Origin of the sequence: Streptomyces hydrogenans, from assembly GCF_014656075.1 — a bacterium.
Taxonomy (GTDB): domain Bacteria; phylum Actinomycetota; class Actinomycetes; order Streptomycetales; family Streptomycetaceae; genus Streptomyces; species Streptomyces hydrogenans.
Genome location: NZ_BNBS01000025.1, coordinates 1 through 56,619 on the forward strand (window position 1 = coordinate 1; position 56,619 = coordinate 56,619).

The window sequence follows — 56,619 nt, forward strand, 5'->3', positions numbered from 1 at the left end:
GGATCAGGCCGGGTCGTCCGGCGCGTGCGATCGGCGTGCGGCCGGGGCGCCCTCGTAGCAGCGCTACTCGGGCGTTTCGGCCGTGCGGCGAGCGTGCGCGCCGGACGGGCCGGACCCGACGGGAATGGTCAGACAGGGCCTAGTCCTCGTCCTCGCCGCCTTCGAGGTCACCCTCCGTCTCCAGGAACACCTGGCGCAGGGCGGCCAGGGTCTCCGGGTCCGGCTTCTCCCACATGCCGCGGGACTCGGCCTCCAGGAGGCGCTCGGCGATGCCGTGCAGCGCCCAGGGGTTGGCCTCCTTGAGGAACGCCTGGTTCGTCTCGTCGAGGACGTACTCCTGGGTGAGCTTGTCGTACATCCAGTCGGCGACGACCCCGGTCGTGGCGTCGTAGCCGAAGAGGTAGTCGACCGTCGCCGCCAGCTCGAAGGCGCCCTTGTAGCCGTGGCGGCGCATCGCCTCGATCCAGCGCGGGTTGACCACCCGGGCCCGGAAGACCCGGGAGGTCTCCTCCACCAGCGTCCGGGTGCGGACGGTCTCCGGCCGGGTCGAGTCGCCGATGTACGCCTCGGGGGCGGTGCCGCGCAGCGCGCGGACGGTCGCCACCATGCCGCCGTGGTACTGGAAGTAGTCGTCCGAGTCGGCGATGTCGTGCTCGCGGGTGTCGGTGTTCTTCGCCGCCACCGCGATCCGCTTGTACGCCGTCTCCATCTCGGCGCGCGCCGGGCGGCCTTCGAGCCCGCGGCCGTACGCGTACCCGCCCCACACCGTGTAGACCTCGGCGAGGTCGGCGTCGGTGCGCCAGTCCCGCGAGTCGATCAGCTGGAGGATGCCGGCGCCGTAGGTGCCGGGCCGGGAGCCGAAGATGCGGGTGGTGGCCCGGCGTTCGTCGCCGTGCTCGGCGAGGTCGGCCTGGGTGTGGGCGCGGACGTGGTTGGCCTCGGCCGGCTCGTCGAGGCCCGCGACCAGCCGGACGGCGTCGTCGAGGAGGGCGATGACGTGCGGGAAGGCGTCCCGGAAGAAGCCGGAGATGCGGAGCGTGACGTCGACGCGCGGGCGGCCGAGCTCCTCCAGGGGGATCGGCTCCAGGCCGTTGACGCGGCGGGACGCCTCGTCCCACAGCGGGCGGACGCCGAGCAGGGCGAGGGCCTCGGCGACGTCGTCGCCGGCGGTGCGCATCGCGCTGGTGCCCCACAGGGAGAGGCCGACCGAGGTGGGCCACTCGCCGTTGTCCGCGCGGTAGCGCTCCAGGAGGGAGTCGGCGAGCGCCTGGCCGGTCTCCCAGGCGAGCCGGGACGGCACGGCCTTGGGGTCGACGGAGTAGAAGTTCCGGCCGGTCGGCAGCACGTTGACCAGGCCGCGCAGCGGCGAGCCGGACGGGCCCGCCGGGACGAAGCCGCCGTTCAGCGCGTGCACGGCGTGCGTCAGCTCGTCGGTGGTGGCGGCGAGGCGCGGCACGACCTGCTCGCAGGCGAAGCGGAGCACGGCCTCGACGTCCGGACCGTGCGCGGCGGCGACCGCCGGGACGGCGTCCACGGACCAGTCGGCGGCCTCCAGCGCCTCGACCAGCTCGCGGGCCTTCGCCTCCGCCTCGTCGGCGGTGGTGCGGGTCGCGGCCGACTCGTCCAGGCCGAGCGCCTCGCGCAGACCGGGCAGCGCCTGGGTGCCGCCCCAGATCTGGCGGGCGCGGAGGATGGAGAGGACCAGGTTGACCCGCTCGGGGCCGGTGGGCGCGCCGCCGAGGACGTGCAGGCCGTCGCGGATCTGGGCGTCCTTGACCTCGCACAGCCAGCCGTCGACGTGCAGCAGGAAGTCGTCGAAGCCGTCGTCCTCCGGGCGCTCCTGGAGGCCGAGGTCGTGGTCGAGCCTGGCGGCCTGGATCAGGGTCCAGATCTGGGCGCGGATCGCGGGCAGCTTCGCCGGGTCCATGGAGGAGATCTGGGCGTACTCGTCGAGCAGCTGCTCCAGGCGCGCGATGTCGCCGTACGAGTCGGCGCGGGCCATCGGCGGCACGAGGTGGTCGACGAGGGTGGCGTGGACGCGGCGCTTGGCCTGGGTGCCCTCGCCGGGGTCGTTGACGAGGAAGGGGTAGACGAGCGGCAGGTCGCCGAGGGCCGCGTCCGGGCCGCAGGCGGCGGACAGGCCGGCGTTCTTGCCGGGCAGCCACTCCAGGTTGCCGTGCTTGCCGAGGTGGACCATGGCGTCGGCGCCGAAGCCGCCGTCCTCGGCGCGCGCCGCGATCCAGCGGTAGGCGGCCAGGTAGTGGTGCGAGGGCGGCAGGTCGGGGTCGTGGTAGATCGCGATCGGGTTCTCGCCGAAGCCGCGCGGCGGCTGGATGAGGACCAGGAGGTTCCCGCGCCGCAGGGCGGCCAGCACGATGTCGCCCTCGGGGTTGCGGGAGCGGTCGAGGAACATCTCGCCGGGCGGCGGGCCCCAGTGCTCCTCGACGTGGGTCCGCAGCTCCTCGGGCAGGAGGGCGTACCAGCGCTTGTAGTCGGCGGCCGGGATGCGGACCGGGTTCTTCGCCAGCTGCTCCTCGGTGAGCCAGTCCTGGTCGTGGCCGCCGGCCTCGATGAGGGCGTGGATCAGCTCGTCGCCGTCGCCGGAGACCAGGCCCGGGAGGTCGGCCTCGGGCCCGAAGTCGTAGCCCTCCTCGATCAGCCGGCGCAGCAGGGCGACGGCGGAGGCGGGGGTGGCGAGGCCGACGGCGTTGCCGATGCGGGAGTGCTTGGTGGGGTACGCGGAGAGGACGAGCGCCAGTCGCTTCTCGGCGTTCGGGATGTGCCGCAGGCGGGCGTGGCGGACGGCGATGCCGGCGACGCGGGCGGCGCGCTCGGCGTCGGCGACGTAGGCGGGCAGGCCGTCGGCGTCGATCTCCTTGAAGGAGAACGGGACGGTGATGAGCCGGCCGTCGAACTCGGGGACGGCGACCTGGCTGGCGGCGTCCAGCGGCGACAGGCCCTCGTCGTTCTCCTCCCAGTTCGCCCGCGAGCCGGTGAGGCAGAGCGCCTGGAGGACGGGCACGTCGAGGGCGGCGAGCGCCCCGGCGTCCCAGGCCTCCTCGTCGCCGCCGGCCTGGGCGGCGGCGGGCTTGGTGCCGCCGGCGGCGAGGACGGTGGTGACGATCGCGTCGGCGCCGCGCAGGACGGCGAGCAGCTCCTCCTCGGGGGCCCGCAGGGAGGCCACGTACAGCGGGAGGGCGCGGGCTCCGGCGTCCTCGATCGCGTCGCAGAGGGCGCCGACGAAGGCGGTGTTCCCGCTCATGTGGTGGGCGCGGTAGTAGAGCACCGCGATGGCCGGGCCGGTCTCGTTCCGCGCGGTCCGCTCCAGCGGGCCCCAGGTGGGGGCGGCGGCCGGGGCCTCGAAGCCGTGGCCGGTGAGCAGGACGGTGTCGGAGAGGAAGCGGGCCAGCTGTTCGAGGTTGGCGGGGCCGCCGTGGGCGAGGTAGGCGTGCGCCTCGGTGGCGACGCCGACCGGCACGGTGGAGGCGGCCATCAGCTGGGCGTCGGGGGCCTGTTCGCCGCTGAGCACGACGACCGGCTTTCCGGCGGCGAGGACCGTGTCGAGCCCCTCCTGCCAGGAGCGGACGCCGCCGAGGAGGCGGACGACGACGAGGTCGACGCCGTCGAGCAGGCCGGGGAGGTCGGCGAGCGGGAGCCGGGAGGGGTTGGCGAAGCGGTACGCGACCGGGCCCTCGGGCGCGGCGGCGTGGGCCGCGCGGGCGCTGAGCAGGTCGGTGTCGGAGTGCGACAGCAGCAGGAGCATGGCGAGGCTCAGGCCCTTCCTCGGGGTTTCCGCGCCCCGGGTGGTCGTGGTCGGCGGGGAGTTCCTGACTCACCCGGGCCGTCGCCGGCTCGGGCTCACAGTGGCGGGACCGCGCCGGATTCTCACCGGGCTTCCTCCCCGGGGTCCTGGGACCCCATGCCGATCTGCATAGTAGAGCGTGCCGTCGGCGGGGCGGAGGGGGCCGGAGAGTCGGCCGGATCACACTCGGTGGCCGTCCGGTTCCCCGTGGGTATGCTCGCCGCCATGCCGCCGACCCCACCCACCCCGCCCGAACCGGGCGAACCTCGCATACGGGACCGGGGCGACGCGTGCCCGGGGGCGCTCCGGCTGCACGCCGCCGCCGACGGGTTCCTCGCCCGACTCCGCCTCCCCGCAGGTAGGTTGACGGCCCGTCAGGCCGTGGCGCTGGCCGCCGCGGCGGACTCCCTGGGCGACGGTCGGATCAGCGTCACCTCGCGCGGCAACGCCGAGCTGCGCGGCCTCGCCGAGAGCTGCGGCGCGGAACTCGCCGCCCTCCTCGACGCGGCCGGTCTGCTGCCCTCCCCCAGCCACGAGCGGATCCGCAACATCGTGGCCTCCCCCGCCGCCGGACTCGACGGACTCGGCCACGCCGACGTGCAGTTGTGGGCCCGCGCCCTGGACGCGGCCCTCTGCGCGGAGCCCCGCGCGGCGGCCCTCTCCGGCCGCTTCCTCTTCGTCCTCGACGACGGCCGCGGCGACGTCGCCGGACTCGGCGGCGATGTGACCTTGATCGCAGCACCGGACGGCGCCGCGACCCTCCTCGCGGGGTCCGGGGCCTTCGCCGTGCCCGCCGCCGACGCCGTCCCCGCCGCCCTCGCCTCCGCCCTCGCCTTCCTCGACGCCGCCCGCGCCGCGGGCACCGGCGCGTGGCGCCCGCGCGAGCTGCCCGCCGCACACCTCCCGGACTGGGCCGGCGCCCTGGCCCGCGCGGGGATCGCCGCGGAGCCCGTACCCTCCCCTCCCGTCCCGCCGGCGCCGGGCCCCGCGCCCGCGCCGCTCGGCGACCGCGCCCAGCACGTCCTCGCCCCGCTCGGCCGGCTGACCGCCGCCCAGCTGCGGGCCCTCGCCGACGGCGGGGCCGAGGTGCGGCTCACCCCGTGGCGCGGCGCCGTCGTGGTCGGCCCGGCCGCGGACCGGCTCCCCCTCCTGGCGGCCCGCGGCCTGATCACCGACCCGGCCGCCCCCGGCGCCGGGGTCACCGCCTGCACCGGCCTCGCCGGCTGCGCCAAGTCCCTCGCCGACGTGCGGGCGGACGCGGCGCGCGCGCCCGGCGGCCCGCTGCCCGTGCACTACTCGGGGTGCGAGCGCCGCTGCGGACACCCGCACGGCGCCCGGATCGAGGTCACCGCCCGGGACTCCGGCACGTATCTGCTGGACGGCGCCCCCGTCCCCCGTACCGCCCTGGCCGAAGCCGTCGCGGCGGCCCGCACGACATCGATGGAGAGCCGATGATGTACGAGTACGAGAAAGACGGCGCCGAGATCTACCGCCGCTCCTTCGCCACGATCCGCGCCGAGGCGGACCTCTCGGGGATGCCCGACGACGTCGCCACGGTCGCCGTCCGCATGATCCACGCCTGCGGCATGACCGACCTCGTCCGGGACATCGCGTACTCCCCCGAGGTCGTCTCCCGCGCCCGCGCCGCCCTCCGGGCGGGCGCCCCGATCCTCTGCGACGCGCAGATGGTCGCCTCCGGCGTCACCCGCAAGCGGCTGCCCGCCGACAACGAGGTGCTCTGCGCCCTCTCCGACCCGGCCGTGCCCGCCCTCGCCTCCGAGCTGGGCACCACCCGCTCCGCCGCCGCCCTCGAACTGTGGCGGGACCGCCTCGAAGGCTCCGTCGTCGCCATCGGCAACGCCCCCACCGCCCTCTTCCACCTCCTGGAGATGATCGCGAAGGGCGCGCCGAAGCCGGCCGCCGTCCTCGGCATCCCCGTCGGCTTCATCGGCGCCGCCGAGTCCAAGGAGGCCCTCGCCGCCAACGACCTCGGCCTCGACCACCTGGTGGTCCGCGGCCGGCGCGGCGGCAGCGCCATGACCGCCGCCGCCCTCAACGCCCTCGCGCACGAACCGGAGATCCAGGCATGACCACCCCCGTGACCGGCAAGCTGTACGGCGTCGGGCTCGGCCCCGGCGACCCGGAGCTCCTCACCCTCGCCGCCGTACGGGCCATCGCCGAGGCCGACGTGATCGCCTACCACTCGGCCCGCCACGGCCGCTCGATAGCGCGCTCCATCGCCGCCGGCCACCTGCGCGAGGACCACATCGAGGAGCGGCTCATGTACCCGCTCACGGTGGAGACCACCGACCACCCCGGCGGCTACCGGGGCGCCCTGGACGACTTCTACGAGGAGGCCGCGGCCCGGCTCGCCGCCCACCTCGACGCGGGCCGCACGGTCGCCGTCCTCGCCGAGGGCGACCCGCTGTTCTACGGCTCCTACCAGCACATGCACAAGCGGCTCGCCGACCGCTACGACACCACCGTCATCCCCGGCGTCACCTCCGTCAGCGCCGCCGCCGCCCGGCTCGGCGAGCCGCTGTGCGAGGCCGAGGAGGTCCTGACGATCATCCCCGGCACCCTGCCGGAGGACGAGCTGGCGGCCCGCCTCGCGGGCACCGACTCGGCGGTCGTCATGAAGCTCGGCCGCACCTTCCCCACCGTGCGGCGCGCCCTGGAGCGGGCCGGCCGGCTGGAGGACGCCCGCTACGTGGAGCGGGCGTTCATGGCGGGCGAGCGGACGGAGCGGCTCGACGAGGTGGACCCGTCGACCGTCCCGTACTTCTCCGTCGCCGTCCTGCCCTCCCGCATCGACCGGGAGAACCCGGTACGGGAGACGGGCGAGGTGACCGTCGTCGGCACCGGCCCGGCCGGCGCCCCCTGGCTGACCCCCGAGTCGCGCGGCGCGCTCGTCAACGCCGACGTGCTCGTCGGCTACACCACCTACCTCGACCGGGTGCCGGTCCTGCGCCCCGGCCAGATCCGGCACGGCTCGGACAACAAGGTCGAGTCGGAGCGCGCCGAGTTCGCCCTCGACCTGGCCCGCCGCGGCCACCGGGTCGCGGTCGTCTCCGGCGGCGACCCCGGCGTCTTCGCCATGGCCACCGCCGTCCTGGAGGTCGCCTGCGAGCCGGAGTACGCGGACGTGCCCGTACGGGTCCTCCCCGGGGTGACCGCCGCCAACGCGGCCGCCGCCGCCGCGGGCGCCCCGCTCGGCCACGACTACGCCACGATCTCCCTCTCCGACCGGCTCAAGCCCTGGGAGGTCATCGCGGCCCGGCTGCGCGCCGCCGCCGAGGCCGACCTCGTCCTCGCCCTCTACAACCCGGGCTCCCGGTCCCGCACCCACCAGGTGGCCGCGGCCCGCGACCTCCTCCTGGAGGTCCGCTCGCCCGACACCCCCGTGGTCGTCGCCCGCGACGTCGGCGGCCCGGAGCAGTCGGTGCGGGTCCTCACCCTCAAGACCCTGGACCCCTCCGAGGTCGACATGCGCACCCTGCTGCTCGTCGGCTCCTCGCAGACCCGGGCGGTCGAGCGGGGCGACGGCCGGACCATCGCGTGGACGCCCCGGCGGTACGGCTGACGGCACCCGCCGTCAGCGCGCGTCCACCCAGGCGGCGGCCTCCTCCGGGGTCGCCGCCGTCTCCACGCCCTCCGGGACCGGCGGCCGCCGGACCACGACGACCGGGATCCCGGCCTCACGGGCGGCGGTCAGCTTCGGCGCGGTCGCGGCACCACCCGAGTCCTTCGTCACCAGCACGCCGATGCCGTGGCGCGCGATCAGCTCCCGCTCGCCCTCCAGCGTGAACGGCCCCCGGTCGAGCAGGACTTCGGTCCGGGCCGGCATCGGCGCGTCGGGCGCGTCCACGGACCGCACCAGGAACCACTCCGGCCGGTCCGCGAAGGCGGCCAGCCCCATCCGGCCCGTGGTGAGGAAGACCCGGTCGCCGAGCCCGCCGAGGGCACCGGCCGCCTCCGGGAGCGAGCCCACGTCCCGCCAGTCGTCCCCGTCCCCCGGGACCCACCCGGGGCGGCGCAGCGCCAGCAGGGGAACATGGGCGGAGGCGGCCGCCCGGGCCGCGTGGAAGCTGATCCGCTCGGCGAAGGGATGGGTGGCGTCGATGACCGCGTCCACGGCGTGCTCCCGCACCCAGGCCGCCAGCCCCTCGACCCCGCCGAACCCGCCGATCCGCACCTCGCCGGCCGGCAGCCGGGGCGCCGCCACCCGCCCCGCGAGGGAACTCGTCACCCTGGTCCCGGGAGCCAGCAGCCCCGCCAGGACGCGGGCCTCGGTCGTCCCTCCGAGAATGAGTACGTGCATAGGAGCCTCTTCGTGAGTACCGGCGGCGGGCGCGAGGCCCAACTCAAGCACACCGGTCTGCGCCCCGGCTGGACGACCGGCGCCTGCGCGACGGCCGCGACGACCGCCGCGTACACGGCGCTGCTCACCGGTGACTTCCCGGACCCCGTGACGATCACCCTGCCCAAGGGACAGACGCCCGCCTTCGCCCTGACGGCGGAGTCCCTCGGCGCCGGGGAGGCCATGGCGGCGGTGGTGAAGGACGCGGGCGACGACCCGGACGTCACGCACGGCGCGGTGATCCGCGCGACGGTGCGGCTCCTGCCGCCCGGCTCCGGGGTCGTCTTCCGCGCGGGCGAGGGCGTCGGCACGGTCACCCTCCCCGGCCTCCCCCTGGAGGTCGGCGAACCGGCGATCAACCCGGTCCCCCGGCAGCTGATGCGCGAGCACGTGGCCCGGGTGGCGGCCGCGCACGGCGCCCCCGGCGACGTCGAGATCACGATCTCCGTCGACGACGGCGCCGAGATCGCCCGCTCCACCTGGAACCCCCGCATCGGCATCCTCGGCGGGCTGTCGATCCTCGGCACGACCGGCGTCGTCGTCCCCTACTCCTGCTCGGCCTGGATCGACTCCATCCGCCGCGGCGTCGACGTGGCCCGCGCGGGCGGCCTCACCCATGTCGCCGGGTGCACGGGCTCCACCTCCGAGCGCACGGTGACGGAGATCTACGACCTGCCGGAGATCGCCCTGCTCGACATGGGCGACTTCGCCGGCGCCGTCCTGAAGTACGTCCGCCGGCACCCCGTCGACCGGCTCACGGTCTGCGGCGGCTTCGCCAAGCTCTCCAAGCTGGCCGCCGGCCACCTGGACCTCCACTCGGCCCGCTCCCAGGTCGACAAGCCCTTCCTGGCGGACCTGGCCCGCGAAGCCGGCGCGGACGAGGCCCTGGCGGCGGAGGTCGCCGCCGCCAACACGGGCCTGGCCGCGCTCCGCCTCTGCGAGGCGGCGGGCGTCCCGCTGGGCGACCGGGTGGCGGCCCGGGCCCGCGACGAGGCCCTGTCGGTGCTGCGCGGCGCCCCGGTCGCGGTCGACGTGATCTGCATCGACCGCGCGGGCGTCGTCGTGGGCCGCTCGCAGCCCGCCGGACCGTGATCCCGGCCCGGTAAAAGATCACGACAGGCGGCGGGGCGCGGCGCAGAATGCCGCCATGTCCCCTTTCTCCGCCAAGCCCACCCTCATCGGCGACCTGGTGCTGCTCCGGCCCGTCACGGAGGACGACGTGCCCGCGCTGATGCCGGTGCTCGACGATCCGGAGGTGACCCGGCTGACCGGGTCCCACACGGCCTTCGACGAGCCCGCGCTGCGGGCCTGGTACGGCTCGCGGGCCGTGGCGGACGACCGGCTCGACCTCGCCGTGGTGGAGCGGGCGACGGGGCGGGTGGTCGGCGAGGCGGTGCTGAACGAGTGGGACCCCGGCAACGAGAGCTGCGCCTTCCGGATCGCCCTCGGCCCCGGCGCCGCGGGGCGGGGCCTCGGGACCGAGGCGACCCGCCTGATCGTCGGCCACGCCTTCGGGGCGCTGGGCCTGTACCGCGTCTGGCTGGAGGTGTACGCCTTCAACCCGCGCGCCCGCCGCGCCTACGAGAAGGCCGGGTTCACGGCGGAGGGCGTGCTGCGCGGCGCGCTGCTGTGGGAGGGCGAGCGGGTCGACGCCACCGTGATGTCGGTCCTGGCGCCGGAGTGGGCGGCGGCGCGGGGGGAACGCGCGGCACCTCCGTCACGGGCGGGATCCCGTCAGGGGCGGGGCGCCGGGTAGCCGATCTCGGCGATGTCCTCGGCCAGGTCTTCGAGGGTCACGTCGGCGTTGAGCGCGGCGACGAGCTCCGGGGTGAGCGGGCGCAGGGCCAGGACGTGGCGGACGGCCTCGATCGCGACGGGGGTCTCGTAGTAGTCCGCGGCCCACTCCGCGTACGCCTCGGGGGTGCCGTCCACGAGCAGGTGGAGGAGGCGGCCGGAGCCGTCGGGGTCCGGGTGGCCGTCCAGGTCGGGGAAGGCGACCGGGCCGGTGCGCCAGGCGGTGTCCGCGGGCTCGCGCCACAGGCAGGCGGTGGTCACGTGGACGTCGTCCTCGTCCAGGAAGGCGGGTTCGGTGAGGTACTCCCGGAAGGCGTCCGGGACGCCGTCGAGCACGCCGGGCCAGGTCGCGCCGTCGGCGAGGGGGCCGTACGGGCTCAGCGGCGACTCGTGGTCGAAGACGCGGGCGAAGGCTCCGGCCGGGGAGAGCACGATCGTGTACTCGCCGCCCTGGCCGTCCTTCATCGACGCCAGCTGCTCGGTCTCGGACCAGTGCGCGTCGAAGGAGTAGTACCGGCCCTCCCAGGCGGGGCTGAGCACGGCGTCCAGCATCGCGAGGCCCCGGGAGCGGTCGCGCAGTTCCTCGATGCCCGGCAGCGCCCGGGCCACGTCGTAGACGGTCATGGGTCCCATTCAAGTGGGTGGCACCGACGTGCGGCGCATCGCCCCCGAACCTAGGCTTACCCCCACGAAACCCCCGCGAGAGAGGGAGTCCCATGGCGAAGCGCGGCAACAAGAGGCGGGCCCGCAAGAAGAAGAAGGCGAACCACGGCAAGCGGCCCAACGCCTGAACCGTGGCGAGGACGGAGGCCGGACCGGTCACGGGTCCGGCCTCCGGCGCGTCAGCAGCTGTGGCGGTCCCGGGCCGGGTCGTAGAGGTGGCTGTCGCGGAACTCCGAGGCGGCCAGCGTGCGGCCGACGACGATGACGGCCGTCTTGGTGATGCCGGCCTCCTTCACCTGGGCGGCGATGTCCGCGAGGGTGCCGCGCAGGACGACCTCGTCGGGGCGGCTGGCCATGGCGACGACGGCGGCCGGGCAGTCCTCGCCGTAGTGCGGGACCAGCTCGGAGACGATCCGGTCGGCGTAGCGGGCGCCGAGGTGCAGGACGAGCAGGGCGCCGCTGCGGCCGAGGGTGGCGAGGTCCTCGCCCTCCGGCATGGGGGTGGCCTGCTGGGCGACGCGGGTGAGGATGACGGTCTGGCCGACGGTCGGGACGGTCAGCTCCCGCTTGAGGGCGGCCGCGGCGGCCGCGAAGGCCGGGACGCCGGGCACGACCTCGTACGGGATGCCCGCCGCGTCGAGGCGTCGCATCTGCTCGGCCATGGCGGAGAAGACGGACGGGTCGCCGGAGTGCAGCCGGGCCACGTCCTGGCCGGCCTCGTGGGCGGCGGTGATCTCCGCGACGATCTCGTCCAGGTGCATCTTCGCGGTGTCGACGAGCCGCGCGTCCGGCGGGCACTCGGCGAGCAGCTCGCGGGGGACGAGGGAGCCGGCGTAGAGGCAGACCCCGCAGGAGGCGAGGGTGCGGGCGCCGCGCACGGTGATGAGGTCGGCGGCGCCGGGGCCCGCGCCGATGAAGTAGACGGTCATGCCTCTGGAGAACCCTTCGTTACGGACCATTGCGTGACGGGCATCGCGGTGCGCCAGCCGGTGAAGCCGCCGACGGGGACGGCGGCGGAGACCGCGAGCCGGATCAGTTCGCCGCCGTGGCGGCGGTGGCGGTCGGCGAGCACCGCCTCGGATTCGAGCGTCACGGTGTTGGCGACGAGCCGGCCGCCGGCGGGGAGCGCGTCCCAGCAGGCGTCGAGCAGGCCGGGGACGGTGAGTCCGCCGCCGATGAAGACGGCGTCGGGGACGGGCAGGCCGGCGAGCGCGGCGGGCGCCGGGCCGGTGACCACGCGGAGGGCGGGGACGCCGAGGGCGGCGGCGTTGCGGGTGATGCGGTCGGCCCGTTCGGGCGAGCGCTCGACGGCGATCGCCCGGCAGTCGCGGTGGGCCCGCATCCACTCGATGCCGATGGAGCCGGAGCCGCCGCCGACGTCCCAGAGCAGTTCGCCGGGGGCGGGGGCGAGCGCGGCGAGGGTCGCGGCGCGGACGTACCGCTTGGTGAGCTGCCCGTCGTGCTCGTACGCCTCGTCGGGCAGGCCGGGGGTGGCGCCGAGCCGCAGCGTGCCGGGGTCGCGGACGCAGTCGAGGGCGAGGACGTGCAGGGCGTCGGCGCGGGCGTGCGGCCAGTCGGCGGCGGTGCCGTCGAGGAGGTGCTCGGCGGGCCCGCCGAGCTGGGCGAGGACCCGGATCCGGGTGCCGGCCCAGCCGGCCTCGCGGAGCAGCGCCGCGACCCGGGCCGGGGTCTCGGGGCCCTCGCCGAGGAGGAGGAGCCTGCGGCCGGGGTGGAGGGCGGCGCGGAGCGCGTCGAGCGGGCGGGCGACGAGCGAGAGCGTCTCGACGGCCTCCAGGGGCCAGCCGAGGCGGGCGCAGGCGTACGAGACGGAGGACGGGTGCGGGTGGACGGCGAGCTCCCGGTCCCCGGCGGTCTCGGCGAGGGTGCGGGCGATCCCGTAGAAGGAGGGGTCTCCGCTGGCGAGGACGGCGGTCCGGCGGCCGGCGTGGGCGGCGAGCAGTCCGGGGACGGCGGGGCGGAGCGGGGAGGGCCAGGGGACGCGCTCGCCCGGGCAGTCGTCCGCGGGGAGGAGGTCCAGCTGGCGGGGGCCTCCGAGGAGCACCTCGGCGGCGCGCAGGGCACGGCGGGAGCTCTCGGGGAGCCCGTCCCAGCCGTCCGCGCCGATTCCGACGACCGATATCGCACCGTTCACGTCGGCGACTCTACGTGAGGGGTGCGGGCGGGCGGCACGTGGCGGCGCTCACTCCGGGGGCCGCGCGGGACTCTTCGCGGGGTTCGCACGGGGCTCGCCGCGGGGTCCGCGCGGGGCTCGCCGCGGAGTTCGCGCGGGGCTCGCCGCGGAGTTCGCGCGGGGTTCGCTGAGGGGTTCGCGCGGGGCTCGCCCGGCGGGTGGCCCGGCCTCACTTCGGGGCGTGCTGTCCGACGTAGAAGAGGAGCCAGACGAAGCCGGCGAAGGCGTGGGTGGCGAAGACGTAGACGAAGACGCGGAGCATCACGCCCCGTTCCTTCCAGCCCTCGTCGTCGTGCGTCTTCTCGCTCATGGCGCCCAGGGTACGGGGCGGAATACGGGGGCGGGTGGCACCGTTGGACGAGATGATTTAAGCTTCAACTACTACAACGGAACGCGAGAGGTGACCACGATGCAGTTCGGGATCTTCACCGTCGGCGACGTGACGACCGACCCCACCACCGGCCGCACCCCCACCGAGCACGAGCGCATCAAGAACACGGTCGCCATCGCGCTCAAGGCCGAGGAGGTCGGGCTCGACGTCTTCGCGACCGGCGAGCACCACAACCCGCCGTTCGTCCCGTCCTCCCCCACCACCCTCCTCGGGCACATCGCGGCCCGCACCGAGAACCTGATCCTCTCCACGTCCACGACCCTCATCACCACCAACGACCCGGTGAAGATCGCCGAGGACTACGCCACGCTCCAGCACCTCGCCGACGGCCGCGTCGACCTGATGATGGGCCGCGGCAACACCGGCCCGGTCTACCCGTGGTTCGGGCAGGACATCCGCCAGGGCATCCCGCTCGCCATCGAGAACTACGCGCTCCTCCACAAGCTGTGGAGGGAGGACGTGGTCGACTGGGAGGGCAAGTTCCGCAGCGCGCTCCAGGGCTTCACCTCCACCCCGCGCCCGCTCGACGGCGTCCCGCCGTTCGTCTGGCACGGCTCCATCCGCTCCCCGGAGATCGCCGAGCAGGCCGCGTACTACGGCGACGGCTTCTTCGCCAACCACATCTTCTGGCCCAAGCAGCACACCGAGAAGATGGTCCGCCTCTACCGCCAGCGGTACGCGCACTACGGCCACGGCACCGAGGAGCAGGCCATCGTCGGCCTCGGCGGTCAGGTCTTCATGCGGAAGAACTCCCAGGACGCCGTACGGGAGTTCCGCCCGTACTTCGACAACGCGCCGGTCTACGGCCACGGGCCCTCCCTGGAGGACTTCAGCAGCCAGACCCCGCTGACCGTCGGCTCCCCGCAGGAGGTCATCGAACGCACCCTGTCCTTCCGCGAGTACGTCGGCGACTACCAGCGCCAGCTCTTCCTCGTCGACCACGCCGGACTGCCGCTCAAGACGGTCCTGGAACAGCTCGACATCCTCGGCGAGGAGGTCGTCCCCGTCCTCCGCAAGGAGTTCGCGAACCTCCGCCCGGCCGGCGTCCCGGCCACCGCCCCGCTCCACCCCGCCGTCCTCGCCTCCAAGGAGGTCTGACGCCATGCAGACCCTGAAGCTCGTCGCCGTGTCCGCCGGCCTGAGCAGCCCCTCCTCCACCCGGCTGCTCGCCGACCGGCTGACCCAGGCGACCCGCTACCGGCTCGCCGAGCAGGAGTACGCGGTCGACGTCGAGGTCGTCGAACTCCGCGACCTCGCGGTCGACATCGCGCACCACTTCGTCACCGGCTTCCCGTCGGAGGCGCTCCAGGGAGCGATCGACAAGGTGACGGGCGCGGACGGCGTCATCGCGGTGACGCCCGTCTTCACCGCCTCCTACAGCGGCCTGTTCAAGTCCTTCTTCGACCTCGTCGACCCGGCGGCCCTCACCGGCACGCCGGTCCTCCTCGGCGCGACCGGCGGCACCGCCCGCCACTCCCTGGTCCTCGACCACGCGCTGCGCCCGCTCTTCGCCTACCTGCGGGCCCGGATCTCCTCCACCGCCGTCTACGCGGCCTCGGAGGACTGGGGCAGCGGTGGCGACGAGTACACCGAGGGGCTGCCCGCCCGGATCACCAGGGCGGGGCAGGAGTTCGCCGAACTGATCGCGGCGGCGGAGCGCCGGGCCGGCGACGGCGAGGAGGAGCTCGTCCCCTTCGAGAAGCAATTGGCCGACCTCAGGCTGGACTGACCGTTTTGTTAGGTTGGGAGGGAAGTATCCCGACGACGGACGGAGGTCGGCGATGGCCGGCGGCAGGATCGTGGTGGGCGTGGACGGCTCGGAACCGTCCCTCAAGGCGCTGAAGTGGGCGGCCGCCCAGGCCGCCCTCACCGGGGACACCCTCCACGCGGTGATCAGCTGGGAGTACCCGGCGTCCTGGGCGACGCTGATGCCCGGCGTACCCCCCGAGTTCGACCCCGAGCGGCTCGCGAAGCAGATCCTCGACCAGTCCCTCGACGAGGCGCTGACCCCCGCCGAGGCGGCCGCCGTCACCCGGACGGTCGTGGGCGGCAACGCGGCCCAGGCGCTGATCGACCAGGCGGAGGGCGCGGAGCTGCTGGTGGTGGGGGACCGGGGCTACAGCGGCTTCAAGGCCGCCGTCCTCGGCTCCGTCTCCTCCAACGTCACCCAGCACGCCCCCTGCCCCGTCGTGGTCGTCCGGGGCGCCTGACACCCGGCCGGGCCCGCACCCGGGCCCGGCCGCCCCGCGCCCGGGTCAGGCGGCGGCCAGATCGGCCACCGCCACCGCGAGGTTGTCGGGGGCGCCCTGCGCGCGGGCCCGGGCCAGCAGGGCCTCCGCGGCCTCCTCCGGAGTGCCGGCGGCCAGCGCGAGCGCCGTCTCCTCCGGGGGGACCACCGCGGAGAGGCCGTCCGTGCAGAGCAGCACGCGGTCCCCGGGCCGCAGCGCGTGCACCGTCAGCGACGGTTCCGGCACCGCCCCGCCGCCGTCGAGCGCCTTGAGCAGCAGCGCCCGGTCGGGCCGCGCCGCCGCCTCCTCCGGGCCCAGCTCCCCCGCGTCGACGAGCGCCTGCACCACCGTGTCGTCGCGTGTCAGCCGGCACAGCCGCCCCTCGCGCAACAGATGGGCCCGCGAGTCGCCGACGTGCGCGACGACGAGCCGGGTGCCGGCCAGCAGCGCGGCGGTCAGCGTCGTCCCGGAGCCGTCGAGGCCCGCGACCGCCCCGGCCGCCGTGCGGAACGCCTCCTCCAGCGCGTTCAGCCCGTCCCCGGCGCGCTCCGCGGACGGCCCCCGCCCGGGAGCCGCCGCCACCGCCTCGACCGCCGCCCGCGCGGCCCGTTCGCCCTCGGGGCCGTACCCGTCCGCGACCACGAGGAGCCGCGGCGCCACGTGCGCCGCGTCCTGCTGGAGGTCGCGGACGAGTCCCCGGTCGAGCAGGGCCGTGCCGGCCAGTACGTACGAAGGTCCGTCCGTCATGTCGGTCCCGTTTCCTTTCACACGCTCCACCAGGGAGGCGGCGAGGCCCCGCCGCGCCGCGGTCTCCGCCTCGACGGAGGCCCAGTACGCGCGGATCGCCCGCGCCGCCTCCTCCGGGTCCCGGGCGTGCAGCGCGCACACCCGCCCCACGTCGGCGAGCGGCATGCCGATCCGCCGCAGCCAGGCGATCAGCCGGGCCCGGTCCGTCTGCGCGTCGGCGTAGTAGCGGTAGCCGCTGTACGGGTCGACCCGGTCGGGCCGCAGCAGGCCCAGTTCGTCGTAGCGGCGCAGCGCCTTCGCGGAGAGCCCGGTGGCGCGGGCGAAGTCCCCGATGGTCAGTGCCATGGTCCGTCCACGCCCCTTCCCCGGACCGGGCCCCGTGCCCGGCACCGCCGATGCTGGGCCTTCCCCGCGGGGGAAGGTCAACGGGCGGCTCCGGCCCCGTCGGCGGAGGATGCCCTCATGGACACCACGACGCCCCTGCACATCAAACTCGAACTGGTCGGCGTGCCGGTCACCGACATCGACCGGGCCAAGGCCTTCTACGAACGGGTCGGGTTCCACACGGACCACGACATGACCGTCAGCGACGAGATCCGCTTCGTGCAGATGACCCCGCCGGGCTCGGCCTGCTCGATCGCCTTCGGGAAGGGCATCACGCGGATGGCCCCGGGCTCCCTCGACAACATGCAGGTCGTCGTCGAGGACATCGAGCGCGCCCACGCCGCGCTCACCGAGCGCGGCGTCGAGGTGGGGGAGATCGACGACCAGCCGTGGGGCTCCTTCGTGTACTTCGCCGACCCGGACGGCAACCGCTGGGCGGTCCAGCAGACGACGCCCCGCGGCCGCTGAGCCTCACCTGCGGTTGTACAGCCGCATCGTCACCGCGCCGAAGACCGCCACGAAGAGCACCGACCAGCCGAGCGACCAGGCGATGTCCGCCGCCGGCCACTCGCCGGCCATCAACTCCCGCACCGCCGTCGCCAGATGGGTCACCGGGCTGTTGTTCACGAACGCCTGGAGCCAGCCCGGCATGGTCTTCGGGTCGACGAAGACGTTGGAGAGGAAGGTCAGCGGGAAGATCACCATCATGCTGACGCCCATGACGGACTTCTCGCTGCGCAGCAGCAGGCCGAACATGGTCCAGATCCACGAGAACGAGAACGAGAAGACCAGCAGCAGCGCCACCCCGAGCAGCACGCCCACGATCCCGCCGTCGGGGCGGTAGCCGATGACCAGGCCGACGGTCAGCATCACGGCGGAGGCGATCAGATAGCGCACGACGTCGCCGAGGAGATAGCCGACCATCGGCGCCGGCCGCCAGATCGGCAGGGTGCGGAAGCGGTCGAAGACGCCCTTCTCGATGTCGGTGTTGACCGAGACCCCGGTGTACATCGTGATCATCACGACCGACATCACGAGGATGCCGGGCAGCAGGAACTGGATGTACGCCGAGACCGAGCCGGCCAGCGCGCCCCCGAAGAGGTACGTGTACATCAGCACCATCATGATCGGGAACGCCGTCACGTCGAACAGCTGCTCCGGCACGTGCTTGATCTTCAGCATCGCCCGCCAGCCGAAGGTGAGCGACGCGGAGAGCGCGCCGGGCCGGGGCGGCCGGCTCTGCCCGACGAGCAGGGCGGCGAGCTCCTCGGAGCGGGGCGCGGCGAGGTCCGCACCCGTGGCCGTGCCGGTTTCGGTGGACGTGGCGGAGCTCATGCGGCCGGTCCCTTCCGGTCGGTGAGGGCGAGGAAGACCTCGTCCAGGCTGGGCTGGCCGAGGGCGAAGTTGTCGACGGTGATCCCGGCGCGGGCCAGTTCGGCGAGGGCGCGGGCGGCCTGTTCGGCGGCGCCGAGGTCGGTGCCGTGGCCGTTGACGGTGGCGGTGAGCGCGACCGGGTCGGGATCGAACTGGACCTCGGCGTTCAGGGCCGTGGTGAGCACCCGGCCGGCCTCCGGCCGCTGCTCCGGGTCCCGGAGGCGCACGTGCACGGAGCCCGAGCCCACCGACGCCTTCAGCTCGCCCTTCGTGCCCTCCGCGATCACCCTGCCGTGGTCGATGACGGCGATCCGGGAGGCGAGCTGGTCGGCCTCGTCGAGGTACTGGGTGGTGAGCAGGACGGTGGTGCCCTGGTCGACGACGGCCCGCACGATGTCCCAGACCTGGTTGCGGCTGCGCGGGTCGAGGCCGGTGGTCGGCTCGTCGAGGAAGAGCAGGTCGGGGGTGTTGAGGATGGACGCGGCGATGTCGATGCGGCGCCGCATCCCGCCCGAGTAGTGCTTGACCTGCCGGTCGGCGGCCTCGGCGAGGCCGAAGGCGTCGAGCAGCTGCGCGGACCGGTCCCGGGCGGCGGGGCGGCCGTGGCCGAGGAGGCGGGCGAGGAGGACGAGGTTCTCGGTGCCGGTGAGGTCCTCGTCGACGGAGGCGTACTGCCCGGTGAGGCTCACCCTGCCCCGTACGGTGTCGGCCTCCGCGACGACGTCGTGGCCGAAGACCCGGGCGCGGCCCTCGTCCGGGCGGAGCAGGGTGGCGAGCATCTTCACGGCGGTGGTCTTGCCGGCGCCGTTGGGCCCGAGCAGCCCGTAGACGGTGCCGGCCGGCACGCGCAGGTCGACGCCGTCGACGGCGCGGTTCCCCCCGAAGACCTTCACGAGCCCCTCGGTCTCCACGGCGACGCCGTCACTCATCCCGGTGCCTCCTCCTCCGGACGGACACCCCTCCAGTCTGCTGCGGGACGGCCGACGACGCAGTCCGGAGGGGACGCGGAGGGGCGGGGGCGGGCTCGGGACACCCGTGGGGTGCGGGCCGGCTCAGTACGGCGCGGGGTGACCGGCGGCGTCCTCGTGCGTGTAGAAGAGGTAGAACGCGCCCGCGGCCACGCCCGCTCCCACCAGCAGCCCCAGGCCGCTCGACGAGAGCACGCTCGCCCCGGAGAGGCTGTAGAGGAAGCCGGTCGCGCCGCCCACGAGGGCGCCCCAGGCCGCGGCGCGCGCTTCGCGGGGCAGGACGTGGCCGTAGGTGCGGAGCGCCCAGATGCCGCCGGCCAGGAGGATCGCGGAGAGGAGGCCGAGCCAGAGCTGGCCCCAGGTGAGCGCCCCGCCGTGCCGCGAGACGGTGGCGGCGTAGAGGCCGTAGAGGACGCCGATGAGGGCGGGCAGGAAGGCGCCGTGCGTCTCCACCGAACGCCGGACGGGTACGGCTGCGTGTGCGGCCATGGCAGGAGCTCCTTCGGGTCGCCCCCCTGCTGCTGCACCCTCCAGGGCACACCCGCCGGGGGCGCCCCGCAAGTGGATCAGGGAGGGCACGGCGGACTCACTCGTTCGGCTCAACCAAAAGGTCGAAATCGTACGATTACTCCCACGATGGGGCCATGAGCCAGAACAGCACCCCTCCGCGCCCGGAGTCCGCACCCCGACCGCACCGGTCGGAGACCTCGCAGGCATGGTCCTCCGGCGGGACCCTCTTCGCCGGTGTCCTCATGCTGGTCACCGGCTTCATGGACATCTTCCAGGGCATCGCCGGGATCGCCGAGGACGACGTCTACACCCGCATCGGCGACTACGTCTTCAAGTTCAACCTCACCACCTGGGGCTGGATCCACCTGATCCTCGGCATCGTCGTCGCGATCGCCGGCTACGGGATCCTCAAGGGCGCCGAGTGGGGCCGGGTCGCCGGCATCTCCCTGGCGTCCCTCAACCTCCTCCTCCAGTTCCTCTTCCTGCCCTACCAGCCGTGGTGGGCGCTCTTCTCGATGGCCATCTCGGTCTTCGTGATCTGGGCCCTGGCCACGGACGACGCGTACGGCCCCGGCGAGCGGCTCTGACATGGCCCCACGCCCCCGCGCACGGGCGGGCGCACGGCTCCGGCACACCGCCGGGGCCGTGCTCCTCGCCCTCGCCGCCACCGGCACCGCGACCGGCTGCGACGCGGCGAAGGAGGCCGCCGGGGACCTCGTCTCCTCGGCGACCGCGGCCGTCGCCTCGGCCGCGCAGCAGAAGATGGACGAGATCAAGGACGGGGTGAACGCGACCGGGGACGTGACCGCCGGGGCGACCTCCGTCGACGGGGACCGCACCGTCGCCACGATCACGGCCACCAACCCCAAGTCCTCGGCGGCCGATTACACGGTCATGGTCACCTTCCGCGACGACGGCGGGAACCTCCTCGACACCGTCGTCCTGAACATCGACGCCGTCCCCGCCGGAGCCTCCAAGTCCGGCACGGCGCGCAGCAATCGGACCCTGTCGGGGGCGACCACCGCGGAGATCACGCAGGCCCTGCGACACTGAGAGGGTGGACCGAGCACACGCCGCCGCGACCGACGACGCCCCGGACACGGCGACCGCACCGCCCCCGCCTCCGCCCGTGCGGCCCAGGCGCCGCACCCGCGCGGCCGCCTGGGCCGCCAGCCCGCTCCTGGCCCTCCCGGCGGCCGTCGCCGGATGCCTGCTGCTCGGCGCCGACGGCGTCACGCCCCTCCCCCAGCTCCTCGCCCTGCTGCCCTGGCTGGCCCTCCCCGCCGGGCTCGGCCTGCTGCTCGCGGCCCTCGCCCGGCGCCGGGTCCTCTCCTTCCTCGCGGCGCTCGTCCTCGCCGGCACCGCGGGGGCGTCGCTGCCGTCCGCGGCGCCCGCCGCCGTCGCCCACGGCGCCCCCGTCGCCCGGATCCGGGTCATCGCCTCGAACGTCGAGTTCGGACAGGGCACCGGCTCCCTCATCGACCTCGCGCTGCGCGAGCGGCCCCAGCTCCTCTACGTCTCCGAGTGCGACCCCGCCTGCGGGCGGGCGCTGGCCGCCGCGCTGTCCCGGCAGCTGCCGCACCGGGTCGCGGTCGAGGCGGAGGGCTCGTCGGGGTCGGTGATCCTCAGCGCCTACCCGCTGCGCGACCGGTCCGCCGTGCCCGCCGCGATGGGGATGCCCGGCGCCACCGCGGAGATCGCCGGCCGGGAGGTGCGGCTCCAGCTCGCGCACCCGCTGCCGCCCGTGCCCGGCCAGGTGGGGCGCTGGAAGGGCGAACTGGCCCGGCTGCGGGCGGCGGTGGACGCCCGGCCGGCCGGCGAGACCCTGCTGCTGGCCGGCGACTTCAACGCCTCGCAGGACCACGCCGCCTTCCGCGCCTTCTCCGAGGGCCGTCCGCTCCTCGACGCGGCCCGCGCCACCGGCTCCTCCCGCACCCCCACCTGGCCGGCCGAGGGCCCGCTGCCGCCGTTCGTCCAGATCGACCACGTCCTCACCAGCCCCGACCTCACCGCCGTCGCCACCCGCTTCCTCCCGGTCCCCGGCAGCGACCACCGGGCCGTCCTCGCCGACCTCGACCTGCACGACGGCCGCTGATCGGCCACGCTGGGAGCATGGACAACGAGCAGATCCTCGACGACATCGGCACGCTCGTGGAAGAGGAACGGGCCCTGCGCCGGCGCACCGGCGGCCTCCTCCCCGAGGAGCGGGAGCGCCTCGCGGAGCTGGAGGTCCGCCTCGACCAGTGCTGGGACCTGCTGCGCCAGCGCCGCGCCAAGTCCGAGTTCGGCGAGGACCCCGACACCGCGGCCCTGCGCCCCGCCGCGGAGGTCGAGTCCTACCGCAACTGACCCCGCCCGCCGCGCCGCTGACGCGTCACCCGCCACGGCCCCCCGCACGCTGCCGGGACCGGCGGCGGACGTCCGCGTAAGTTGGGGGGCATGGGTCGTGGACGTGGCGGGAACGGTCGGCTTGCTCCTCCCGCGTGGCTGACCGCGGGGCTCCGGCCCGCACCCGCGCCCATCCCCTGGGCCGCCGTCGTCCGCGCCTCCCTCGCCCTGTCGCTGCCCCTCGCCGCCGGCCTCGCCCTGGACCGGCCCGCCGAGGGCGCGCTGGTCTCCATGGGCGCCCTCTCCGGCGTCATCGGCGACACCGCGGACGCCTACCGGATGCGGATCTTCAACATCGCCGTCCCGCAGCTCTTCGGCGCGCTCGGCGTCACGCTCGGCACGCTCGTCTTCGGCCAGGGCTGGCTCGCGGTGGCGACGCTGACGCTCGTCGCGCTCGCCTCCGGGATGATCTCCTCGATCGGCGCGGTCGCCTCCGCCTCCGGCCTCCTGCTGCTCCTCAACGCCGTCGTCGGCGCGGGCCTGCCCATGCCCGACCCGTGGTGGAAGGCACCGGTCCTGCTGACCCTCGGCGGCCTGGTCGTCCTCGCCCTGACGCTCCTCGGCTGGCCACTGCGCCGGGTCGCCCCCGAGCGGGCCGCGGTGGCCGCCACCTACCGCACGGTCGCCGAACTGTACGAGGCCGCGGGCTCGGAGACGTACCAGGAGAAGCGGCACGCGGTCACCGCCTCGCTCAACCAGTCCTACGACCTGATCCTGGCCCGCCGCACCCGTCAGCACGGCCGCACCTCCTCGCTCGCCCGGCTGCTCGCGCAGCTCAACGTCCTGATCCCGCTCCTGGAGGCGGCCCCCGCCGCCGACCTGCGCGTCCGGCTCCACGGCCCGCTGCCGCCCGCCGTCGCCACGACGATCCGCCGGCTGGCCGACGCGGTCGAGACCGGCCCGACCGGGCGCCCCGACCCGGAGCTCCCGACGGCCGTCCGCCCCGCCGAGAAGGCCGTCGAGCACGCCCTGCGGCACGCCGCCACCGTCGTCCACGAGGACGAGCCCGACCCCTACAACGTCGACGACCGGCTCGGCCGCCCCGCCGCGCTCACCGTCCGCGCCCGCCGCGCCGCCCGCACGATGCTGCTCTCCGCGCCGTCCTGGCGCTACGGACTCCGCCTGGCGCTCTGCATCGGCCTCGCCCAGGCCCTGGTCTCGCTGATCGAGGTGCCCCGCTCGTACTGGGTGGCGCTCACCGTCACCTTCGTCATGAAGCCCGACTTCGGCTCGGTCTTCTCCCGGGCCGTGCTGCGCGCCGTCGGCACCTGCCTGGGCCTGGTCTCCGCCGCGCTGGTCCTCGCCGAGGTGCCCCGCGGCTGGTGGGACGTCCCCGTGATGGCGGTCCTCGCCGCGCTCATCCCGGCCTTCTCCGCGAAGGGCTACGCCTTCCAGACCGCGGCCATCACCCCCGTCATCCTGCTCCTCTCCGACACCCTCAACCAGCAGGGCTTCGACCTCGTCCTGCCCCGCCTGTACGACTCCCTCATCGGCTGCGCCATCGCCCTGGTCGCCGGCTACCTGCTCTGGCCGGAGTCCTGGCACAGCCGGATCGGCGACCGGCTCGCCGATGCGGTCGCCGACACCGCCGCCTACGTGGACCGCGCCTTCGGCGGCCCGGCGGACGCGGGCCGGCTGCGGGCCCGCCGCAAGCTCTACCGGGACCTGTCGGCGGTCCGCTCCGAGTTCCAGCGGGCCCTCACCGAACCGCCGCCGACCGGCACCCGCGCCGCCGCCTGGTGGCCGCTCGCCATCGCCGTCGAGCGGATCGTCGACGCCACCACCGCCGCCCGCATCCGGGTGGCCCACGGCGCCCCTCCGCCGGACCCGGCGGAGGTCACCGCCGTCGCCCGCGAACTGCGCGAACTCGCCGAGGGACTGCGCGGCACCGACACCCTGTTCGCGGTCCGCACGGAGCTGCCCGGAGACGACGAGGGCGTCCTCGCCCCGGTCCGCCAGGAGGTGCGCGCGGCCCGCGCCATCGCCGGTCCCGAACTGCGATAAACCCCTTCCGGGACGGTACGCGGGGGCGCGAAGGAGAACTTACCGGCGGTCACGGAACGGAACCCTCCTGCCACCGTTACCGGATTCCACCGGGACGACTACGATGCGCTCGACCGCCCCGCCGTGATCCGCGCCCGCACCCGTGCCCGCGACCGCCCAGGCCGCCGAACGGCACGCCGGACGGGCCGTTCCGCCCTGCCCGACCCGCCCGACCCGCACCCCTCACGCTCCTCCCGCTCCCTCCCTCCCCTCCGTCGTCCGGAACCCCCACACCCGCTCCCAGGACTCCGAGGACACCGTCATGCGCACGACCACCAGCAGAGGGCTCCAGCCCAATGTCCTCGGCACCTTCGACACGATCGTGATGGCCGTCGCCGGCAGCGCCCCCGCCTACTCGCTGGCCGCCACCACCGCCGTGCTCTTCGGGGCGGTCGGGCTGGCCGGACCGGCCGCGCTGCTCTACTGCGCGATACCCATGTTCGGCATCGTCCTCGCCTACGCCCGGCTCGGCCGGATCGACGTCAACGCGGGCGCCGGGTACTCCTGGGTGGGCCGCACCCTCCACCCCTTCCTGGGCTTCCTGTCCGGCTGGGCGCTGGTCTTCGCCGCCACCGTCTTCATGGTGGCGGGCTCGCTGCCGGCCGGATCGCTCACCCTCGCCCTGATCGACCCCGACCTCGCCGCCTCCACCCCGCTGGCCGCCGCCGTCGGCGCCTGCTGGTTCCTGCTGATGCTCGGCGTCGTCCTGGGCGGTGCCCGGCTCACCGTGCGGGCCCAACTCCTCATGTCAGGCGTCGAGATGGCGATCCTGCTGGCCTTCGTGCTGGCGGCGGTGGCGCACCGGGGCCGGGCGGTCGCCTTCGACTGGTCCTGGTTCGGCCTCGGGCACTTCCACGGCCCCGAGGGCTTCGCCGCGGGCGCGCTGATCGCCGCGTTCTACTACTGGGGCTGGGACGTCACCAGCAACCTCAGCGAGGAGACCCGGAACAGCCGGCGGACCGCCGGGCTCGCCGCCCTGGTCGGCGTCGGCTTCGTCTTCCTCCTCTTCGTGGCCTTCACGGTCGCGGTGAACGTGCTGCTGCCCGCCGACCGGATCCTGTCCGCGGGGCCGAACGTGCTCGCCGTCCTCGGCGAGGAGATCTGGCCCGGCGTCGGCGGGAAACTGCTGGTCGTCGCCGTGATCCTGTCCACCGTCGCGACCCTGGAGACCACCCTGCTCCAGGTGACCCGCTCGCTCTTCGCGATGGGCCGCGACCGGACCCTGCCGTCCGCCCTCGGCCTCGTCCACCCCCGCTGGAACACCCCCTGGGTCGCGGTCGCCGCCGTCGGCGCCGCCGCGCTCGTCCTCTTCGCCGGAGCGGCCGCCGCCGGCTCCGTCCAGCGGATCCTGCGCGACGCCGTCTCCGCGATCGGCCTCCAGATCGCCTTCTACTACGGCCTGGCCGGCATCGCCGCCGTCGTCGCGTACAAGTCGCTGCTGCTGCGCTCCGCGCGGAACCTGCTCCTTGGCGGGGTGTGGCCGCTGCTCGGCTCCGCGTTCATGCTGTGGGCCTTCGTCGAGTCGCTCGGCGAGCTGTCCACCACCGCCCTCGCCATCGGCCTCGGCGGCCTCGCCGCCGGACTCGTCCCGATGGCCGTCTACTGGCGCAAGGGCAGCGACTACTACCGCCCCGCCCGCCTGGACGCGCGCCGCGCGCTCGCCGCCGCCGGCGAGGCCGCCCCGACGACCCCGGGCACCCGCCTGCGGGACAAGAGCTACGCCACGGACTTCTGACACCACCGAGGCCCCACCGCAGCACCGACACACCGACGCACCTACCGGAGCACGACCGAAGGAGGTCACCCATGGGCGTACGCCGACGCGCCCTCAGGCGGTCCCGCGGGGAGCGGTTCACGCCCGACTTCGACCCGGACTTCGGTGACCGCGCGCTGACCGAGGCCCGCCACGACATCGTCATCGGCCGCTGGCAGGGCGTACGGGACCTGCTCGCCGCCACCGGGGACGACTGGGGCCGCCGCACCCACCGCGTCCGGCTGCTCTCGCACGCCGCCGCCGGCAGCTCCACCGTCGAGACCTGGCGGGCCGCCGAACCGCACAGCGCGGACGCGGCGGTGCTGCGGGCCGCGACCGAGGTGGTCCGGGTCTTCGACGCGGCCATCGCCGCAGGCCGGGGCGCGGCCGTCGACCGGTCCCGGATCGACACGGCCGTGGACGCCTGCCGGGACGCGGCCGACGCGGCGCCCGCCGACCCGATGCCCTGGGTCTCCCTGCTGTCCGTGGCACGGCTGTACGAGGGCGGCGTGCCGCGCCGCGAACTCCGCTACTGGTTCGACGAACTGCGCCGCCGCGACCCGTACAACACCGAGGGCCACGTCCAGGTGCTCCGCTACCTCTCGGCCCGCTGGCACGGCACCCACGGCTCCATGTACGACTTCGCGCGCGACGCCGCCGGGGTCGCCCCGCCCGGCTCCGCCCTGCCGGTCCTGGTGCAGGTCGCGCGGGTGGAGGAGTACCGCTACATCGCGGACGGGGCGCTGGGGCGGGGCCCGGTGCGCGGCTTCGACCAGCACTGGAAGCACGAGCTGGCGGTGACCGAGCTGCGGCGCACCCGCGACCGCTGGATCGGCGGCCGGGACCCCGCGCGACCGATCGCCCCGGAGGAGGTCGGCGACCTCAACTTCCTCGCGCACGCGGCCTGCTACGCGGGCCAGGTGGAGCTGGCGCGGGAGCTGATGGGCCTGCTGGGCACGCGGGCGGCCTGGGTCCCGTGGGCGTACACGGGCGACCCGGAGGAGCAGTTCACGCGCTTCCGGGAGGGCCTGGGGGTCGGCTGACCGCCGGGCCCTCCCGGTGCGGGCGTCAGACGCCGATGTCGCCGCCGTCGTTGCGCCAGACCGCGACGACGGACGGCCGGACGATCCGGCCCGGCCCGTCGGGCCAGACCGAGGCCGGGTTCTCGACGGACGCGCCGTCGAGCTCGCCCGGGTGCTGCACGGCGACCAGGACGCGCCGGTCCTGGATGACCGGGCCGCAGGTCTCGGCGCCCCGGGGCACGGTGAGGAACTGCTTCAGCTCACCGCGCCGCTCGCCGTGCACGGCCACGCCGAAGAGGCCGTCGTGCGAGCCGAGCTGGTTGCCGTCGGTGGAGATCCACAGGTTGCCGTGCGGGTCGAAGGCCACGTTGTCCGGGCAGGAGATCGGCGAGACCTTGTCCTTCGGGTAGCCCGCGAAGTAGGTGGCCGGGTCGTCCGGGTCGCCCGCGACGAGGAAGAGGCGCCAGGCGAAGCCGTCGGCGGACGGGTCGTCCCAGTGCTCGGCCAGCTCCAGGACCTGCCCGTGCTTGTTGAGGTTGCGCGGGTTGGCCTCGTCGACACCGGGGTTGGTGCCCTTGCCCCGGTTGGTGTTGTTCGTCAGCGCGACGTACACCCGGCCGGTGCGCGGCGAGGGCTCCACGTCCTCGGGCCGGTCCATCTTCGTCGCGCCCGCCTTGTCACCGGCGAGGCGCGTGAAGACGAAGACCTCCTCGGCGGTCATCCCGGGCACGTGCGAGACGGCGCCCTCGGGACCGGCCGTGGCCAGCGGGATCCAGGTGCCGGAACCGTCGAACTCGCCGTCGTTCGGGAGCTTGCCGGTGCCGTCGAGCTCGGCGGCCGGGGAGTCGCCGGTCAGCCTGGCGACGTACAGCGTGCCCTCGTCGAGCAGCGTGAGGTTGTGGGCCCGCGCCTTCCGCGAGTCGCCCTTCATCATCCGCTTCGACGACACGAACTTGTAGAAGTAGTCGAACCGCTCGTCGTCGCCCATGTAGACGACCGGACGCCCGTCGGCGGTCAGGCGCGGCTGCGCCGCCTCGTGCTTGAAGCGGCCGAGCGCGGTGCGCTTGCGGGGCGTGGACTCCGGGTCGTACGGGTCGAGTTCGACGACCCAGCCGAAGCGGTGCACCTCGTTCGGCTCCTGCGCCAGGTCGAAGCGCTTGTCGAACCGCTCCCACTTGCGCTCGGAGGCGCCGGTGCCCACGCCGTACCGCTTGTCCGTGGCGGACGAGCCGTTGGCGAAGTACTGGTTGAAGTTCTCCTCGCCGTGCAGCGTCGTGCCCCACGGGGTGGTGCCGCCCGCGCAGTTGTTGAGCGTGCCGAGGACGGTACGGCCCTTCGGGTCGGCCGAGGTCCGCACCAGCGCGCCGCCCGCGGCGGGCCCGGTCAGCTCGAACGCGCTGGTCGTGTGCAGGCGCCGGTTCAGCGGGTGACGGCGGACCGGCGTCAGCCGGCCGCTGCGCCGCTCCTCCTGCACCACCACGACGGAGAGGCCGTGCGCCGCCCAGGCGATCTCGACCTGCTCGCGGGTCGGGTTCGCGGCGTCGTAGCCGCGGAACATCAGGACCTCGTCGGTGTACTCGTGGTTGGCGACGAGCACCTGGCGGTCGTGCTCCCCGCGCAGCGGCAGCAGCGAGAGGAAGTCGTTGTTGTACCCGAACTGCCCGGCCTGCGCCTCGGCGGTCTGGCGCTCGGAGTCGAAGGCGGGGGCGCCGCGGAGGATCGGCTCGCCCCAGCGGATGACGACGTTCTGCCCGTACCCGGACGGCACGGTGACCCGGTCCTCGGTGTTCGGCGCGACCGGCGCGAACCGGAGGCCGCGGGCCCCGTCGGCGAGCGGCGGCCGCCCGTGCCCCGGGTGCGCCTCGGCGGCGGCCGCGCCGCCGAACACCACGGAACCGCCGGCCGCGGAGGCGACGGTCACGACGGCGGCGGCGCGGAGCGCGGAGCGGCGGGACAGCACGCCGGTGATGACGTCGCCGACGTACGCGTTGTCGCTGGTGTTCGGCACCTCCTGGAAGCAGGCGTCACCACACCGGAATCGACAGGTAAGGGCGGAACGACCGCCTCCGTGCGGGTTCGTGCCGATCAGCGGCAGCAGCTTGCGCACTGGGTCCTCCTCCGGCGCAGCACTGCGCCGACATGGTGTCGGGAATCCGTTCGGCCGTGACGCTATGTGTGCACATCTGCACGAGGGCGGCGGCGGAATGAACGCCCGATGAATGCGCGGCAACCGTGACCTACCGGGTCCCCGGAAGCGGAGGACGCGGCCGCTAACCTTACGTGTCCGCCCTGGCCAGGGGTGAAGGACGCATACCGCATCCAACTCATGCGAAAGGGTTCGCCCATGGGTATTCGGAGCTTGCTGCGCAAGGTGTTCGGCCGCGACCGCGAAGATCCCGCGACCCCCTCCGTCCCTCCCCAGTCCCGCGACCCCCACACGCCGGACGCCACCCCCGCCCCCGAACCCGCCCGGTCCGCCGAGCTCCCGGCCTCCCCCGAGCCCGCCGAGCCCACCGAGGCCCCCGAGACGGCGGCCCGCAAGGCGGCGGACGACCTGGTCGCCGCCTCCTTCGACAACCCCCAGATCCCGAAGGCCCGCAGGGCGGATTCGGTGGATGCGGTGTCGCCGGCAGAGCCGGTGGATGCGGTGGAGCCGGTGGAGCCGGTGGAGTCGGCCGAGGCCGATGTGAACGCGGAGACGAAGCCGGAGGCGGAGGTGACGGTCGGGGAGCCGGCGCCCGCCGCCGACGCGGAGCCGACCCCGGCCGCCGAGGCGGAAGCGGAACCGGAGGCGAAGGCCGACGCGGAGCCGGAGACGAAGGTGGACGCCGTCGCGGACACCGAGACGGCGGCTGCTGTCGAGGCCGCGCCTTCGGCGGACGCGGACGTGGACGCTTCGGCGGACGCGGACGCGGACGTGAAGGCCGAGGCCGAGGTAACGACGGACGCGCCGGTCGCCGAGGCGGAGCCGGAGACGGCCGCCGTGGAGACGGAGCCGACCGCCGAGGCGGACGCGGAGGCAGACGCTTCGGCGGACGTGAAGGCCGAGGCCGAGGTAACGACGGACGCGCCGGTCGCCGAGGCGGAGCCGGAGACGGCCGCCGTGGAGACGGAGCCGACCGCCGAGGCGGACGCGGAGCCGGAGGCCGTCGCGGACGCGGAGCCGGAGGCCGTCGCGGACACCGAGCCGGAGGCCGTCGCGGACACCGAGCCGGAGGCCGCTCCGGAGGCGGCAGCCGAGGTGAAGGCGGAGGACGCGGAGGCGACCCCGGCCACCGTCGCGGACGCGGAGCCGGAGGCCAAGCCGGAAGCCGTCGCGGACACCGAGACGGCGGACGCTTCCGCTGCCCCGGAGGTGGCGGAGCCCACGGCCGACGCCGACGCGGAGGCGGAAGCCGCCGCCGAGGCCGACACCGAGCCGAGCGCGGCCCCCGAGGCGGACGCGACGGTGGATGCGACGGCGGACGCGGATGCCGACGCGGAGCCCGTCGCCGAGGCGGACACCACCCCGGCGGCCCAGCCGGAGGCGGAGGAGTCTGCCGAGCCCGAGCCGGTCGCCGTCGCCGAGCCGGCGCAGCCGGAGGCCGAGGCGGCCGCCGAGGTCGAGCCGGTCGTCGAGCCCGAGCCGGTCGCCGCGCAGGCGGAGGCCCCGGCCACCGGCACCAGCGGCACCGCGGAGGCCCCCCGCGCCGACCTCCCCCCGCACCTCCGTGACGCGTACGCCGCCGCCGGGGGCGTGCTGCGGCAGGTGGGGCTCGGGGAGGCCCGGGCCCGGGTGTACCTGGTCGTGGACCGGTCCGGGTCGATGCGCGGGTACTTCAAGGACGGGTCCGTGCAGCGGCTCGCCGAGCAGGCGGTCGCGCTCGCCGCGCACCTGGACGAGGACGCGACGGTCACGACCGTGTTCTTCTCGACCGACATCGACGGGGTCGTCGACCTGACGCCCGCCGACCTCACCCCCACCCGGGTGGAGGAGGTCAACGCCGGTCTCGGCCGCCTCGGCCGGACGAACTACCACCGTGCCGTCGAGGAGGTGCTGGCCCACCACGAGAAGGCGGACCCGGCCCGCCCGGCGCTGGTGATCTTCCAGACGGACGGCGCCCCCGAGTCCCGTACCGCCGCGAACCAGGCCCTGGCCGAGGCGGCCGGACGTCCGGTCCACTGGCGCTTCACCGCCTGGGGCGAGGAGGACGGCAAGGGCTTCGACTACCTGCGGAAGCTCACCGCCGACCGTACGGCCACGCACTTCGCGGGCCCGGCGCCGGTCGGGACCCCGCACGCGGAGTTCTACGAGGGCGTCCTCGCCGGTCTCGACCTGTAGGCACCCGCCCGCCCCCTGCTCTCTTATCGATGTGAGTGGATCTTCGGACGCCCGTTAGGATTTCGACCATGGCGGCCACTGGATCCGAGAAGCAGGGGGCGAAGGCGTTCTACGTCACGACCCCCATTTACTACGTCAACGACGCTCCTCACCTGGGCCACGCCTACACGACCGTCGCAGGCGACGTGCTCACGCGCTGGCACCGTCAGCGCGGCGAGAAGGTGTGGTACCTCACCGGCACGGACGAGCACGGTCAGAAGATCATGCGCACGGCCGAGGCGAACGACGTCACGCCCCAGGCCTGGTGCGACAAGCTCGTCGAGGAGGCCTGGAAGCCCCTCTGGGAGCACCTGAACATCGCGAACGACGACTTCATCCGCACCACGCAGAAGCGTCACACGGACCGCGTCCAGGAGTTCGTGCAGGACCTGTACGACAAGGGCGAGATCTACAAGGGCGGCTACGAGGGCCCGTACTGCGTCGGCTGCGAGGAGTTCAAGCTCCCGGGCGATCTCATCGAGGCGGAGGACGGCACCAAGCTGTGCCCCGTCCACAAGAAGCCGGTGGAGATCCTCAAGGAGGAGAACTACTTCTTCAAGCTGAGCGAGTACGGCCCGAAGCTGCTGGAGTTCTACGAGGAGAACCCGGGCTTCATCCAGCCGGAGTCCGCCCGCAACGAGGTCCTGAACTTCGTGAAGCAGGGCCTGGACGACCTCTCCATCTCGCGCTCGACCTTCGACTGGGGCATCCCGGTGCCGTGGGACGCCGAGCACGTGATCTACGTGTGGATCGACGCGCTGCTGAACTACGCGACGGCCGTCGGCTACAACGAGAACCCGGAGAAGTTCGACGCGACCTTCCCGGCGAACGTCCACCTCATCGGCAAGGACATCCTGCGCTTCCACGCGGTGATCTGGCCGGCCATGCTGATGGCGCAGGGCCTGCCGGTCCCGGGCCGGGTCGCGGCCAACGGCTGGCTGATGGTCGGCGGCGAGAAGATGTCGAAGTCGAACCTGACTGGCATCAAGCCGCAGGACCTGACCTCGCACTTCGGCGTGGACGCGTACCGCTGGTACTTCCTGCGGGCCATCGCCTTCGGTCAGGACGGTTCGTTCTCGTGGGAGGACTTCTCCGCCCGCTACACCTCCGAGCTGGCCAACGACTACGGCAACCTCGCCTCCCGCGTGGCGGCCATGGTCGGCAAGTACTTCGGCGGCGAGCTGCCGGCCTCCGCGGCCGACGGCGACGCCGAGAAGGCGGTCCAGGAGGGCCTGGCGAAGGCGGTCGCGACGGCCGACGCCAAGATCGGCGAGGAGCTGGACTTCCAGGGCGGCATCCTCGCGGTCTTCGACTTCGTGAAGCAGGTCAACGGCTACATCACGGAGCAGGAGCCGTGGAAGGTCGCGAAGGACGAGTCGGAGGCGGGCCGGGCCCGTCTGGCGACGATCCTCTACACGGCCGCCGAGTCGCTCCGCGCCGCCGCCGTCCTGCTGAACCCGGTCATGCCGGAGTCCTCCCAGAAGCTGTGGGAGTCCCTCGGCGCCGAGCCGTCCCTGGGCGCCCTGGCCGACCAGCCGGTCCAGGACGCGGCCCGCTGGGGTCAGCTCCCGGCCGGCGCGACGGTCACGAAGGGCGCGGTGCTCTTCCCGCGCCTGGAGGACCCGAAGAAGGACTGACGTCCGTCCGCACGTGGCGAAGGCCGCCGTCCCGCCCGGGGCGGCGGCCTTCGCCGTCCTCACATCAGGGCGAGCGCGGCCGCGGCCGGCGCCATGTACACCAGCGGGAAGGCCACGTGCCCGTACGCCTTCGCCCGGACGACGGTGATCACCGCGCCCGCGAAGTACAGCACCACCCCGACCGCCGCCAGTACCCCGACGACCGGCAGCCAGAACCCGGCGACCAGCCCGAGCGCCCCGGCCAGCTTCAGCAGCCCCAGCGTGTTCCACCAGGTCCGCGGCACCCCGTAGGCGGCCAGCGGCTCGACGACGAACTTCGCGCGGAGCAGCACGGCCGCCCCGGAGAACCCGGCCATGAACGCGGCGACGGCGGTGACGACAGTGGCGGTGGTGGACATCGGGACTCCTCCGGCTGCGGGCCCCTGGAGGGGCCGTACGTCTCCATGACGGAGCCCGCCCCGTCGATGTGACAGGGCGGGCGGTCGTGGGTCCGCGGACGGGTCAGAAGAGCAGCTCGCCGTCCGGGTAGCCGTAGCCGATCCGGGTGCGCGGCGCGTAGTACGCGGCGCCGTCGCCGGCGTAGAACCACAGGTCCTTGGCGGCGTCGCGGCCGATCAGGTCGGCCTTGCCGTCACCGTCGACGTCACCGGGGGCGACGAGCGCGGAGTAGGTCTGCCAGCCGGTGCCGATCTGGGTGCGGGGCGCGTAGGAGCCGGCGCCGTCGCCCTTGTAGAACCACAGGCCGCCGGCGGTGTCGCGGCCGATCAGGTCGGCCTTGCCGTCGCCGTCGAAGTCGCCGGGGGCGACGAGGGCGTCGAACATCTGCCAGCCGCTGCCGATCTGCTTGCGGGCCCCGTAGCCGTCGGCGCCGTCGCCCGGGTACAGCCAGAGCGCGCCGGCGGTGTCGCGGCCGATCAGGTCGGCCTTGCCGTCGCCGTCGAAGTCGCCGGGGGCGAGGAGGACGTCGTTGCCCTGCCAGCCGGTGCCGGCCTGGACGCGGGTGGAGCCGGAGTAGCTGCCGGTGGCCGGGTCGGCCGGGTAGCGCCACAGGGTGCCGCCGCCGTCGACGGCGACGAGCGTGGTGCCGTCCTGGGCGACCTCGGTCATGGTGCCCCAGCCGACGCCGACCTTGCAGGGCGCGGCCAGCTTGCCGTCGGTGCGGCCGGCGTAGCGGTAGAGCGCGCCGCCCGCGTCGCGGCGGAAGAGGCCGTCGGTGGCGCCGGCGGGGCCGCAGTCGGCCCAGGAGGCGGCGCCGCGGATCATGTCGTGGTCGGAGGCGTCGGTGACCCGGGGCAGGACGTCGCCCTTGACGTTCTTGAAGTGGCGGGCGGAGAGGAAGAGGTAGTCGATCTTCCGGCGGCTGGAGCCGAAGGTGGTCTCACCGCTGCGGCAGCGGCTCGCGCCGGCCGTGGCGCAGGCCGTGGTGAAGTAGTCCTTGTCGGTCTCGTCGACCTCGGTGAAGATCCCGCTGCCGGAGCCGGTGCCCGGCGTGTAGAAGGTCCCGGCCATGCCGGAGCCGGGGGTGTCGTTGAAGTCGCCGCCGAGGACGACGGGGTAGCCCTGCTCCTGCCAGGCGGCGGCCTGGGAGGCGAGGTACTGCGCCTCCTGGTTGCGCAGGGTCGCGTCGGTGGCCCAGTAGAGGTGCACGGAGCAGGCCCAGTTGGCCCGACCCTGGGTGTAGCTCTTCACGCAGGGGGCCTTGATGGGCTCGCTCTCGCCGCCGGCGGTGAGGTCGAGGACCTTCCGTTCGGTGACGGTGCCCTTCACGAAGACGGCCATGCCGTAGTCGCCCTTGGTGCCGTCGGGCCCCTTGGCGCAGAGCCCGGATCCGGTGCCGAGCTGCACGGTGGTGGTGTAGAGCCCCTCGAACCCCTTGGGCGCGAGCCGCGTGGCGAGTTCGTCGTACTGGTAGCGGCAGACCTCCTGGAGGAAGATCTGGTCGGCGTTCCAGACGGAGCCGTTGGTCTGCTCGACGATCGTCGTGTACTTCGCCTCGTCGCTGAAGCCGAGGGCGTCGGTGCAGGGGCTGCCGCTGCCGCACATGTTGTAGCTGACGAAGCGGAGGGCGGGGGCGGTGCCGGAGGCCACGATGTCGGCCTGGGCGACCGGGGTGCCGAGGGCGAGGGCGGCGGCCGCGCTGCCGAGGAGGGCCCCGACGGTGCCGAGTGCCTTGCGCAGTCTCACTGTTCACTCCTGAGGGGAGGCGAAGGGGGGAGGGCGGTACGGGGAGCGGCGCGGCCGGTCACCAGCCGGAGCCGATCTGGGTGCGGGAGCCGCCGTTGTAGAGGGGGCCCGCGTAGCGGTAGAGGGCGCCGGTGGCGGTCTCCACGGCGAGCAGGTCGGGGGCCGCGTCGCCGGTGACGTTGCCGACGCCGGTGACCTGGGACATGGCGTCCCAGTTGGAGCCGAGCTTCACGCGGGAGCCGCCGTTGTAGGCCGGGCCGGAGTAGCGGTACAGGTCGCCCGTGGCCTTCTCGACGGCGAGGATCTCGGCGACGCCGTCGCCGGTGAGGTCACCGATGCCGACGAGCGCGGACATGGAGTTCCAGGCGACGCCGAGCTTCACGCGGGCCGAGCCGCCGGTGAAGTTCGGGCCGGCGTAGCGGTACAGGTCGCCGGTGGACCTCTCGACCGCGAGGACGTCGGGGATGCCGTCGCCGGTCTGGTCGCCGACGCCGGTGACCTGGGCCATCGAGTCCCAGTTGGTGCCGACCCTGACCCGCGAGCCGCCGTTGTAGTTCGGGCCGGCGTAGCGGTACAGGTCGCCGGTGGTGGCCTCGACGGCGAGGAGGTCGGCGACGCCGTCGCCGGTCTGGTCGCCGACGGCGACGAGGTCGCTCATGCCGTTCCAGCCGTAGCCGAGCTTGGTGCGCCCGCCCATGCCGACGTAGCCGGGGCCGTTGTAGCGGTACAGGTCGCCCGTCTTGGTCTCGACGGCGACGATGTCGGTGACGCCGTCTCCGGTGAGGTCGCCGACGGACGTCAGGTGCGCCATGTTCGACTGCGGGGCCTCCGGTTCGGAGGGGTACGGGGCGGCGTGGTCGGAACCGAGTCCGGCCCGGGGCCCGCAGGTGGGCCAGGCGCCCTCGCCCTGGGTGGCGAGGACCTTCTCGGCGGTGCGGATCTGCTCCTCCTTGGTCGCCTGGTGCGGGTACTCGGCGTACTGCCGCCCGCCGAAGGCGTCCCAGGTGGACTTCGCGAACTGGAGCCCCCCGTAGTACGGGTGGCCCGCGCGGTAGTAGCTCCAGTCGCCGCTCGACTCGCACTGGGCGACCTTGTCCCAGGTGGCGACGGAGGCGGCCGAGGCGGGCGGAGCGCCGAGCAGCCCGAGGGCGAGGGCGGCGAGCGGGGCGGCGGTGAGGACGGCACGGAGCGCCGGGCGGCGCTTGCGGGAGGGCATGGGTTTCCTCTGGGGACGGGGAGGGCGGAGGGCACGGGCACGTCGTCGACGGCGGGGGCCGGGGGCCGGCGGAAGACCGCCGGCCCCCGGCCTGGGAGGGGCTACCAGCCGGAGCCGATCTCGACGGCGGAGCCGCCGTTGAAGGTGGGGCCCGAGTAGCGGTAGAGCTTCTGCGTGTCGGCACGGACCGCGACGAGGTCCGGCACGCCGTCGCCCGTGATGTCGCCGACCCCGGTGATGTTGGTCATCACGTCCCAGTTGTTGCCGATCTGGACCTTGGTGCCGCCGTTGTAGTTGGGGCCGGAGTAGCGGTAGAGGTTGCCCGTGGACTTCTCGACCGCGATGATCTCCGCCACGCCGTCGCCCGTGAGGTCGCCGACCCCGACGAGGGTGGACATGCCGTTCCAGGCGTTGCCGATCTGCACCCGGCCGCCGCCGCCGACGTAGTTGGGGCCGGAGTAGCGGTAGAGGTTGCCCGTGGACTTCTCGACCGCGATGATCTCCGGCACCCCGTCGCCCGTGAGGTCGCCGACCCCGGTGATGTTGGTCATCGAGTCCCAGTTGGCGCCGATCAGGACGCGGGCACCGCCGTTGTAGTGCGGGCCGGGGTAGCGGTACAGGTCGCCGGTCGCCTTCTCGACGGCGATGATGTCGGCGACGCCGTCGCCGGTGACGTCACCGGTGCCGACGATCGTGGACATGGTGTCCCAGTTGGAGCCGATCTTCGTACGGGCGCCCATGCCGACGTAGCCGGGGCCGCTGTAGCGGTAGAGGTCACCGGTCGAGGACTCGACGGCGATGATGTCGGTGACGCCGTCGCCGGTGAGGTCTCCCACGGCGGTCAGGTTGGTCATCCCCTTGTCGACCGGCGCGTCCACGATCCGCTTGTAACGCAGCGCCTTGTAGTCGCCGTTCGGGTGGCTGTCCCAGGTGGCGGCGGTGATCGACGCCCCGGTGACGTGCCGCACCGGCGTGGCGCCGAAGGAGTAGTAAGAGAACTTGGTCTTGGCGGCGTCGTCCCACTTCTCGAAGAGGATGACGTGGTCGTAGTAGCTGTTGAGGATGTCGCCGGGCTTGAGGTCGCCGCGCGGGATCTCGAAGGTGTCCGGGCTGTCGGCGAGCGTGACGGTGCTGAGGCTGGTGGTCAGGTGCCAGGCCATCGAGACGTAACCGGAGCAGTCCGTGCGGTAGTTCTTGCCGTCGGAGTCCGGGTAGGTGGCGCCCTGGTTGTACGGGATGGACTTGCCGTACCAGTACTTGGCGCGCTCGATGACCTCCTCGCGGGTGATGTACCCGCCGACCGAGGACTCCGCGGCGGCCGCGGAGACCGAGGCCGTGGCCGTGGCGAGGCCGGCGGGCGCGGCGGCCTGGGCGGGGGCGGTGACGCCGAGGACGACGGCGGCGAGGGCGGCGGCGGAGAGGACGCGGACACGGGCGTTCATCAGGGGACTCCTGGAGGCGGGAACGGGAAAGCTCTGGCATGCACCTGACATCCACCCTTGTGGCGACAGGACGGGGAGAGGCGACGGCGCGGAAGAAGACGGGGACAGCAGAAGGGGAAGCGGAGAAGCGGAGCAGAACGAGGCGACCGGTCGGCCCGGGGCGGCCCGTCGGCTACCGCACGATGTGACCGGTCAGACCGTGCCGGGACAACGGCCCCCGGAACCGCTCCATCAGCACGTCGGCGGACCGGAGGGCGGCTTCGTCACTGCCCGCCGCCAGGAAGAGGACGACGTCCATGCCGTGCGGCAGGGAACGGACGCGGATGTGCTCCAGTCCGTCGGCGGGCGAGGCGTGCGCCCAGAGCAGATCGTGGATCAACCCCGCCCCGACGGCAGGGGGTTCGGCACCGGGACGGCCCGTCAACCGGGCGCTGACCATACGCATGGGGAACTCTCGGAACGAGCGGTCGGGATCCCGCGGGGACCGCGGCTCTCCCGCTCAGTCCCAGCCGATGGTGTCCGCGGGAGCCGCCGACGACGTGCCGCCCGCCGGCGAGAAGTCCCAGCCGATGGTCTCCCCGGAGGAGAGGACGACGAGGGCGAGGGCGGCGACGGAGCGGCGGCAGGACGAGAACACGGGAATTCCTCTCGGGCGGGACGCGGACGGGACGGACACGACGGACTGACTCCCGGAGGATCCGGCCCCGTTCGCTTCGGGCGACTCCCTCTCGGTGCACACCATCCTGTGCGGCCGCCGCCCCCGGGAGAAGGGTCTCCCGGTGTCACCAAGCTGCCTGGCACCAAGGTGCCCAAGGGGTGGACCTCCGGTGGAGACAAGGTGACGGACTTCCCGGCGAAAACCCGTTTCCGCCGGTCAAGACAGTGATCCGGGCACCGCGCCGCCCATAAAATGAGGCCGTCGGAGAACCACTGGGGGGTGGGTCATGCAGAAGACCGTGGGCCTGGGGATGCTCGGCCTCAGCACGGACCAGGAAGCCGTCTACCGCAGCCTGTTGACCGACAGCGGGGAGGGCGTGGAACGACTCGCCGCACGCCTCGGCATCACGGAGTCCCAGGTGCGGGACGCCCTCGACCACCTGGTCGACCTGGAGCTGCTGCGGCCCTCGCGGGACGTGCCCGGCATGCTGCGCGCGGTCGGCCCGGAGACCGGCTTCCAGACGATCATCCGCCGCCAGGAGGCCGAACTGCTGCGGCGACAGGAGGATTTGCTCCGCAGCAAGGAGACCGTGGCGCGCACCGTCGCCGCCTACGCGGCCGAGCGCCCCGCGTCCCTGGAGGACGCCGAGCGCCTGATCGGCCTCGACGCCATCCAGAGCCGCCTGGAGAGCCTCGCCCGGGACCTCACGGACGAGTGCTGCTCCATCGAACCCGGCGGCGCCCAGTCCCGGGCCGGCCTCGACGCGGCCCGGCCCCTCGACGAACGCGCGCTGGCCAGGGGCGTGACGCTCCGGACGATCTACCAGGACAGCGCGCGCAACGACCCCGCGACCTTCGCGTACGCCCGCTGGCACACCGAGCACGGCGGCCAGATCCGCACCTGCCCGGAGACCCCGCCGCGGATGGTGGTCTTCGACCGCCGCGTCGCCGTCGTCCCCATCGACCCGGCGAACACCCGCCTCGGCGCCCTGTGCACGGCCTCCCCGGGCATCGTGGCGCCCCTCCTGGCCCTCTTCGAGCAGACCTGGAACCTCGCGGTCCCGCTCGGCGCCGACCACCGGGCCGGCACACCGGAGTCCGACGGCCTCTCCCCCGTGGAACTCAGCCTGCTGAAACTGCTCGCCTCCGGCCTGACCGACGAAGCCGCCGCCAAGCGCCTCGGCCTCTCCCTGAGAACCGTCCGCCGCCACATGGCGGCCCTCATGGAACGCCTCGACGCCACCAGCCGCTTCGAAGCCGGCCTGAAAGCCGCCCACCACGGCTGGCTGTGACCACTGCCGGGCCTTGCCAGGAACGAGGAGTCGAGGGATGTCGGGGAACGTCGCCGTCGAGGAGATCCACACCTCGCGGCTGGAGCTCGTGCCGTTGGGCGTCGGGCATGCCGGGGAGATGGTGGGGGTGCTGGGGGATCCGGCGCTGCACGCGTTCGTCGGAGGGGTGCCGGAGAGCCTGGAGGAGTTGCGGGCGCGGTACGCGCGGTGGGAGGCGGGGGCGCCCGAGCCGGGGACCGACTGGTGCAACTGGGTGCTCCGTCGCCGGGCGGACGGGCGGCTCGTCGGGACCGTGCAGGCGACCGTGGTCGGGGACACGGCCGAGGTCGCCTGGGTGGTCGGGACCGCCTGGCAGGGGCGGGGGTACGCCTCCGAGGCGGCGGGAGCGCTCGTCGGGTGGCTGCGGGAGCGGGTGCGCACCGTCGTCGCGCACGTGCACCCCGGCCACGCCGCCTCCGCGGCCGTCGCCCGCGCGGCCGGGCTCGTGCCCACGGCCGAGGTCCAGGACGGGGAGGTGCGGTGGGTGGCCCCGGCGTCGCGGCGGGTGCGGGTGGCCTGTGTCCACTGCGGTCAGGACTGGTTGCGGGCGCACCGGGACGGGAAGAGCGGCGAGGTCTTCTTCCTGTGCCCGGAGTGCGAGTCGCTGTGGACGGCGGGTCAGGACACCCGCGCCGCGACGGAGCTGCACCTCACCGCGTTCCTGGAGTCCCGGGGGACGAGCCGGGAGCGGGTGACGGAGGAGGGGTGAGCCGTGCCGTCCCCGGCGGGGGGTGATCGGGGCCGGCAGACGGCGGTCGGTCGGCGGTCGGCGGTCAGCGGTCAGCGGTCAGCGGTCAGCGGCCGGGAAACGGCGAAGGGCCCGGGATCCGCGAGGAGCGGATCCCGGGCCCTTCAGCCGTGCGTCGGGGTCAGCGCGCCGCGTCCGGGTGGACCGACTCGGTCACCGGGCGCTCGTCGGCGGCCTTCTTCTCGACCGGCTTGCGGAGCTGGATGTTCAGCTCGCGCAGGCGGGACTCGTCCAGCTCGGTGGGGGCGCCCATCAGGAGGTCCTGGCCGTTGCCGTTGAGCGGGAAGGCGATGATCTCGCGGATGTTGGGCTCGTCCGCGAGGAGCATGACGATGCGGTCGACGCCGGGGGCGATGCCGCCGTGCGGCGGGGCGCCGTACTCGAAGGCGCGGAGCATGCCGGCGAACTCGGTCTCGACGGTCTCGCGGCTGTAGCCGGCGATCTCGAAGGCCTTGAACATGATCTCGGGCTCGTGGTTCCGGATGGCGCCGGAGGAGAGCTCGATGCCGTTGCAGACGATGTCGTACTGCCAGCCGAGGACGTCCAGCGGGTCCTTGGTCTCCAGGGCCTCCAGGCCGCCCTGGGGCATGGAGAAGGGGTTGTGCGAGAAGTCGATCTTGCCGGTCTCCTCGTCCTTCTCGTACATCGGGAAGTCGACGATCCACGCGAAGCGGAAGACGTTCTCCTCGAACTGGCCGGCGCGCTTGGCGGCCTCGACCCGGACCGGGCCCATGATCTTCGAGACCTCGTCGAACTCGCCCGCGCCGAAGAAGATCGCGTGGCCGGGCTCCAGACCGAGGCGCTCGGTGAGGACCTTGACGTTCTCCTCGGTGAGGAACTTGGCGATCGGGCCGGTGAGGGCGTGACCCTCGCCGACGCGGACCCAGGCCAGGCCCTTCGCGCCGAGGGAGACGGCGAAGTCGCCGAGCTGGTCGAAGAACTTGCGCGGCTGGTCGCCCGTGTTCGGGACGGCCAGGGCGCGGACGTGCTTGCCCGCGAACGCCTTGAACTCCGACGCCTCGAACACGTCCGAGATGTCGACGAGTTCGAGGGAGGTGCGCAGGTCCGGCTTGTCGTTGCCGTACTTCAGCATCGACTCGCGGAACGGGATGCGCGGGAACGGCGAGGTGACGTGGCGGCCGCCGCCGAACTCCTCGAAGAGCTCGGTCATGAGCTTCTCGATCGGCTGGAAGACGTCCTCCTGCTCGACGAACGACATCTCGACGTCGAGCTGGTAGAACTCGCCGGGCGAGCGGTCGGCGCGGGCGTCCTCGTCGCGGAAGCAGGGCGCGATCTGGAAGTAGCGGTCGAAGCCCGAGATCATCAGCAGCTGCTTGAACTGCTGCGGGGCCTGCGGCAGCGCGTAGAACTTGCCCGGGTTGAGGCGGGACGGGACGACGAAGTCGCGGGCGCCCTCGGGGGAGGTCGCGGCGAGGATCGGGGTCGCCATCTCGTTGAAGCCGAGGGCCACCATCTTGGAGCGGATGGAGGCGATGACGGCGGACCGCAGCATGATGTTGCGGTGCATGCGCTCGCGGCGCAGGTCGAGGAAGCGGTACTCCAGGCGCCGCTCCTCGTTGACGCCGTCGTCGGCGTTGATGGTGAAGGGGATCTGCTTGGCGGCGCCGAGGACCTCGACCTCCGCGGCCTCGATCTCGATCTCGCCGGTGGCGAGCTCGGGGTTCACGTTGTCGGCGCCGCGCGAGACGACCTTGCCGTCGACGCGGACGACCGTCTCCTTGGTCAGCTTGTCGAGGACCTCGGCCGCCGGGGTGCCGGGGCGGGCGACGAGCTGCGTGATGCCGTAGTGGTCGCGCAGATCGATGAAGAGGATGCCGCCCAGGTCGCGCCGATTGTGCAGCCAGCCGCTCAGCCGGACGTCGGTGCCGACGTCAGAGGCGCGGAGCTCGCCGCAGGTGTGGGACCTGTACCGATGCATCGTCGTTCATCCAGTCTTCGGGATCGGAGAGTAGTGGGCCTCGGCAGGGCCAAGGCCATCCCAGCCTACCGGCCGGCCCAAGATCGCGATTCGATTACCGTCGGCGGCACTCGGCCGGGGCACGGTGGCGACCCGGTGTCCGATATTCATAAAGTGGGGCAATGCGCACCGAGGACGTCCTGGCCGCGATCGCCACGGGCCTGTGGCGATGGGACAACGCTTCCGGGATCGTCTCGCTCGACGCCGAGGCCGCCCGGCTGCTCGGGCTGCCCGCCGAGCCGGTGCGGCTCAGCGAGGCTGCGGTGCGGTCCCGCTTCCATCCGGTGGACTGGAACGAGATCGACGGCGTGGTCAACCTGGCGGTGGCCGAGGGGACGCTCGCCGAGGCCCGGCTGCGGATCATGGACGACCGGGGCCGGGTGGTCCGGACGGTACGGAGCCGGTCCAAGCCGCTGATCGACGGCGGCGACTACCAGCTGGTCGGCACGCTCCAGGAGGTGGCGGAGCCGCAGCCGGGGACGGCCGGTCCGCACACCCCGATCACCGGCGACTGGCGGCGCTCGCGCGAGGCGTTCCTGCTGGACGCGGGGCGGGCGCTGGCGGAGGCGCGGTCGACGGCCGAGGTGCTGCGGGTGGCGGCCTCGCTGTCGATGCCGGGCTTCTCGCCGGACGGCCTCGCGGTCTTCGGGATGTCCGGCGAGCGGCTGACCGTGATCGGGCACCACGGGCAGCGGGACGGCGACGAGGGCCCCTTCACCTCGATGTCGGTGGCGACGGACTACCCGGCGGCGGAGGTGGTGCGGACCGGGCGGGCGATCTACCTGCCGTCGCCGGAGGAGTACCGGCGCCGCTTCCCGATGACGTGGCCGCTTGCGGAGCCCTTCGAGCGCCGGTCGTGGGCCTTCGTGCCGCTGGTGGTGGCCGGGCGGACGATGGGCGCCTGGATGGCCGCCTTCAAACACCAGGTGGCGTTCACGCCGGACGAGCGGTCGGTGCTCACGACGGTGGCGCGGATGCTGGCCCAGGCGCTGGCCCGCGCCGGGGTCGCGGAGTCGGAGCGCGAGCTGTCGCTGGGGCTCCAGCGCACGATGATGCCGGTGCTCGGCCCGGGGATCCCGGGGATCCAGGTGGCGGCGCGGTACGTGCCGACCGGCGGCGGACTCCAGGTGGGCGGCGACTGGTACGACATGATCCGGCTGCCCGGCGGGACGGGCGGCTCGACCGGCGGCGGCGCGGGCCGGATCGCGCTCGTCATCGGCGACGTCCAGGGCCACGACGTGCGGGCGGCGGCCCTGATGGGGCAGCTGCGGATCGCGCTGCGGGCGTACGCCTCCGAGGGCCACCGGCCGGACGCGGTGCTGTCCCGGGCCTCGCGGTTCCTGTACGGGGTGAACGACGGGTACGAGGGCGGCGACGGCGCCGACGGGACGGGGGCGGGGGCTCCGGGAGGCGGCCCGCGCTTCGCGACCTGCCTGTACCTGGAGGTGGACCTGGAGACGGGCACGGTGGACATCGCCCGCGCGGGCCACCCGGACCCGGCGGTGCGGATGGTCGACGGGACGGTCCTGCTGCGACCGACGGCCGGCGGACTGCCGCTCGGCATCGACGCCGACACCGACTACCCGACCACCCGGCTGACGCTGGAGCCCGGCGAGACGCTGATGATCTGCACCGACGGGCTCCTGGAGACCGGCGGGCACGACCTCGACACCGGCTGGGAGCGGGCCAAGCGGCTCCTGGAGCAGCACCGGGGCGACGACCTGGAGGAGCTGGCCGACACCCTCGTGGACGCCGTCCACGGGCCCGGCTCCCACCACACCACCGGGCCGCTCGCCGACCGGCGCGAGGACGACATCGCCGTCCTGCTGCTCTCCCGCCGGCCGGCCACGACGGTACGGGAGACCCCGCGCCGCACCCTGATGACGATCGCCCAGGCCGAGCCGGAGCGGATCGCGGAGGCGCGCGAGCAGGTGCGGCAGCTGCTGCACGACTGGGCCGACGGGGACCAGCTGGACTCGGCGGTCCTGATGGTCTCCGAGATGGTCACGAACGTGCTGGTCCACACGGACGGCGACGCGCTGCTGACCGCGGAGGTCGCCTGCGGCGCGAAGGGCCGCCGGCTGCGCGTCGAGGTCTCCGACGCGAGCGACGAGCTGCCGCACAAGCGGCAGCCGGGCGAGATGGCGTCCAGCGGACGCGGCCTGGTGCTGATGGAGATGCTGGCCGACGCGTGGGGCGTCGAGCCGCGCGGCGAGGGCAAGACGATCTGGTTCGAACTGACGGAGCCGACGGGCCCGGAGGGGTGCTGCGCCTGACGCCCCCGCCCGGCGCACGCGCGCGTGGCCCGGGCGGAACCGGCGGAGCCCGTACGCCCTCCGACGCGCGGCACCGACGCCCGCTTCGGAGCCCCGTACGTCCCCGGCGGAGCCCGTACGTCCCCGGCGGAGCCCGTACGTCCCCGGCGGAGCCCGTACGCCCCCCTGCGGAGCCCGTACCCCTCCGGCGCGCGCCGTTCGCCCGTACGGCGGAGACTGGTGGGGTACGGCCGCCGGGGGGAGCACGGAGTGCGCCATGGACATCCACAAGGTCGGCAGTGACACCACCGTCCTGGCAGACAGCCTGGAAGTGCCGGGGATCGGCCACATGCCGGTGAACGCCTATGTCGTCACGGCCGCCGAACCCGTCGTCGTCGACACCGGCCTCTCCGTCGACGACCGTGACTTCCTCGCCGCGCTCGGCGGGGTGATCGACCCGGCGGAGGTGCGCTGGATCTGGCTCACCCACCCGGACAAGGACCACACGGGCGGGCTCTTCGCCCTGCTGGAGGCCGCCCCGCACGCGCGCGTGGTGACGACGTTCCTGGGCGCCGGGGAGATGACGACCGAGCGGGCGCTGCCGATGGACCGGGTGTACTTCCTCAATCCGGGGCAGTCACTGGACTGCGGCGACCGCGCCCTGCACGCCTTCCGCCCGCCGCTCTTCGACAATCCGGCGACCGTCGGCTTCTACGACGACCGGACCCGGATCTGCTTCAGTTCGGACTGCTTCGGCGGCCCCATGCCGACCGCCGAGATCGCCGAGAGCGGGCACGCGAGCGACCTGAAGCCGGAGGACCTGGCGGCCACGCAGACGATGTGGGCGACGATCGACAGCCCGTGGGTGCACCTGGTGGACGCGGAGAAGTACCGGGCGACCCTGGAGGGGATGCGGGCGATGAACCCGGAGATCGTGCTCTGCACCCATCTGCCGCCCGCCGTGCGGATGACGGACCGGATGCTGGCGACGCTGGCGGCGGTGCCGGACTCCGACCCCTTCGTCGGCCCGGACCAGGCGGCCCTGGAGGCCATGCTGAGGTCCTTCGAGCCGGGCGCGGCGGTCTAGGGCGTTTTGTCCGAGGCAGGCGGCCGGGCGGAGCCGTACCGGGCGCGGAGTTCGCCGAGCACTCCGGTGGCGGCGGCCGTCAGAGGGACGGCGAGGAGCATGCCGAGGACGCCGGCCACGGAGGCGCCGGCGGTGATCGCCAGCATGACGGCGGCCGGGTGCATCTGGACGGTGCGGCTCTGGACCATGGGCTGGAGGACGTTGCCCTCGATGACCTGGACGGCGAGGACGACGCCGAGCACCCAGAGGGCGATGACGAAGCCGCGGTCGGCGAGGGCGACGAGGACGGCGACCGCGCCGGAGAGGAAGGCGCCCAGGTACGGGATGTAGGCGGTGACGAAGACGAGCGCGGCGAGCCCGACGGCGCCGGGCACCTGGAGGACGAGCAGGCCGACGCCGATGAGGACCGCGTCGACGAGGGCGACGAGCGTGGTGCCGCGCATGAAGCCCTCGACGGCCTCGAAGGCGCGCCGGGCCATGGCCTCGGCGGTGTCGCCGGTGCCGGCCGGAACGAGGGAGCGCAGGGAGCCGGCGGCGCGGTCGGAGTCGCGGAGGAAGAAGAAGATCAGGAGGAGGGCGAGGACGGCGGTGGCGAGCATCTGCCCGACCACGCTGAGTCCGGAGATCACGCCGGAGGCGGCGGTCCCGCCGAACTTCTCCAGCAGGGTCCTGGCGTTCTCGGCGAGGTCCTCCAGCGAGGTCCCGGCGGCCCCGAAGTGCTCGGCGATGTCGACGGCGGCCTGCCGCAGCGAGGCGAGGATCTGGTCCCCGGTCTCGATCAGCGCGGCGACCACGATGTACGTGGCTCCGCCGACGACCACGACCACGGCGAGGACGGTGACGGCGGCGGCGAGGGACTTGCTCACCTTCATCCGCAGCAGCCGCCGGTAGAGCGGTCCGAGCAGCGCGGTGCCGAGGATGGCGAGCAGCACCGGGGTCACGGCGGCCTTGAAGACGACGCAGAGCCAGATGAAGACGGCGGCGACGGCCGCGACGAGCAGCACGACGCCGCACCAGGCGGCGAGCTTCCGGGCGGGTTCGGGAAGCAGGGGGGTTCGGCTCGTCTCCACCCGCCCATAAGATCACATCAATAGAAGGAAAACGCGGACATGACGGGCCGTCCGGGCGACGGTCCGTCACGTCCTCGCGTTCCCGCGCGCGGGCGTTCCCGCGTTCCCGCTACTCGCCCATCCCGTGGACCGCCGGGATGGTGCCGAGGCGGCCCGCCTGGAAGTCCTCGAAGGCCTGGCGGAGTTCGGCCTGGGTGTTCATCACGAAGGGGCCGTAGTGGGCCATGGGCTCGCGGATCGGGCGACCGCCGAGGAGGACGACCTCCAGGTCCGGCGTGTGCGAGTCCTGCTTCTCGTCGGCGCGGACGGTCAGCGCGCCGCCCTGGCCGAAGACGGCGGTCTGGCCGAGGTGGATCGGGCGGTGCTCGGCGCCGACGGTGCCGCGTCCGGCCATGACGTAGGCGAGGCCGTTGAAGTCCTCGCGCCAGGGCAGGGTGATCTCGGCGCCGGGGCGCAGGGTGGCGTGGATCATCGTGATCGGGGTGTGGGTGATGCCGGGGCCCTGGTGGCCGTCGAGCTCGCCGGCGATGACGCGGAGCAGCGCGCCGCCGTCGGGGGAGGTGAGGAGCTGGACCTGGCCGCCGCGGATGTCCTGGTAGCGGGGGGCCATCATCTTGTCGCTCGCGGGCAGGTTGACCCACAGCTGGAGGCCGTGGAAGAGGCCGCCGGACACGACGAGGGACTCCGGCGGGGCCTCGATGTGGAGGAGGCCGGAGCCGGCGGTCATCCACTGGGTGTCGCCGTTGGTGATGGTGCCGCCGCCGCCGTTGGAGTCCTGGTGGTCGAAGGTGCCGCCCTGGGGGGCCGTGGTGACGGCGAGCACGGGGCGCGGGGTGGCGTCGGCCGGGGCGACGACGCGCGGCAGGGTGAGCGGGTTCTCGACAGTCACGGCGGGCATGGCGGGACCTCCTTCGTACGGCCTGAGGGCTCGGTGGCCTTCGCGGCCTGTCCTCGTACCCTCACTTTAGTTGAATGCTGAACTTCTTGCCACCTGGAACGCGGAACGCCCGGGAGGAATTCCTCCCGGGCGCCCCCGTACACGTCCAGACTCCGTCAGCCGTACATCCGCCGCATCGCGAAGTCCACCATCTGCTCCACGGCCTTCGCGTCGAAGACCATCCGGTGGTCGCCCTCCATGTCGAGCACGAAGCCGTAGCCGGTCGGGAGGAGGTCGATCACCTCGGCACCGGTGATCACGAAGTACTTCGACTCCTTGCCCGCGTACCGCCGCAGCTCCTTGAGCGTGCTGAACATCGGGATCACCGGCTGCTGGGTGTTGTGCAGGGCGAGGAAGCCGGGGTTGTCGCCGCGCGGGCAGTAGACCTTCGAGGTCGCGAAGATCTGCTGGAAGTCCTCGGCCGCCAGGGTGCCGGTGGTGAAGGCGCGTACGGCGTCGGCGAGCGAGGGCGGCGAGGGCTCGGGATACAGCGGGGCCTGCTGCTGGCCGTACCCGCCGGGAACCCCGCCCTGCATGCCGTTCGGCATCCCGCCCTGCATGCCCCCGGGCATCCCGTACTGCTGCTGCGCACCCGGATTCTGCTCGTAGCCGTACATGGGCCCTGAGCCTACTGCGTCACAGATCGCCCGGTAGGGGTTGCTCTTATTACCGGTGGGTAGCATCATCGTAGAGAAGAGTGCGCTACCCGTGAGTAGGAAGCGGGTCGCCCTCGGTACGAGGAACCCTCCCCGATCTTTACGGAGCCGTCGCCATGGGGCACTACAAGTCGAATCTCCGCGACATCGAGTTCAACCTCTTCGAGGTGCTCGGCCGCGACAAGGTGTACGGCACCGGTCCGTTCGAGGAGATGGACGTCGAGACCGCCAAGAGCATCCTCGACGAGATCCGCCGCCTCGCCGAGAACGAGCTGGCCGAGTCCTTCGCCGACGCCGACCGCAACCCGCCGGTCTTCGACCCGGAGACCAACACGGCCCCGGTCCCGGCCACCTTCAAGGCCAGCTACAACGCCTTCATGGAGTCCGAGTACTGGCGCCTCGGCATCCCCGAGGAGATCGGCGGCACCGTCTCCCCGCGCTCCCTGATCTGGGCCTACGCGGAGCTGCTCCTCGGCTCCAACCCGGCCATCTGGATGTACTCCTCCGGCCCCGCCTTCGCCGGCATCCTCTACACCGAGGGCAACGAGCAGCAGAAGAAGGCCGCCCAGATCGCCGTCGAGCGGCGCTGGGGCTCCACCATGGTCCTCACCGAGCCCGACGCCGGCTCGGACGTCGGCGCCGGCCGCACCAAGGCCGTCCAGCAGGAGGACGGCTCCTGGCACATCGAGGGCGTCAAGCGCTTCATCACCAGCGGTGAGCACGACATGGAGGAGAACATCCTCCACTACGTCCTCGCCCGCCCCGAGGGCGCCGGCCCCGGCACCAAGGGCCTGAGCCTCTTCCTCGTCCCGAAGTACGAGTTCGACTGGGAGACCGGCGAGCTCGGCGCCCGCAACGGCGCCTACGCCACCAACGTCGAGCACAAGATGGGCCTCAAGGCGTCCAACACGTGCGAGATGACCTTCGGCGACAAGCACCCCGCCAAGGGCTGGCTCATCGGCGACAAGCACGACGGCATCCGCCAGATGTTCCTCATCATCGAGTTCGCCCGCATGATGGTCGGCACGAAGGCGATCTCCACCCTCTCCACGGGCTACCTCAACGCCCTGGAGTACGCCAAGGAGCGCGTCCAGGGCACCGACCTGGCCGACTTCATGGACAAGGCCGCGCCCAAGGTCACCATCACCCACCACCCCGACGTGCGCCGCTCGCTGATGACGCAGAAGGCGTACGCCGAGGGCATGCGCTCCCTCGTCCTCTACACGGCCACCGTGCAGGACGCGATCCAGCTCAAGGAGGCGGCGGGCGAGGACGCGAAGGCGCTCCACGGCCTCAACGACCTGCTCCTGCCGATCGTGAAGGGCTACGGCTCCGAGAAGGGCTACGAGCAGCTCGCGCAGTCGCTCCAGACCTTCGGCGGCTCCGGCTTCCTCCAGGAGTACCCGATCGAGCAGTACATCCGGGACTCCAAGATCGACACCCTCTACGAGGGCACCACCGCCATCCAGGGCCAGGACTTCTTCTTCCGGAAGATCGTCCGCGACCAGGGCGCCGCGCTGAACACCCTCTCCGAGGAGATCAAGAAGTTCCTCGCGGTCGGCACCGGCGGCGAGGAGCTGGCCGGCGCCCGCGACGCGCTCGCCAAGGCGGCCGTCGACCTGGAGGCGATCGTCGGCAAGATGATCACCGACCTCACCGCCACCGGCGAGGACGTCAAGAACATCTACAAGGTCGGCCTCAACACCACCCGCCTGCTCATGGTCTCCGGCGACGTCGTCGTCGGCTACCTGCTGCTGCGCGGTGCCGCCGTCGCCGCGGAGAAGCTGGCCGCGGGCGCCTCCGGCAAGGATGTCGCCTTCTACCAGGGCAAGATCGCCGCCGCGAAGTTCTTCGCCGCGAACGTCCTGCCCGGCGTCTCCACCGAGCGCCTCCTCGCCGACGGCGTGGACCGCGGCCTGATGGACCTGGACGAGGCCGCGTTCTAACCGACGCGCCTGGTCCATACCGGAACGGCCCGTCCCCGGGGAGGGGGGCGGGCCGTTCCCCCTTTTCCCGGCGGGCTCCGTTCGCACCCGGGGTTCTCCCGGCGGGCTCTGCTCGTTCCCGGGGTTCTCCCGGCAGACTGCGCTCACCCCCCCCCGGGGTTCTCTCGGCAGGCTCTGCCCGTCCCCGGGGTCTCCCGGCGGGCTCCGCCCATTCCTCCCCCTCCCCCCTCCCCCCGAGGCCGTCACGCACCGGAAAGGGGCTCCGGCGGGCTGCGTAAGGTGGGACGCATGAGCAGCGCAGCTTCCCGACCGGCGTCCGCACCCTTCGGCCCCGGCCACACCGATGACCTGATGTCCTTCCTCGCGGCCTCCCCGTCGCCGTACCACGCGGTGGCCAACGCCGCGGAGCGGCTGGAGAAGGCGGGCTTCCGCCGGGTCGAGGAGACCGCGGCGTGGGACGGGACGAGCGGCGGGAAGTTCGTGACCCGCGGCGGCGCGATCATCGCCTGGTACGTGCCCGAGGGCGCCGCCCCGCACACCCCGTACCGGATCGTCGGCGCCCACACCGACTCCCCCAACCTGCGCGTCAAGCCCCGCCCCGACATGGGCAACCAGGGCTGGCGGCAGATCGCCGTGGAGATCTACGGCGGCACCCTCCTCAACACCTGGCTCGACCGCGACCTCGGCCTCGCCGGCCGCCTCACCCTGCGCGACGGCAGCCACCGCCTCGTCAACGTCGACCGGCCGCTGCTGCGCGTCCCGCAGCTCGCCATCCACCTCGACCGCTCCGCCAACGACGGGCTCAAGCTGGACCGCCAGCGCCACATGCAGCCCGTGTGGGGCACCGGCGAGGTCCGCGAGGGCGACCTGGTGGAGTTCGTCGCGGACGAGGCCGGTGTGGACGCCGAGGACATCGCCGGCTGGGACCTCATGGTCCACGCGGTCGACGCCCCCGCCTACCTCGGCCGCGACCGCGAGCTCGTCGCCGGCCCGCGCATGGACAACCTGCTGTCCGTGCACGCCGCCGTCGCCGCGCTCACCGCCGTCGCCGGCCGCGACGACCTCCCGTACATCCCCGTCCTCGCCGCCTTCGACCACGAGGAGAACGGCTCCGAGGCCGACACCGGCGCCCAGGGCCCCCTCCTCGGCACCGTCCTGGAGCGCTCCGTCTACGCCCGCGGCGGCGGCTACGAGGACCGCGCCCGCGCCTTCGCCGGCACGGTCTGCCTCTCCTCCGACACCGGCCACGCCGTCCACCCCAACTACGCGGAGCGGCACGACCCGACGCACCACCCGCGCGTCAACGGCGGCCCGATCCTCAAGGTCAACGTCAACCAGCGCTACGCCACCGACGGCACCGGCCGCGCGATCTTCGCCGCCGCGTGCGAGAAGGCGGGCGTGCCGTGGCAGTCGTTCGTCTCCAGCAACGACATGCCCTGCGGCACCACGATCGGCCCGATCACGGCCGCCCGCCACGGCATCACCACCGTCGACATCGGCGTCGCGATCCTCTCCATGCACAGCGCCCGCGAACTCTGCGGCGCCGAGGACCCCTACCTCCTCGCCAACGCCCTGGTGGCGTTCCTGGAGGGCTGAGCCCGTACGCGAAGGGCCCCGCACGCCGTGGCGTGCGGGGCCCTTCGCGTTACGCGGCCGGGTCAGGCGTCCAGCCCCGCCAGGATCAGCGGGAGGCGGGTCGCGCCCTCGGCGGTGAGCTTCACCGGGACGCCCCAGTCCTGCTGGTGGACGTGGCAGGCCGGGTACTCGTTGGCCGGGTCGTCGTCGCAGGACGCGGCCATCGCGGAGACGTGCAGAACGCCTTCGGTGAGGGCCGGGTTCAGCTCCAGGTCGCGGAAGAGGTCCGTGCCCGTGCCCTCGCCGGAGAGCAGCAGCTCCGGCGGGGTGGACGAGACCAGGAGCCGGGTCGAGGGGCCGTACCGCTCGTCCAGCTTCTGGCCCGTGGGCGCGTGGAAGACGACGTCCAGGCGGAAGGCGCCGGGCGCGACCTCGGTCGCCTCGCGCTTCGTGCGGTGCGCGACCGCCTCCACCCGCACGGCCTCCTCGGGGAGGCGCAGCCGGGTGAGGCGGTGGCGGGCCGACTCGACGACGACGATGTCCTCGCCGACGAGGACCGCGTCGCTGGGCTCGCGCAGGTCCGTGGCGAGGGTGGTGACCTCGCCGGTGGCCGGGTCGTAGCGGCGCAGGGCGTGGTTGTACGTGTCGGAGACCGCGACCGAGCCGTCGGGCAGGGCCGTCACGCCGAGCGGGTGCTGGAAGAGCGCCTGGTCGGCGGCGCCGTCCCGGTGCCCGAAGTCGAAGAGGCCGGTGCCGACGGCCGTGTGGACGTGCCCGTCGGTGTCGACGTACCGCAGCGCGCTGGTCTCCGAGTCGGCGATCCACAGCCGGTCCGGGGTGGCGGCGAGCCCGGACGGCTGCGCGAACCACGCCTCGGCACCGGGCCCGTCGACCAGCCCCTCGTTCGTGGTGCCGGCCGCGACCTCGACGGTCCCGGACTCGGGGTCGTACGTCCAGATCTGGTGCACGCCGGCCATCGCGATCCACACCTTGCCCTGCCACCAGGCGACGTCCCACGGCGAGGACAGGTCCACGCCGAGCGCGGGCCCGGAGGTCGGAGACCCCTGCCACCACTGCCTGCCGGTGCCCGCGATCCGCTCGACCGCGCCGGTCGCCGGGTCGAAGCGCTGGAGCGAGTGGTGCACGGTGTCCGCGACGACGACCGTGCCGTCCGGCAGCAGCGCCAGCCCCTGCGGCTCGCGGAAGACGCCCTCGCCGCCGATCCGCCGCACCACGGTCTCGCCGTCGGCGGCCAGCTCGACCAGCTGGTGCCGGGTGGTGTCGGAGACCAGGAGGTTGCCGTCCGGGAGGACGACGGCCTTCCCCGGGAAGCGGAGGTCGGTCGCGACCGGCTCCGGCGGCACGTACGGCCCGTCGCCGCGCCGCAGCGTCCCCTTGGCCGCGTGCTCGGCCTCCAGCTCCTCCACCAGCGTCCGGATCGCGTTGGCGTGCCCCTCACCGGCGTGCTGGGCGACGACGTACCCCTCGGGGTCGATCACGACGAGCGTCGGCCAGGCGCGGACGGCGTACTGCTTCCAGGTCGCCAGCTCCGGGTCGTCGAGCACCGGGTGGTGCACCTCGTACCGCTCCACGGCGTCGACGACCGCCTGGTGCTCCGCCTCGTGCACGAACTTCGGCGAGTGCACGCCCACGATGACGAGCGTGTCCCGGTGCTTCTCCTCCAGCTCCCGCAGCTCGTCGAGGACGTGCAGGCAGTTGATGCAGCAGAAGGTCCAAAAATCGAGGATCAATGTGCGACCTCGGAAGTCGGCGAGCTTCAGGTCCTTCCCGCCGGTGTTGATCCAGCCGCCCTTGCCGATCAGCTCGGGGGCACGGACGCGGGCGCGGGAACGGGGGGCGGGCGCGGGGGTGGGCGCCGGGGCAGCGTCGTTCATCCTTCAAGCTTGCCATTGGCCCATGAACGGCCGATCACAGCCACACGACGCGGGTCACCTCCGCGAGCGGCACGAGCCTTTTCCTGCCTCCTGCCCTGGGGGCCAGAGAAGCACCACGGCTCGCTTACGGCGCTCGCCCGGCGACTCGGCAGGATCCTCGTAGTCGCCGGTCACGTCGTGCGGGCTGCCCATGCGCCCCGCCACGTCCGCGCCGGAGGAAGACGTTGCAGGCGCTCACGTTCGTCGTGTCACCCCCGGCACGGGCGCGGGCCCGCACCCTCTTCGACCGTCATTCCGCCACCCGCTCATTCGCCCCGGCCCCGCCCCTCCTCGCCCAGACGATCCTGCAGCGCTCGTCACCGTTGAACCTCACGCCCACCCTGCCTCGCTGGACTTCCACGCGATCGATTGCGAGGCTGAGGCGTTCACGCCTTCCGGCCACGTCATCGGTCTCCCAGGCTTCAAGGAGCAGGCCCGCGTCCAGGAGCGGAGAGAGGTCCGCGGAAGGGGTCGGCATCCGCAGCAGGTCTGCGCGCAGCCCCTCGATCCGATTGCGAAGTCGTCCGGCGAGCCGGTTGTACCGGTCGATAGCGTCGGCGCCCGTGAACTCGCCACGGACGTACCTGGCCTCCTCCAGGTCCGCCAGACGGGCCCCCTCGTCCGCGATCTCCGCCTCGATCGCGTCCCGCTTCGCGAAAACCTCCGGGTCCTCCCGCTGCGCCCAGCGGTCGGCGATCACGACGAGCAGCGGGTCCTGGGGCTCCAGGGACGGCAGGCGGGAGAGGAATGCCCGGGTCACGTAGTCGTCGATGCTCTCGACCCGAGCCGAGACGCCGGAGCATCCTCGCCCCATCCGGTGGCTGGAGCACTGGTACGACGTGCCGGCCTTGCTCATCCGGGCCCCGCACAGCCCGCAACGTGCCGTCCCGGTGAGCAGGGACTTCCCTTGCTTGTGACCGTGTCGCTTCCCCGCCAGGGGGAACGTGCGCGCTTCGAGCTGGCGGAGGATGAGTTCGCGCTCCCCGACCGTGATGATCCCCTCGCCGATACTCACGGTCTCCAGCGTTTCCGGGTCTCGGTAGGGAGAGACCCGGTGCATGTACTTGCGTGTCCCATCCGGCTGCTCCTCGTACTCGGTCTGCGGCATGAGACCGGCGAAGGCCGGTGAGCGAAGGAGTTGCATGACGCTGGACGAGTTCCACTCGCCTCCACGAGCGGACTCCACCCCGTGCTCGTTCAGCAGCCGGGCGATGTGGACGAGGGCCTTCCCGGACAACGCCTCGTCGGCGATCAGGCGGGCGTAGACGGCGGTCTCGGGGTCGTGGAGGAGTTTCTTCGCCTCCGGGTCCACCAACAGCCCGTAAGGCGGCCGTCCGCCGATCCACTGCCCCCGTCGGCGTAGGTACCGCTTGGCGTTGCCGACGCGCATCCCAAGGTCGCGGGACTCGTTGCGTGCCAGTTCCGCCAACATGGCGAGGGTGGCCCGGGCGCTGTCGTTCTTCGTGTCGAGGCCGTCCATGACGGAGACCAGCCGTCCGCCAACCCTCCCTATGTCGTCCAGCGCCTTCCCGACCTCGCCGATGCCCTTGCGGGACAGGCGGTCGAGCTTCCAGACGATCAGAACGCCCACGACGCCGGCCGTGGCTGCTGTGATCGCCGCATCGAACCCTTTGCGGCTGACGTTCTTGTAACCGGAACGTCCGCGGTCTATGTGGACCTTGCGGACAGTCAGGCCGTTGCGCTCCGCCCAGGCCCGGCAGTCGGCTTCCTGGCGGTCGATCGCGGTCTTGCCCTCCCGGTCCAAGGACAGGCGTAAGTACAGGTCAGCAGTGGTTTGTTGGTGCACGTCCCCACGCTAGCGAGTAGTGCTCACATTGGTTCAGTAAATCCTTAAGACGAAGACAACGATTTTTTCGCAGATCGGCGAGCGTCGACTCGTCGCCTCCGGTGTTGGCCAGCCTTTCGTTCCGATCAGCTCGGGGCCCGGACGCGGGCGCGGGAGCGGGGCCTGCCACGGGCGTACGGGTGGATCGGTGCCGCCGGGTGGGGGGTGTCCGCGTGTCCCGGGGCGGGTGGGCGGCGGAGGGGGCGGTGGCATGGGCGCATGACGCATGCGGGCGGATCATCGGACTACTCGTGCTTCCGGGGGAGGCGGGCCGTCCGGGTCGGGGCCGGGTTCCTCGTCGGGGTCCTCGCCCTGCCCTGCCTCGTCCTCGGCGGCGAGGGCACGGCGGAGGCCGGGGGCGCGGGCGACAAGGCGCTGCGGATGACCGTCACCGTCAACACCCGCGGTCACAGCGGGCAGCGACCGCCCGCCGTGCGGGCCGGGGACCGGGTGGTGAAGAGGTACCGGCTGGAGAACCGGGGCGAGGCCGACCTGTACGGGGTCCGGGTGCGGGACCCGGGCGTCCCGGCGGGCGCCGTCCGCTGCCCCGGGCGGCCGCTCCACGCGCTCGGCGTCATGGAGTGCGTCGCCCGCTTCCGCGCCCTGCCCGGCGACCACCGGGCCGACGCCCGCGCCGAGGGCGCGATCCCCTCCCTGGGCCGGACCCTGACCGCCACCGCCGCCTCCGGGTACACGGGCGTCGCCGGGGCCCTCGCCCTGGCCGAACGCGTCGCCCCCGCCGCGCGCGCCGGCACGGCCGTCGTCACGTACACCGTCGCCAACCGCGGCAACCGGCCCCTGCACGACGTGCGCGTCACCGACCCGGCGCTCGGCCTCTCCGGGCGGGGCGTCGACTGCGGCGCCGCCCCGCTCCGGCTCGCCCCCGGCGCCTCCGCGCGCTGTGTCGCGACCGTACGGCGGCCGCCCGGCACCCACCGCAGCACCGGCCTCGCCACCGGCACCGACCGCGTCGCCACCTACGCCCCCGGCGGGCGGCGCCTTCCCGCGCCCCTGCTCACCGCGCGGTCCACCGGCTCCTTCACGGTGCCGGAGGAGCGGAGGAAGCCCTCGGCGGCGGCCCCGGACCCGGCCCCGGCCTCGGCCGCTGAGCCCGGGGGTGGGAGTGGGAGCGGTAGAGGCGG

Annotated in this window: 49 protein-coding genes and 1 riboswitch (1 of these 50 only partly in view); of the genes, 26 read left to right on the plus strand and 23 right to left on the minus strand. The window is 73.5% G+C overall.

Features of this window, described 5'->3' with window-relative positions; translation table 11 throughout:
- Positions 1-139: 139 nt before the first annotated feature.
- On the minus strand, positions 140-3,763 hold the full coding sequence (gene cobN, locus IE321_RS13430) for a cobaltochelatase subunit CobN (RefSeq protein WP_190223031.1): 3,624 nt from the start codon (positions 3,761-3,763) through the stop codon (positions 140-142).
- Between the two features lie 38 nt (positions 3,764-3,801).
- Positions 3,802-3,939: riboswitch (cobalamin riboswitch) on the minus strand.
- A gap of 76 nt (positions 3,940-4,015) precedes the next feature.
- Between cobN and IE321_RS13435 the strand changes: the two genes are divergently transcribed.
- The 3 genes from IE321_RS13435 to IE321_RS13445 are packed head-to-tail and all read left to right on the plus strand — an operon-like array spanning position 4,016 to position 7,385.
- Positions 4,016-5,257 (plus strand): ferredoxin-like domain-containing protein, encoded by a 1,242-nt coding sequence (locus IE321_RS13435; protein ID WP_190223032.1) that lies wholly within the window; start codon positions 4,016-4,018, stop codon positions 5,255-5,257.
- Positions 5,257-5,892 carry a precorrin-8X methylmutase gene (locus tag IE321_RS13440; protein WP_190223076.1) on the plus strand — a complete coding sequence of 212 codons (636 nt, stop codon included), beginning with the start codon at positions 5,257-5,259 and terminating at the stop codon, positions 5,890-5,892. The genes IE321_RS13435 and IE321_RS13440 overlap by 1 nt, the downstream gene beginning before the upstream one ends.
- Complete coding sequence (locus tag IE321_RS13445; protein ID WP_190223033.1) at positions 5,889-7,385, plus strand: precorrin-2 C(20)-methyltransferase; 1,497 nt, start codon at positions 5,889-5,891, stop codon at positions 7,383-7,385. The genes IE321_RS13440 and IE321_RS13445 overlap by 4 nt, the downstream gene beginning before the upstream one ends.
- 12 nt (positions 7,386-7,397) lie before the next feature.
- Here IE321_RS13445 and IE321_RS13450 read toward each other — a convergent pair whose 3' ends face one another.
- Positions 7,398-8,123, minus strand: coding sequence for a cobalt-precorrin-6A reductase (locus tag IE321_RS13450; protein ID WP_043227437.1), 726 nt, complete (start codon positions 8,121-8,123; stop codon positions 7,398-7,400).
- 12 nt (positions 8,124-8,135) lie between these two features.
- On the opposite strand from IE321_RS13450, the gene IE321_RS13455 reads away from it, so the two are divergent.
- Together IE321_RS13455 and IE321_RS13460 are read left to right on the plus strand one after the other, a co-directional pair.
- Positions 8,136-9,254: a cobalt-precorrin-5B (C(1))-methyltransferase gene (locus IE321_RS13455; RefSeq protein WP_190223034.1), complete on the plus strand. Its 1,119-nt coding sequence runs from the start codon at positions 8,136-8,138 to the stop codon at positions 9,252-9,254.
- Positions 9,255-9,309: 55 nt separating this feature from the next.
- Positions 9,310-9,918 carry a GNAT family N-acetyltransferase gene (locus IE321_RS13460; protein ID WP_190223035.1) on the plus strand — a complete coding sequence of 203 codons (609 nt, stop codon included), beginning with the start codon at positions 9,310-9,312 and terminating at the stop codon, positions 9,916-9,918.
- On the opposite strand, the gene IE321_RS13465 is transcribed toward IE321_RS13460, so the two are convergent.
- Positions 9,897-10,580, minus strand: a complete 684-nt coding sequence (locus IE321_RS13465) for a hypothetical protein (RefSeq protein ID WP_226652146.1) — start codon at positions 10,578-10,580, stop codon at positions 9,897-9,899. The genes IE321_RS13460 and IE321_RS13465 overlap by 22 nt on opposite strands.
- 92 nt (positions 10,581-10,672) lie before the next feature.
- On the opposite strand from IE321_RS13465, the gene IE321_RS43180 reads away from it, so the two are divergent.
- Positions 10,673-10,747, plus strand: coding sequence for a 50S ribosomal protein bL37 (locus tag IE321_RS43180; protein ID WP_100661309.1), 75 nt, complete (start codon positions 10,673-10,675; stop codon positions 10,745-10,747).
- Between the two features lie 51 nt (positions 10,748-10,798).
- Here the strand turns inward: IE321_RS43180 and cobM are convergent, their stop codons facing one another.
- The 3 genes from cobM to IE321_RS13480 form a co-directional block, all read right to left on the minus strand.
- Positions 10,799-11,548, minus strand: a complete 750-nt coding sequence (cobM, locus tag IE321_RS13470; RefSeq protein ID WP_190223037.1) for a precorrin-4 C(11)-methyltransferase — start codon at positions 11,546-11,548, stop codon at positions 10,799-10,801.
- Positions 11,545-12,771 carry a precorrin-6y C5,15-methyltransferase (decarboxylating) subunit CbiE gene (cbiE, locus tag IE321_RS13475; protein WP_190223038.1) on the minus strand — a complete coding sequence of 409 codons (1,227 nt, stop codon included), beginning with the start codon at positions 12,769-12,771 and terminating at the stop codon, positions 11,545-11,547. Before cbiE ends, cobM begins: the two co-directional genes overlap by 4 nt.
- Before the next feature lie 208 nt (positions 12,772-12,979).
- A complete protein-coding gene (locus IE321_RS13480; protein WP_190223039.1) occupies positions 12,980-13,120 on the minus strand; it encodes a DUF6126 family protein in 141 nt (46 codons plus the stop codon).
- Positions 13,121-13,219: 99 nt separating this feature from the next.
- Between IE321_RS13480 and IE321_RS13485 the strand changes: the two genes are divergently transcribed.
- Genes IE321_RS13485 through IE321_RS13495 form a run of 3 tightly spaced genes read left to right on the plus strand, consistent with a single transcriptional unit; the run spans position 13,220 to position 15,411 of the window.
- A complete protein-coding gene (locus tag IE321_RS13485) occupies positions 13,220-14,299 on the plus strand; it encodes an LLM class flavin-dependent oxidoreductase (protein ID WP_043227470.1) in 1,080 nt (359 codons plus the stop codon).
- A 4-nt stretch (positions 14,300-14,303) separates the two neighbouring features.
- On the plus strand, positions 14,304-14,930 hold the full coding sequence (locus IE321_RS13490; RefSeq protein WP_043227423.1) for an FMN reductase: 627 nt from the start codon (positions 14,304-14,306) through the stop codon (positions 14,928-14,930).
- Positions 14,931-14,982: 52 nt separating this feature from the next.
- Entirely contained in the window at positions 14,983-15,411 is a 429-nt protein-coding gene (locus IE321_RS13495) for a universal stress protein (protein ID WP_190223040.1), read from the plus strand.
- Positions 15,412-15,456: 45 nt separating this feature from the next.
- Here the strand turns inward: IE321_RS13495 and IE321_RS13500 are convergent, their stop codons facing one another.
- Positions 15,457-16,521, minus strand: a complete 1,065-nt coding sequence (locus IE321_RS13500; protein WP_190223041.1) for a MerR family transcriptional regulator — start codon at positions 16,519-16,521, stop codon at positions 15,457-15,459.
- Positions 16,522-16,656: 135 nt separating this feature from the next.
- Here IE321_RS13500 and IE321_RS13505 point away from each other — a divergent pair, with 135 nt between their 5' ends.
- Positions 16,657-17,028, plus strand: a complete 372-nt coding sequence (locus IE321_RS13505; RefSeq protein ID WP_190223077.1) for a VOC family protein — start codon at positions 16,657-16,659, stop codon at positions 17,026-17,028.
- Between the two features lie 3 nt (positions 17,029-17,031).
- Here the strand turns inward: IE321_RS13505 and IE321_RS13510 are convergent, their stop codons facing one another.
- From IE321_RS13510 to IE321_RS13520, 3 genes are all read right to left on the minus strand, one after another.
- Positions 17,032-17,895 carry an ABC transporter permease gene (locus IE321_RS13510; protein WP_043227417.1) on the minus strand — a complete coding sequence of 288 codons (864 nt, stop codon included), beginning with the start codon at positions 17,893-17,895 and terminating at the stop codon, positions 17,032-17,034.
- Positions 17,892-18,863, minus strand: a complete 972-nt coding sequence (locus IE321_RS13515; protein ID WP_190223042.1) for an ATP-binding cassette domain-containing protein — start codon at positions 18,861-18,863, stop codon at positions 17,892-17,894. Before IE321_RS13515 ends, IE321_RS13510 begins: the two co-directional genes overlap by 4 nt.
- A 123-nt stretch (positions 18,864-18,986) precedes the next feature.
- Positions 18,987-19,391 carry a hypothetical protein gene (locus IE321_RS13520; RefSeq protein ID WP_043227413.1) on the minus strand — a complete coding sequence of 135 codons (405 nt, stop codon included), beginning with the start codon at positions 19,389-19,391 and terminating at the stop codon, positions 18,987-18,989.
- Between the two features lie 155 nt (positions 19,392-19,546).
- On the opposite strand from IE321_RS13520, the gene IE321_RS13525 reads away from it, so the two are divergent.
- The 7 genes from IE321_RS13525 to IE321_RS13555 all read left to right on the plus strand — a co-directional run bounded on the left by IE321_RS13525 (position 19,547) and on the right by IE321_RS13555 (position 26,639).
- Positions 19,547-19,999: a DUF7144 family membrane protein gene (locus tag IE321_RS13525; protein WP_043227412.1), complete on the plus strand. Its 453-nt coding sequence runs from the start codon at positions 19,547-19,549 to the stop codon at positions 19,997-19,999.
- Position 20,000: 1 nt separating this feature from the next.
- Positions 20,001-20,465 (plus strand): hypothetical protein, encoded by a 465-nt coding sequence (locus IE321_RS13530; RefSeq protein WP_158983424.1) that lies wholly within the window; start codon positions 20,001-20,003, stop codon positions 20,463-20,465.
- Between the two features lie 4 nt (positions 20,466-20,469).
- Positions 20,470-21,507 (plus strand): endonuclease/exonuclease/phosphatase family protein, encoded by a 1,038-nt coding sequence (locus IE321_RS13535; RefSeq protein ID WP_190223043.1) that lies wholly within the window; start codon positions 20,470-20,472, stop codon positions 21,505-21,507.
- A 17-nt stretch (positions 21,508-21,524) separates the two neighbouring features.
- Positions 21,525-21,761 (plus strand): DUF2630 family protein, encoded by a 237-nt coding sequence (locus IE321_RS13540; RefSeq protein WP_190223044.1) that lies wholly within the window; start codon positions 21,525-21,527, stop codon positions 21,759-21,761.
- A 90-nt stretch (positions 21,762-21,851) separates the two neighbouring features.
- Positions 21,852-23,804 (plus strand): FUSC family protein, encoded by a 1,953-nt coding sequence (locus IE321_RS13545; RefSeq protein ID WP_190223045.1) that lies wholly within the window; start codon positions 21,852-21,854, stop codon positions 23,802-23,804.
- 301 nt (positions 23,805-24,105) lie between these two features.
- Positions 24,106-25,578 (plus strand): APC family permease, encoded by a 1,473-nt coding sequence (locus IE321_RS13550; RefSeq protein WP_043227463.1) that lies wholly within the window; start codon positions 24,106-24,108, stop codon positions 25,576-25,578.
- Positions 25,579-25,649: 71 nt separating this feature from the next.
- Complete coding sequence (locus IE321_RS13555; RefSeq protein WP_043227405.1) at positions 25,650-26,639, plus strand: hypothetical protein; 990 nt, start codon at positions 25,650-25,652, stop codon at positions 26,637-26,639.
- 25 nt (positions 26,640-26,664) lie between these two features.
- On the opposite strand, the gene IE321_RS13560 is transcribed toward IE321_RS13555, so the two are convergent.
- Positions 26,665-28,725, minus strand: a complete 2,061-nt coding sequence (locus IE321_RS13560) for a PhoX family protein (RefSeq protein WP_190223046.1) — start codon at positions 28,723-28,725, stop codon at positions 26,665-26,667.
- A gap of 237 nt (positions 28,726-28,962) precedes the next feature.
- Here IE321_RS13560 and IE321_RS13565 point away from each other — a divergent pair, with 237 nt between their 5' ends.
- Both IE321_RS13565 and metG read left to right on the plus strand, forming a co-directional pair.
- Entirely contained in the window at positions 28,963-30,939 is a 1,977-nt protein-coding gene (locus IE321_RS13565) for a VWA domain-containing protein (protein ID WP_190223047.1), read from the plus strand.
- Between the two features lie 68 nt (positions 30,940-31,007).
- A complete protein-coding gene (gene metG / locus IE321_RS13570) occupies positions 31,008-32,615 on the plus strand; it encodes a methionine--tRNA ligase (RefSeq protein WP_190223048.1) in 1,608 nt (535 codons plus the stop codon).
- Positions 32,616-32,674: 59 nt separating this feature from the next.
- On the opposite strand, the gene IE321_RS13575 is transcribed toward metG, so the two are convergent.
- The 6 genes from IE321_RS13575 to IE321_RS13600 form a co-directional block, all read right to left on the minus strand.
- Positions 32,675-33,013 carry a DoxX family protein gene (locus tag IE321_RS13575; protein ID WP_043227397.1) on the minus strand — a complete coding sequence of 113 codons (339 nt, stop codon included), beginning with the start codon at positions 33,011-33,013 and terminating at the stop codon, positions 32,675-32,677.
- 103 nt (positions 33,014-33,116) lie between these two features.
- The gene (locus IE321_RS13580) at positions 33,117-34,799 is read right to left on the minus strand and encodes an FG-GAP-like repeat-containing protein (protein WP_226652149.1); all 1,683 of its coding nucleotides are present in this window, start codon (positions 34,797-34,799) and stop codon (positions 33,117-33,119) included.
- A 58-nt stretch (positions 34,800-34,857) separates the two neighbouring features.
- Positions 34,858-36,015, minus strand: coding sequence for a transglycosylase family protein (locus IE321_RS41935; protein WP_226652151.1), 1,158 nt, complete (start codon positions 36,013-36,015; stop codon positions 34,858-34,860).
- A 101-nt stretch (positions 36,016-36,116) separates the two neighbouring features.
- Entirely contained in the window at positions 36,117-37,457 is a 1,341-nt protein-coding gene (locus IE321_RS13590) for a C40 family peptidase (RefSeq protein ID WP_190223049.1), read from the minus strand.
- 172 nt (positions 37,458-37,629) lie between these two features.
- Positions 37,630-37,902 carry a hypothetical protein gene (locus tag IE321_RS13595; RefSeq protein ID WP_190223050.1) on the minus strand — a complete coding sequence of 91 codons (273 nt, stop codon included), beginning with the start codon at positions 37,900-37,902 and terminating at the stop codon, positions 37,630-37,632.
- Between the two features lie 54 nt (positions 37,903-37,956).
- Positions 37,957-38,094 carry a hypothetical protein gene (locus tag IE321_RS13600; RefSeq protein WP_190223051.1) on the minus strand — a complete coding sequence of 46 codons (138 nt, stop codon included), beginning with the start codon at positions 38,092-38,094 and terminating at the stop codon, positions 37,957-37,959.
- A 307-nt stretch (positions 38,095-38,401) separates the two neighbouring features.
- Here IE321_RS13600 and IE321_RS13605 point away from each other — a divergent pair, with 307 nt between their 5' ends.
- Entirely contained in the window at positions 38,402-39,406 is a 1,005-nt protein-coding gene (locus IE321_RS13605; protein WP_190223052.1) for a helix-turn-helix transcriptional regulator, read from the plus strand.
- 37 nt (positions 39,407-39,443) lie between these two features.
- A complete protein-coding gene (locus IE321_RS13610; RefSeq protein WP_190223053.1) occupies positions 39,444-40,154 on the plus strand; it encodes a GNAT family N-acetyltransferase in 711 nt (236 codons plus the stop codon).
- A gap of 160 nt (positions 40,155-40,314) precedes the next feature.
- Here the strand turns inward: IE321_RS13610 and aspS are convergent, their stop codons facing one another.
- The gene (aspS, locus tag IE321_RS13615) at positions 40,315-42,132 is read right to left on the minus strand and encodes an aspartate--tRNA ligase (RefSeq protein ID WP_190223054.1); all 1,818 of its coding nucleotides are present in this window, start codon (positions 42,130-42,132) and stop codon (positions 40,315-40,317) included.
- 161 nt (positions 42,133-42,293) lie between these two features.
- Here aspS and IE321_RS13620 point away from each other — a divergent pair, with 161 nt between their 5' ends.
- Positions 42,294-44,447 (plus strand): ATP-binding SpoIIE family protein phosphatase, encoded by a 2,154-nt coding sequence (locus IE321_RS13620; RefSeq protein WP_190223055.1) that lies wholly within the window; start codon positions 42,294-42,296, stop codon positions 44,445-44,447.
- Positions 44,448-44,703: 256 nt separating this feature from the next.
- A complete protein-coding gene (locus IE321_RS13625) occupies positions 44,704-45,513 on the plus strand; it encodes an MBL fold metallo-hydrolase (protein ID WP_190223056.1) in 810 nt (269 codons plus the stop codon).
- Here the strand turns inward: IE321_RS13625 and IE321_RS13630 are convergent.
- From IE321_RS13630 to IE321_RS13640, 3 genes are all read right to left on the minus strand, one after another.
- Positions 45,510-46,583, minus strand: coding sequence for an AI-2E family transporter (locus IE321_RS13630; RefSeq protein WP_190223057.1), 1,074 nt, complete (start codon positions 46,581-46,583; stop codon positions 45,510-45,512). The two genes, IE321_RS13625 and IE321_RS13630, sit on opposite strands and share 4 nt — an antisense overlap.
- Positions 46,584-46,692: 109 nt before the next feature.
- Complete coding sequence (locus tag IE321_RS13635; protein ID WP_190223058.1) at positions 46,693-47,481, minus strand: pirin family protein; 789 nt, start codon at positions 47,479-47,481, stop codon at positions 46,693-46,695.
- Positions 47,482-47,636: 155 nt separating this feature from the next.
- The gene (locus IE321_RS13640; protein ID WP_043227386.1) at positions 47,637-48,137 is read right to left on the minus strand and encodes an SseB family protein; all 501 of its coding nucleotides are present in this window, start codon (positions 48,135-48,137) and stop codon (positions 47,637-47,639) included.
- A gap of 155 nt (positions 48,138-48,292) precedes the next feature.
- Between IE321_RS13640 and IE321_RS13645 the strand changes: the two genes are divergently transcribed.
- Together IE321_RS13645 and IE321_RS13650 are read left to right on the plus strand one after the other, a co-directional pair.
- Complete coding sequence (locus IE321_RS13645; protein WP_190223059.1) at positions 48,293-50,122, plus strand: acyl-CoA dehydrogenase; 1,830 nt, start codon at positions 48,293-48,295, stop codon at positions 50,120-50,122.
- A gap of 288 nt (positions 50,123-50,410) precedes the next feature.
- Complete coding sequence (locus IE321_RS13650) at positions 50,411-51,718, plus strand: M18 family aminopeptidase (RefSeq protein WP_190223060.1); 1,308 nt, start codon at positions 50,411-50,413, stop codon at positions 51,716-51,718.
- Between the two features lie 62 nt (positions 51,719-51,780).
- On the opposite strand, the gene IE321_RS13655 is transcribed toward IE321_RS13650, so the two are convergent.
- The gene (locus IE321_RS13655; RefSeq protein ID WP_190223061.1) at positions 51,781-53,592 is read right to left on the minus strand and encodes an NHL domain-containing thioredoxin family protein; all 1,812 of its coding nucleotides are present in this window, start codon (positions 53,590-53,592) and stop codon (positions 51,781-51,783) included.
- Positions 53,593-53,881: 289 nt separating this feature from the next.
- Positions 53,882-55,438, minus strand: coding sequence for a recombinase family protein (locus IE321_RS13660; protein ID WP_190223062.1), 1,557 nt, complete (start codon positions 55,436-55,438; stop codon positions 53,882-53,884).
- 258 nt (positions 55,439-55,696) lie between these two features.
- On the opposite strand from IE321_RS13660, the gene IE321_RS13665 reads away from it, so the two are divergent.
- Positions 55,697-56,619: the 5' portion of a CLIPPER-2 domain-containing protein gene (locus IE321_RS13665; RefSeq protein ID WP_190223063.1), read on the plus strand. The gene runs 580 nt beyond the window's last position; 923 of the gene's 1,503 nt are visible here — the first part of the coding sequence; it begins with the start codon at positions 55,697-55,699; the stop codon falls past the right edge of the window.

Excerpts from the sequence above, each read along its gene's own strand:
- cobN (WP_190223031.1), bottom strand. The coding sequence starts at position 3,763 with ATGCTCCTGCTGCTGTCGCACTCCGACACCGACCTGCTCAGCGCCCGC.
- IE321_RS13435 (WP_190223032.1), top strand. The coding sequence starts at position 4,016 with ATGCTCGCCGCCATGCCGCCGACCCCACCCACCCCGCCCGAACCGGGC.
- IE321_RS13440 (WP_190223076.1), top strand. The coding sequence starts at position 5,257 with ATGTACGAGTACGAGAAAGACGGCGCCGAGATCTACCGCCGCTCCTTC.
- IE321_RS13445 (WP_190223033.1), top strand. The coding sequence starts at position 5,889 with ATGACCACCCCCGTGACCGGCAAGCTGTACGGCGTCGGGCTCGGCCCC.
- IE321_RS13450 (WP_043227437.1), bottom strand. The coding sequence starts at position 8,123 with ATGCACGTACTCATTCTCGGAGGGACGACCGAGGCCCGCGTCCTGGCG.
- IE321_RS13460 (WP_190223035.1), top strand. The coding sequence starts at position 9,310 with ATGTCCCCTTTCTCCGCCAAGCCCACCCTCATCGGCGACCTGGTGCTG.
- IE321_RS13465 (WP_226652146.1), bottom strand. The coding sequence starts at position 10,580 with ATGACCGTCTACGACGTGGCCCGGGCGCTGCCGGGCATCGAGGAACTG.
- cobM (WP_190223037.1), bottom strand. The coding sequence starts at position 11,548 with ATGACCGTCTACTTCATCGGCGCGGGCCCCGGCGCCGCCGACCTCATC.
- IE321_RS13480 (WP_190223039.1), bottom strand. The coding sequence starts at position 13,120 with ATGAGCGAGAAGACGCACGACGACGAGGGCTGGAAGGAACGGGGCGTG.
- IE321_RS13485 (WP_043227470.1), top strand. The coding sequence starts at position 13,220 with ATGCAGTTCGGGATCTTCACCGTCGGCGACGTGACGACCGACCCCACC.
- IE321_RS13490 (WP_043227423.1), top strand. The coding sequence starts at position 14,304 with ATGCAGACCCTGAAGCTCGTCGCCGTGTCCGCCGGCCTGAGCAGCCCC.
- IE321_RS13495 (WP_190223040.1), top strand. The coding sequence starts at position 14,983 with ATGGCCGGCGGCAGGATCGTGGTGGGCGTGGACGGCTCGGAACCGTCC.
- IE321_RS13500 (WP_190223041.1), bottom strand. The coding sequence starts at position 16,521 with ATGGCACTGACCATCGGGGACTTCGCCCGCGCCACCGGGCTCTCCGCG.
- IE321_RS13510 (WP_043227417.1), bottom strand. The coding sequence starts at position 17,895 with ATGAGCTCCGCCACGTCCACCGAAACCGGCACGGCCACGGGTGCGGAC.
- IE321_RS13515 (WP_190223042.1), bottom strand. The coding sequence starts at position 18,863 with ATGAGTGACGGCGTCGCCGTGGAGACCGAGGGGCTCGTGAAGGTCTTC.
- IE321_RS13520 (WP_043227413.1), bottom strand. The coding sequence starts at position 19,391 with ATGGCCGCACACGCAGCCGTACCCGTCCGGCGTTCGGTGGAGACGCAC.
- IE321_RS13525 (WP_043227412.1), top strand. The coding sequence starts at position 19,547 with ATGAGCCAGAACAGCACCCCTCCGCGCCCGGAGTCCGCACCCCGACCG.
- IE321_RS13530 (WP_158983424.1), top strand. The coding sequence starts at position 20,001 with ATGGCCCCACGCCCCCGCGCACGGGCGGGCGCACGGCTCCGGCACACC.
- IE321_RS13540 (WP_190223044.1), top strand. The coding sequence starts at position 21,525 with ATGGACAACGAGCAGATCCTCGACGACATCGGCACGCTCGTGGAAGAG.
- IE321_RS13545 (WP_190223045.1), top strand. The coding sequence starts at position 21,852 with ATGGGTCGTGGACGTGGCGGGAACGGTCGGCTTGCTCCTCCCGCGTGG.
- IE321_RS13550 (WP_043227463.1), top strand. The coding sequence starts at position 24,106 with ATGCGCACGACCACCAGCAGAGGGCTCCAGCCCAATGTCCTCGGCACC.
- IE321_RS13555 (WP_043227405.1), top strand. The coding sequence starts at position 25,650 with ATGGGCGTACGCCGACGCGCCCTCAGGCGGTCCCGCGGGGAGCGGTTC.
- IE321_RS13565 (WP_190223047.1), top strand. The coding sequence starts at position 28,963 with ATGGGTATTCGGAGCTTGCTGCGCAAGGTGTTCGGCCGCGACCGCGAA.
- metG (WP_190223048.1), top strand. The coding sequence starts at position 31,008 with ATGGCGGCCACTGGATCCGAGAAGCAGGGGGCGAAGGCGTTCTACGTC.
- IE321_RS13575 (WP_043227397.1), bottom strand. The coding sequence starts at position 33,013 with ATGTCCACCACCGCCACTGTCGTCACCGCCGTCGCCGCGTTCATGGCC.
- IE321_RS41935 (WP_226652151.1), bottom strand. The coding sequence starts at position 36,015 with ATGCCCTCCCGCAAGCGCCGCCCGGCGCTCCGTGCCGTCCTCACCGCC.
- IE321_RS13590 (WP_190223049.1), bottom strand. The coding sequence starts at position 37,457 with ATGAACGCCCGTGTCCGCGTCCTCTCCGCCGCCGCCCTCGCCGCCGTC.
- IE321_RS13595 (WP_190223050.1), bottom strand. The coding sequence starts at position 37,902 with ATGCGTATGGTCAGCGCCCGGTTGACGGGCCGTCCCGGTGCCGAACCC.
- IE321_RS13605 (WP_190223052.1), top strand. The coding sequence starts at position 38,402 with ATGCAGAAGACCGTGGGCCTGGGGATGCTCGGCCTCAGCACGGACCAG.
- IE321_RS13610 (WP_190223053.1), top strand. The coding sequence starts at position 39,444 with ATGTCGGGGAACGTCGCCGTCGAGGAGATCCACACCTCGCGGCTGGAG.
- aspS (WP_190223054.1), bottom strand. The coding sequence starts at position 42,132 with ATGCATCGGTACAGGTCCCACACCTGCGGCGAGCTCCGCGCCTCTGAC.
- IE321_RS13620 (WP_190223055.1), top strand. The coding sequence starts at position 42,294 with ATGCGCACCGAGGACGTCCTGGCCGCGATCGCCACGGGCCTGTGGCGA.
- IE321_RS13625 (WP_190223056.1), top strand. The coding sequence starts at position 44,704 with ATGGACATCCACAAGGTCGGCAGTGACACCACCGTCCTGGCAGACAGC.
- IE321_RS13635 (WP_190223058.1), bottom strand. The coding sequence starts at position 47,481 with ATGCCCGCCGTGACTGTCGAGAACCCGCTCACCCTGCCGCGCGTCGTC.
- IE321_RS13640 (WP_043227386.1), bottom strand. The coding sequence starts at position 48,137 with ATGTACGGCTACGAGCAGAATCCGGGTGCGCAGCAGCAGTACGGGATG.
- IE321_RS13645 (WP_190223059.1), top strand. The coding sequence starts at position 48,293 with ATGGGGCACTACAAGTCGAATCTCCGCGACATCGAGTTCAACCTCTTC.
- IE321_RS13650 (WP_190223060.1), top strand. The coding sequence starts at position 50,411 with ATGAGCAGCGCAGCTTCCCGACCGGCGTCCGCACCCTTCGGCCCCGGC.
- IE321_RS13655 (WP_190223061.1), bottom strand. The coding sequence starts at position 53,592 with ATGAACGACGCTGCCCCGGCGCCCACCCCCGCGCCCGCCCCCCGTTCC.